The following is a 56127-nucleotide window of genomic DNA, read 5'->3' on the forward strand; positions in this document are numbered from 1 at the left end:
CCACCAGCGCTAGGCTTTCCCGGGTGTAGTCGTCGACCACACAGGATGCGGAACCGCCGGCTGCAAGTCAGAGTGTCGGAGACGAAGTCCAGCGACCAACGGTGGTTCGGGCCGTCCGGCAGCAGCGGCGCCCGCCTGCCCAGGGCGCGCTTGCGGCCACCGCGACGACTGACCCGCAGGTTCTCTTCGCGATAGACCCGCAGCAGCTTCTTGTAGTTGGGCGTCATGCCCTCGCGAGCCAGCAGATAGCCGAGACGCCGATAGCCGAACCGGCGACGCTCGGCCGTCAACTCGCGCAGACGCTGCCGCAGCAGGCCATCATCCGGTCGCAACGATCGATATCGGATCACGCGGCGGCTCACGCCAATCAGGTTGCACGCCCGACGCTCGCGCAAGCCGTGATGCTCACGGGCATCGGCGACGGCATCCCGCTTAGCGGCGGGCGTTACCACTTTTTTGAGGCCAGATCCTTCAGCACCACGTTGTCGAGCATCGCCTCGGCCAGCAGCTTCAGTCGGCTGTTCTCTTCCTCGAGCGTTCGAAGGCGCCGGGCCTCCGACACCTCCAGCCCGCCATACTTCGACTTCCACTTGTCGAACGTCGCCGAGCTGATCCCGTGCGGCGGCACACATCCGCTGTCCCCATCCCGGCTTCCTGCTCCTTCAAGATCGCGATGATCTGCTCTTCGCTGAAACCTGCTGCGCTCCATTCTGTCCGACTCCTTCGCGCCGGAGTCTACTCAAAATCGGTCACATCTCAGGTGAGCACGTCACCAGGCGTCGGCGAGCGACAGGAACCAGTGGGCGTTCAGGCACTCGTCTCGCAAGCGACCATTGAATGACTCGACGAGTGCATTGTCCGTCGGCTTGCCTAGCCGGCTAAGGTCCAGCATTCTGCCATCGTAGATCTGGAGCAATGCGAGCAGCCGGCAGGCGTTCGGCGCACTTTTCGATGCTCGCGCAAGCCGCCGCAGCGCCGGCCCGTCGAATTCCTGCCTGAGCCAATCGCCCGCCCAATTGTCGCATCCTCCTGCTGCAGGACGCCATTGCTTGGACTTCCACCGGCTTGGGAACCCCAACGTGAGGCGGTATCTGCACAGGTGACCGGATCTTTGATCCGTCGAGCCTGATCCACTCTCACGCCGCCACACTCCTTGCCTCAGCGGTGATAGTTCTGCTCGGTGACCTCAATCGGCAATACGCGCCTTCACCTTGCCGACCTGCGCAAGCACGATCTCGGCTCACGCAGATTGCCGATGGTCTTAACAGCTTGCGATCACTCTCCCGAGGTAGAAATCATCAGCTTGAGCTTGTCATAGGCCTTCAGCGCGGCGCCGATGGCCTGGTGCATATCGAGGTACCGGTAGGTACCCAGCCGACCGCCGAATATGACACCCTCCTCTATCTTCGCGCGAGCCTTGTAGCGCGCATACACTGCATCGTCCTTTGCTGTGTTGATGGGGTAGTAGGGTTCGTCACTCATTCCGGCGGACCTGGAATACTCCCGAAAAATAACGGTCTTTTCGGGGCTGTACGAACGATCCGGATAGAAGTGACGGAACTCCAGGATCCGAGTATATGGCACACTCTCATCGGCATAGTTCATCACCGACGTTCCTTGAAAGTCAGGAACGTTGACAACCTCTTTCTCGAAATCGACCGTGCGCCACCCAAGTGAACCTTCCGAATACTCAAAATAGCGGTCAATGGGTCCAGTATACAAGATCGGCGCAGATTTTCTTATCAATTTCCGCACATCAAAAAAGTCTACTCCGCAGTAGACCTGTATATTTTCATGATCGAGCATGTTTTCGACCAAGGCCGTATAGCCATTTTCTGGCAAACCTTCGAATTTGTCTGAAAAGTAGCGAGAATCGAAGTTATAGCGCACCGGAAGCCGGGTAAAGATGTGCTCTGGGAGGTCCCGCGGATCGGTCTGCCACTGCTTGGCGGTGTAGCCGCGGATAAAGGCTTCGTAGAGCGGCCGCCCGATGAGCGAGATCGCCTTCTCCTCAAGATTCACCGGCCGGCGTCCCCCAAGTTCACGTGACTGCTCAGCCACCAACGCCTTTGCCTCTTCCGGCGTGAATGCCCTGCCAAAGAACTGACACAAAGTCGCCAGATTCATCGGCATGGAGTAAATATTGTCCTGATGCCGAGTGAAGACACGATGACTGTAGTTCGTAAACTTCGCGAACCGGTTAACGTAGTTCCACACTTCGCTGTTCGATGTGTGGAAGAGATGCGCCCCGTAGCGGTGAACTTCTATTCCAGTTTCTTGATCATCCTCCGTATAGGCGTTGCCTGCGATATGATCACGCCGCTCAAGGATGACGACCTTGGCCCCGAGCTCCGCGGCACAGCGTTCGGCGACCGTGGCGCCGTAGAAGCCACAACCGACGATCACGACGTCCGCCGAATTGAGAGCGTCTGCTAGCGCGGGCTGTTGAGCGAGCATAATATCGGTCTCCGAAGAACTAGAAGCTAAGATGTGTAGCAGGACCAGAAGTCCCGATGTGTAAGCGCCTTCAAGGATGCCGGACGCCAAGGGCGGATCAAAAACCGCAACATTTCACGAGCGAATGCCAGGCAGCATGCTCGGGTGCAGTGACGACTGTGACGGAACTCAACTCTCGTACCACTATCCTCATAGTGGACGCTTACAGGCGAAGGACGGTGCTGCACCACGGGACGCCAATAGCGGGCCGACATTGCGGCCGGTATCCCTCCGGATGATCTGCTCCACAGGAGGTCCTTTACGAGGCGCGCAAGGAACAATGGGAGCGTCGGCATTCTAGATGCCGCAACCAGCCTCAGTTCGACACCTTCGGTAATCGGCAGTTCTCTCGAGCCGAACGTTCTGGCGAGACGCATATGGTCGCTACCGCTCCAGCGCTTCAGGTTTTCCGATCCGTCATTGAACGCTCGCAATCCCAGCGTGATGCAGCGAGCCCTATCATAATCGAAACGCAGGAGGTGATTGAGGAAGCCGGTTATGAGCGATCCCAAGAGGCGAAACCGGCCGAGTCGACCGTGCGCCTCACACAGAAACAGCGAATTGCGCCGATCGTAGAAGTAATGCCACGGCTGACGTTTCGTGTGAAACGGCTCATGCCAGACGGCGAGCCCCGGCCAAGCGACTGTTCGGGTGCCGGTGACAGTTAGCCGGTAGCCATACTCAACGTCGTCGCCGCGAATGAACAAAGGCAGCGGCAATCCAACCCGCCGTACGTGATCTTTAGAAAACGCGAAGAACCACCATCCATTGAAGTCCGGCTGGTGGTGGCGAGCGAGGTAGCGGCTCGTCGCCTCATCCGTGATATCGTTCGCGTCCGGATCGACAAGGTTCCGAATTTCAGGCTTTCGATGATCAAGGACATCACCCACGGAGAACAACCGGGTACGACTGTTTCGATCGAGCATCGCGCCGCCGATTGCATGATCGGATTTCAAGTACGACAGGGCAGTGATCAGACGCTCGATGCTGCTCGCATCAAGGTCGATATCGTCGTCCATCAGAAGAAGATGACTGCAATGCTCGTCGGAAAGGCTCTCGAGCATTCCGCGCCCGAAGCCTCCTGCCCCACCCAGATTGAGCTGGTCGACAACGTGCAGGATCCCCGCATCCCTAGCGCTGCGAAGGTGCTCCCAATGAGATGAGAGACCAGCCTCTCCTTGGTTGACGACCAGTACGCGATGTATCCCAGTGTTTTTCTGAAGAAGCTCCTCGAGCGTCGCGGTAACGTCTCTCTCGCGGTTGAAAGTACAGATTACCGCGGTCAATGCCACTCTGCGGGCCGGTGGTACGAAAGTCGCCCAGGCGAGTGAGCCGATTTTGCTGTCGTCAATCAACCTTACAGTTAGAACGAGTCTCGTCTCCCCAGGCGCGTCCATCGGTACAGGAACTACCAGACGTTCGCCCGCCCCCTGCAGCACTGTGTGAACGATCCGAAACGTCTGCCCACTTGGTGACGCCACACGGTCAACGGTGATCTCGATGCAGCCCGTCAGATCCAGAACAAGTGCCAGGTCGTCAACGTTCGTAAAACGCCGCCAGTACCCATCGAAGAACGCACCGAAGATCCCGTCGAACGTGGCATACTGTCCGGCAACGCCCGCCACGGCATCGTCATCAAAGCGAAGACTACCTGCAACGATGCTTCCCGCCTCGGTTTTGCTTGTGCAGCAAACCTTCTGCAGAATGTGCAACGGGAGCGGCTGCGATGAAGCGTCGTACGTCAAAAGGTCTTTACGAGCTTACGCCAGAAGTCATGCGATATCATCTCGGGATAAGCGTCAGACCAATTTGACTGTGCCTCACCCGCACGGTCGTTGAACTTTTTGATCGCTTCGCGGAAGCGTGCGTTGACCGCAGCATAAGCGTCGCGATCGAACTTGTAGATGTGATATGTGGAAGAGCCCGGATCGGGGTAGCCCCAGGCCTGTCTTGCTCGCATAGCCTTCCAGTTGATATCACGCCTATTCTGGAACATCGTTATCCGGTTGGCTTGGGCACCACCACCCGGCACCGCCGAACGGTTGCCGTTTCGGGAATAAATCTGTGCGATTCGATACAACTTGTGTCGTCGCGACGGTGGCTCCGGAATGAAGGCAGGCGGTAAGGTCCTGCTCGTACCGTAGTTGCTGTTAGCTTCCTTGTAAGCCGCCATCACCTCAAAATGCAGTGCCTCTGCATCGCGATCCAGCAGCACTTCCGGGCCAGAAACGAAATCCTCAACTGCCTTCGCGAGCAGCATTGCCGAGCCATATTGATATGCGTTCACGAAGTCGCGAAAGCGACGGTGCAGCTGCCGGGAGGTCGAGGCCAGTCGCTTCTTTGATCGCTTCTCGATAATGGCAGCTGATGAATTGGTAATATGCGCCAGCGCTAGTGGCGCTTGTGCGGAAAGGCGAATTAGCTCGTTACGAATGTTGTAGTAAGCGAACCACCCCTCCACTTTGGCATAAAAAGGCTCATGCCACACCGCAATCCCAGGTACCGTGACGGTGCGGCCACCGTTCAGTTGCACGCGGACACCAAACTCAACATCGTCCAGGTGAACGAAGCAGGGCAGCGGCATGCCGAAAGCCCTGAAGCCTTCCACGGAGCCGCCAAACAGCCACCAGCCATTGAAGTTGGCGTTGTAGCTGCGAGCCAGGCCGTCCCTACCTTCCTCTGAACCCATGTCGCAGGGCGCCAAGCGGCTAATGGGCCGCTCAAAGCGCTCTGGCGTCCAGTAAGTACCCGCATCTGCAAGCTGGCAGGGGCTGTAGGTATCGAACTGAATGCCGCCGACGAAGAGATTGGGGTCGTCGTTCAGCCGTAGCAGGTTCATCATCCGCACGATCGAAATGCTATCAACGTCCGCGTCGTCATCGAGCAATATGATGTGTGTGAAACGACCAGCTTCGATCGCCTCGTAGATGCCGCGTCCGAACCCACCCGCGCCGCCGACGTTGCGCTGTCTGATGAGATGTACGTGAGCGGACGAAAACGCCGTCTCGGGTAGGCTCCCCGCGTTATCAACGACGAAAATCCCATAATCGCTTGTGTCGGCAGATGCGGGAGGGTCGCGTTGAAGCAGCGAAGATGCCTCGGTTGGCGGCGGGGACGGTACTGGACTGAGCACCTCCGTCAGCAACTTGACGTTGGCAGTGACCTGACGCTCGCGCTTGAAGGTGCAGATGACGAAAGCTGGGACGACCTGGCTTACCTCCGCACTGCGAATGAGCCATGCCGCGCTGCGCAGCTTTACATCGGATCGGAGCGGCTCGACTTTGAAAAACCAGCGCCCGAAGCTCTGCTCCGAATTCATCAGTTTGAAGTCTAAGTCGAAGGTTTGAATCTCTCCTTCGCAATCATCGCCGTTCCCGGTTCGGATCGCCCTGGCTGATATGGCAGAGCCATATTCCTCTTCAGCCTCCTCTTGAGCTTCCTTTTTAGCTTCCTTTTTAGCTTCCCTTTTAGCTTCCTTTTCAACAGCCTGGCGGTGGATAAGGGATATACGGCACGCACCCTGCACCTCCACCCGAAGTGTGAGGGGCTGGCCGCCCACGAAAGGCAACAATTCGCGGTCGTAAAGCGAGGTCATCACCCCATCAACCGTCAAAGGTTCATCCCTTGCGATCAACAGGCCGTCCTCGACGGGTGTGGGAAAAGGAGCCCGCATGTAGAGCCGCCGGCGACCCATCTCCGGACGCAGCTGGATGGGAAAGAAGGCGAAGTCCGCGACGACCATTTACTATGTTACCCCTGCTCCACGGCTTTTACTTACCCAATCCTGACTGGTTGTAACGGCGCTAGCGCAGAGGCTTGCCATTCACTTCGCAACCGCACGTGCTGTAATCACGGGGCTAAACAGCTGATTCAAAATCGAAACAAACTTGCTGGCTTGGTTCGACCGCGCGCTGGCAATGTAGATGAGATCGTCGTCTTTCATCGCGAGTTTCTGGGTGAGAAAGTAAGTTGAGACATCCAACATGCTGATGCGGTAAATGTTGGGCCTTCCATTCACCCCTACCGGCGCATCAAGCCTGAACAGGAAGATGGCGGTCGGGTCGGCAAATGCATCGCTCGGGCCTCCAACGCGAGCTATCGCTTCGGCGAGTGACAAACGCGCGCTCTGAAAGGCAACTTCTGATACGGCGCCTGGAGCCCCAAATACCGTGAATGTTCTCGGCGCGCGCACAACTTCGATGCGATCGCCGGGGTTCAGCACGAGATCGTCGACTGACCCGGGCGCGATGTCGCCTAGCCTCTGCTCGGCACGCCCTTCTCCGCGCGCAAAGCGCACCAGCACATCGTCGATCGGCAGCTCGGTACCCCCGGCAGCGGCGACGACGTCTACCAGCCTCTCTTTACCCCACGTCAAAGTAATGCGCCCAGGCCGGCGGACGTCGCCGGCGACTACAACGGAGCTGAAAACCGACTTCTCGATCGTAACCACCGCCTGCGGAAACTGGGACTGAGAGGCGAATTGCTTCTCGACAGCTTCCGCAACCTGTTCGGTGGTCATGCCGCCGACCCTTATCCGTCCGGCGAAAGGCAGCCGAACGTATCCATCGGCATCAACCGTCAGCGGTGGGAACTCTTGGCCATGGGCGGAAGCATCAAACGGGTCCGCCGCGGCAGTGGCGCGTGGCCCCGAGAAGAGCGAGACACCCACCTCGTAAAGATCGATTTGGAGTGTATCTCCCGGCCCGATAAGACCGCCCAGCGGGATATCTGTGAGAGAACCCAGCCGCGGTGACTTCGAAGTCCCAGGAGCTATTGATGCGTTGAGCGCCTCGACACTAGCCTCATCTAGAGCAACGACGTTAAACTCCACAGGTCCTTCGTCTGGGGCCGCCTGCGAGAGAATACGCTGCGCCGTGGGACCACTTGACGGCAAGCTGGCGCAACCCGCCAACATCATGCTGATTCCGACAGCTGCCGAAAGGGCTCGGGCACGTCCGATTCCAAGCGCTGTCATGTCAATTTACCGTCCTCAACCTGTCTTTCGCTCGTCTGAAAGACGAATGCGTCGCCGTTGCGACCGCGCCTCAACGCCTCTACCGCGTGTTTAAACATTTGCTAGTGATTCCACCGCCGGTTTACGCTGCGCGCCGGACCATCAAGCCGAAAGGCGTGCGCGTACCAACCGGAAGCGGCCGAAGGGCGGCACGGAATTTCAACTGAGCTACGCTATGTCCCTGTGCAAGCAACCGTAATGCGAACGTTTCCACATCCCCCCGCTTCACCACATCGCATTGCTCATGCGGCATTCTGCCGTGTTCGAAGGTGAAGACCACGGCGACGGCGCCTCCAGGCCTTAGTCTGTCCATGAGCAAGTTGATCATCCAGAACAGATGGTCTGCGGGTATTATCGGCAACTCGAAAATCAGCCATGTGAAATCGAGATTGTCTGCTGGCGGCCAGTGAGCTGGGTCGAGGCTCTGGTGCACGATGACGTCCGCTCTCTCGGCAGTAAACGCCCGCGAGATGATCTCTGCCGATAAACCTGCCCCAAAGCCCCTCGATCCGGAGATATCTCCGAGGAGATATCTCAAGGCCTGGCATACGTAGGCAGCGGACCATGAACCGGTGGACTCATCCAAGCCGACGATGCGGCAAGCTGAGCGAAAGGCAGGATCCTTCATCTGCTCTATCGACCAAGTTTGCGAAGTGGGGTGCGCAAAGGTGGGAAGCTCCACGGCTGCCAGCCGGGCTACCCGTGCCATAGCTGTAGGAGAACCGACTTTCAGGTTTGCAGCCGGCGAAGCGTCCACCTCGATCTGAATCGATAGGTTTTGAGCAGCCGCATCGGTATCGTCGTATATGTAGCCTGCGACTGTATAGGCCTCCCGCCTATCACTCACCAGAGCGATGCGCTCGATCCCGCCGGCTGCGGCAAGTTCGGCCAAAGCCACCGTCCGCAGTTCTAGCTGCCGCCGTTCACCCTCTTCACCGCCGCTGATCTCAACTAGCAGCGCGCCCCTGCTGGCCGTTAGCCCCTCAAACGCCAAGGTGAAATTGATGCTGCCAGCAGGCGCGATAAGAGGCGTGGTCATGAACGCATAGGCAGCCTGGCGCGCCGGCTGCTCGCCACCTAAGCCTGTGATTTTACTCGCATCAGACGGAACCCGTTCGAATGGGTTCATCTCGAACTGAAAACCTGTAAACTCGCTCACACGCAATTCCGACCGATCACCGCACCCGCTGTCGCGTCGGCGCCGGCTGGCTATAAGGAGCAAGTGCCTCGTCGTAAACGGTAGCGAGCCGCTCAACGAAACTAGGTAAGAGAAAACGCTGTGCGCGAATGAGCCCCCTAGACGAGAGGTCGGCGACGATCCCATCGTCAAAGGCCAGCAACCTGATGCCAGCTGCTATCGCACTGATATCCGTAGGGTCGACTAAGAGCGCAGCATCCCCGGCAATCTCGGCGAGTGCTCCGCTGGAGCTCGTCAACACCGGCGTTCCCAGTCGCATCGCTTCGGCCACTGGGAGGCCGAAGCCCTCGGCAAGCGAGGGGAAGAGCAAGCCTCGCGCGTGACGGATGAGTGCGAGTAGTTCCGCGCGTTCAAGATATCCTGACCGCCTGACACTTGGCATGCTCTCGATCAGCCTGTTGATCTCTGCGGCGCGCCAGCCGTCGGGACCTGCTATGACGAGCACCTTGTCAACTCCGCTCCGGGCATGCGCCTCTATGAGGCGGGCCAGGTTCTTGCGGGGCTCTACCGCGCCGCAGAAGACGAAGTAGCCGCCCGCCTCCAAGCCCAACGGAGGCCCCGCTTTCAGCTCATCCGCCGTCCCCAGGACGGCCTGCCCGCAGTTGACGACCAACGACTCCTCAACTTGAAGCGAAGAGAGGATATCTTTTCGGGCTGCCTGGGAAACGGTCACGATACGATCAGCATGAAGTAACAACTGGCGCATCACCGCACGATGCCGTCGAGAGCTGATCGGGGACAGGTCTGGCTGCGTCAGAGGGATAGCATCGTGCACTGTATAGATGTTAATCCACCTCGCCATGCGCATCGGCACGGGATAGGTCCAGTGCATGATCCCAAAAGGCCGCGGTGGTTTCAATTGCAGAAAGCGGCGGCGGAGCGTAAAATGAACATGCGCTCGCCGGAAGATATCTCGGCCCACGAGTTCCTCTCCTGCCACTTCTTCGCGAACTGTGTCGCACTGCCGCAGCGCGTGCTCGCCCGAAAGTGCGCCTAGCAATTTCCGGGAGCGACTGTCCGCCTCGTGATCGGCCCTGAGGAGAAGGAATGGCCGCCCGACGGCACCGGCAGCAGCTATGAGACCCCGCGCGTAGGTAGTTATACCCGTCCCGCTCTTATCGACCATTCTGGCGTCAACGCAGATCGGAAGGTCCCTGCCGTCCATCGCGGCCGCTAAGCACATTGCAGGCGTGTAGACAACGGCGTAGGTCACATTGGACCTTTTCCCGGCTATCGCCGACCGAGTGCTCTTATGATCCGCTTCGACAACGTGTCCAAAACGTACCACCTTCGAAACTTTCAGAAGTTGGTGTTTGCTGATCTCAACTTCAGGATTGAAAAGGGGCAGTCGATCGGCATCTGCGGTGCGAACGGAGCCGGCAAGTCCACGTTGATGCGCCTGATTTCGGGTGTCGAGCAACCGACGACTGGCAAGGTAACGAGGACGATGTCCACGTCCTGGCCGATTGGCTACAGCAGCTGCTTCCAATCGAGCCTCACCGGCGCAGATAACGCCCGCTTCATTTCACGGATCTACAATCGCGATGAGCAAGAGCTGATAGCGTTCGTCGAGGAGTTCGCCCAGCTCGGGCCATATCTCCACCAGCCCGTCCATACTTACTCCGCCGGCATGGGTGCGCGCCTGGCCTTCGGGATCAGCATTGCGGTCGATTTCGAATGCTACCTGGTAGACGAGGTCACCGGCGCCGGCGATGAGCGTTTCCGCGCGAAATCGGAGGAGGCACTGATATCGAGACGAGACCGGGCGACACTGATCATGATTTCCCACGATCCCGGCGCGCTCAAGGCCTACTGTACCACCGGTGCAGTGCTTTACGCGGGATCGCTTGTTTTTTTCGACAGTGTGGAAGAAGCGTGCGAGCTTCATCACTGGCTGCAAACACGCGGAGTCTGACGGTAACGCCGGGCGAGGAATTGCCTCAGCCCGCGCTGGTCTTACTGCATGTACGGGAGCGGATTGACGGCTCGGCCGTTGCGGAGCACTTCGTAATGTAGGTGGGGGCCCGTCGAACGCCCCGTCGATCCCACGTATCCGATTATGCTGTTTTTGGTTACGCGCTCACCGGGAGCGACAGCAATACGAGACATATGGCCGTAGCGGGTCTGGAGGCCGGCACCATGCTTGATCGCGACGAGGAGGCCATAGCCGCCTTTTGAGCCGGCGTGAGTCACGACCCCGTCTGCGGTGGCGCGGATTGGAGTGGCCATGGGCGCGGCGAGGTCAATGCCGGCATGGGCGCGGGTGCCGCCGAGCAGCGGATGGGCGCGCAGCCCGAATGCGCTGGTGACCCTTACGAAACTGAGCGGTGCGTTGGACGGGATGGACGGGAACTGTGGCTCTGCCATGGAGGGCATGGTGAGGTTGCCCGCCGCCGCGATCGCCGCCGGGTCGAACGTGTCCTTGGGCAAGGCGCCGTCACCGAAGGCCGGGGGCCTGTTGGGGGCCATGTCTTCGTAGAGGGCCGCCAGCGACGGGACTTGGGTGCCGCTCGGCTTGGAGGCCTTCATCAGGCGCTGAAACTGGTCATCGCCAAAGCCGCTGCCGTCCTTGCTAACGGGATCGTTCGCTCTAGCGGACAAGGCTGAAGGAGCGGGGATAGCCGTCGGCGCTTTGGCGAGCGCGGGCAGCGGAGTGACGAGGGCGCTGACTAGAGCGGCGCCTACGATCCGGCTCAGAACAGGAGTGAGAGCTATGATGTCACCTCTATTGCATCCGTGGCGAAGCGCACGCGGCCAATGTTGGAGTGGCGGAGCCTTCTCGCGCCTCTCGGCACATCTCAAAGCGTGTAAGCCACGGATTTTGCGTTCGAAACTGAAGGACGTGAAGAATCTCGAGTGGCGGCAATGACGTAAGTGCCGCGCGGCTGCAAGACCCATCGGACAGTCCGACGCCTGCACGGGACCGGCGGGTCGGGGAGCGGCGCCGCAGGTTGTGGGGTCCCATTGCTTCAGCGCCCAAAAGAAAACCCCGCCGTCCGAAGACGGCGGGGTCAACTTCTGCTCTTCTCTCAGGTGAGAGAAGAAAGTCTTAGGCGATCGAACCCATCGACGAGAGGAAGTTGTCGGACAGGGTCAGCTGGTCAGCCTGCACGCCAACGAGCGTGACAGTCGTGAGGTCAGCGTTAGACGCTGCGTTACCAGCGAACGCTTCATTCTCGATGTGCAGAATGACGTTGTTGCCGCTCTGCTCAACGAAGATTTCACGAACGTTAACGTTGCCGGTGTTCGCGGTCGCATTCCAAGCGTCGCTGAGGGTCACAAGCGCGTAGTCATCTGCCAGGAAGATGCGATCTTCGCCCTGCGCACCAAAACCGAAGAGGGTCTGGGTGTCCGAGGTGTCCTCGTTGAAGAGGTAAACGTCGTCACCGCTGGTGAAGTTCTCAGCACCCATCAGGATGTCGACGCCCAGACCACCGTCTGCAACCGAGTTCTCAACCGCATCACGCGCATCGGTGATAGCATCCGCGAGATCATCGCGCTGCGCCTCGATCTGGGTGAGGGCCTGATACTCGGCGACTGCTTCGTTCAGGGCAACCAGCTGTGCCTGCTGCACCAGAAGCGCAGCTCGTGCAGCAAGAACAGCCTGAGCCTCAGGCGCCGTCTCGGAACCACCAGCCACCGTGACGCTGAGATCAGCGACATTGGTGTTAGGAGTGGTGCTGGTGAACTCAACCGTGTCGAAGCCCGTCCGAACGACAGTGAAGTCACCGGAGTAGGTTCCAGTGAAGCTACCGTCGGCGGGAGCTACCGGGGCGCCGCCAGCCAGGCTCGCGAATGCGGCAGCCACGTCATCGGCCGACATTGCGCCGGTAGCCGTCAGCATCAGACCTTCAACCGTTACCGACTGACCAGCGCTGAGGGCAGTGAACGCAACAGAGCTCGTCTCGGTGGCAACCGAACTGTCGCCCTGCGTCGTGTTGGCAGTTGCCGGGCCAGATACCTGGATGTCAGGAACGTTCTGGTTCGGGGTAACGCTTGTATACTGAACAGTGGAAACGCCCACGAGACCAGCGATAAAGCTACCGCTGTAGGTGCCGGCAACACTTGCATCGAGAGGAATAGTTCCGTTAGCAAAGAAGCTCGCTACGTCATCCGGATCGACAGGTGTAGCTCCGCCAGCAGTCAATGTCAGCCCGTCGACCGTCACGCTCTGGCCCGCCGCCAGACCCTGGAAGGTTACATTGGCAACTTCCGTAGAGGTTACGCCATCGCCCTGCGTGGTTGTCACAGTGGGCGACACCGGAGCGCCGGTCGAGGCGTTGAAGTTCACGGTGATCTGGGTGTTACCCTGAGCATCAACGGTGGAACTGATTACATCAGAGTCAAGGTCTTTGAAGCCGATGCTGGAGTCGCCCTGCTCAACCGCAACGACATTTGCAACAGCGGTTTCAAGCGCCGTGCGCGCCTGATTCATGGCTACGAACGCGTTTGCTTCTGCCTGCAAGGTTGCAATGTAAGCGTCAAAGCCCGTCACGCCGCTGAGATCGGCGTTCTGCTCGATCACAACCTGGCCATTCGCCGGGTTCACGGTGGCAACGAGAACGCCATCCAAGAACACCTGAGTGGCAGGGGCGCCCATTCCGGGAGTGCCCGGACCTTCGTTCGTGGTCAGGGTTTCGTCGTTGACCACGTTGAAACGAGCGAGCTCGCCATCTTCAAGACGGTCGGCGGTACGATAGGCATCCATGGCCGATTCGGCGGCCGCAATGCGGCTGTCCACAGTGTTCAGAGCGCTCAGAACGCCAGCATTGAGTTCGCCTTCAGCCGCCGTAAGGACGCGCTGGGCAGCCGTGATGTCACGCTGAGCATCGGCGCGCGCATCCGCGATCAGGGCAGACTGCACATTGGCGCTGGCACCGACAAAATCGGCGGTCGGGATTTCAACCTGAATGGCGTCCTCGACGTCCTGTGCTGCGTCTACAACAGCAGCATCGATCGCGGCGCTGATGTCAGCGTCGCTGTAGGATGCACCGGGAGCCAGCGGAGGCAGTTCAGCCGCCACTTCCTCATTGGTTACTGTGCTTTCGAGGAAGTCGGACAGAGCCGTCTCAGCAGTCGTGATCGCTGCCAGAGCGGTGGCCAACTCAGTGTTGGGGTTCAGGTTGCCGGGAACAACCGGGCCGGCGGTGCCGGTCGGTACAGCGGCGCCACCGATGGTCATGCCACCGGCGCCGACGCGCACTTCGGTCTGGCCGCCGGGGAAGGTGAGCGACGTGCCGTTGGCATCGTCCTGAACGATAATGCGAGCCACTTCGACGCCGCCGTTGAAGACAACCAGGTTGTTGCCCTGAGCGAGGAAGGTGTAGGTGGACGGCGCATTCGCGAGCGCCACGCCTTCGACCGTACCTTCAATGCGCACGTTGGTGGCGCCGGTGTTGATCGTGACGGTTTCGGTGCCGGTGCTGCCGAACACAGTGTCATTGTTTGCGAGGAAGCCATTCCGGCTCTCGTTGGCATCAAGGAAGATTCTTGCCATGTGACGTGCTCCAAAGGATTCTTTTACGTCCAGACGGACGGATAACCAAACGCGTGGTTAGCTCCGAGTTCCAGCGAACCCGGAGCTAACCACAATATATTAAGCAATTGCCCCCGATCCGAAGACCGCATTGAAAGAATTCGGCCCGAAGATCGCCGCATCCTGAGCCGCCGTCAGATCCTCGATCGTGATCGTGGCGATCTGGTTGCCACCTGCGGCGTAAGTCAGAACGACCATGCCATCGGTGGTGTCGGAGTTGTCGATCGAGACGTCGACACCCGTCGGGCCGACAATGCGGTCGCCGCCGGTTGCATCAGTGCCAGCGTCGAAGCCGCTGATCGTGTACTCGTAGTTACCGGTACCGAAAGACACGTTGTACGTGGTGTCGACGTCGTCAGCATCGACATTGCTGCCGGCTGCGTTGACGTTGATCTCTGCGGTCTCGGGACCGACGTTGTTGACCGTCACGTTGATCGTCTGCGACACGGTGCCGCCCTTGCCGTCGCTCACGGTGACGACGAAGCTGTCGGTACCGTCGAAGTCAGCGGTCGGCGTGTACGTGAAGGCACCGTTGGCACCAAACGTCACTACACCGTTTTCCGCCGCATCCGAGACGGTGTAGGTGAGGGTATCACCATCCGCATCGGTCGCGGTTACCGTGCCCGTGAGCGGTTCGTTCTCGTCGGTTTCGAGGTTCTGCACAGCCGCAGACACCGTCGGAGCCGAGTTGGTGGGCGTCGGCGTCGGGGTTGGGGTTGGGGTTGGGGTTGGTGTTGGGGTTGGCGTGTCGTTGTCATCGCTGTCGCTGCTGGAAACGACAGCGGCGACACCGCCTGCAACGGCCAGAGCGCCGAGTCCTGCGACGATGAGCGACGGACCACGGCTACCTGCACCGATGCCCGAACCCATGCTGCCGCCGTCCGCGGCCTGCGCGAATGAAGACGAACCACCAGCGAACCCGCCGGTGTAAGAACCCGCCATCGAGGTGGAAGCGGCATCTGCCATCACGCCGGCAAACGAGAAGTCGCCTGCAAGCGAATCGGCCGAAACGGCCTCAGCCGAGAGCGCGCCGACGTCGCCCTGCGCGAGCTTGGCGGCTTCGCCCTGTGGCAGATCGGCAGCAGCGTGAAGGGCCGCAGCCTCTTCACCGGCGACCTGAGCAGCTTCGTGATGAGCCCGCTTCTGGTCCGCCTTCTTGCGTCCATCCTTGCCCTGCTCGAGCACCTTCGGCTGAGCTGTCACTACAGTTTTTGCCATCTTTTCCCTCAATGGTGGAGCTAGATCGGAGGTCGAAATTTCCCCTCGTGTGCTCGCTTAGCAACGGGCCGGGGGTTTAGGAAAGCGCTAATTAGCCGCTCCATACATTTTTCTGCGGCGCTCTCTCTTCGGCGCGACACCAGCAAGTTCCTCTAGAGGCGGCCCATTTGCTGCGGACAGCGACCGCCTCTCGCCTCCTCATCAGCGCTCCGTCAGTGCCTCGCTCATGGTCTTGTTGATGGGTTTCGTCAGGTAACGCCATACGGTGTTACGGCCGGTCTGGATCTCGGCGGTGGCGGTCATGCCCGGCTGAATCGCGATCTTCTCGCCCTGCAGATGCGGCTTCATGCGAGTGGGATCGGCGGTGATGTGCACGCGATAGAAGCGGACTTCTCCCTCCGGCGTCTGCTCGGCGATCGTATCGGGGCTGACGTACGTCACCCTGCCCAATGCGGAGCCATAGATGGACGAGTCATACGCATCGAACTTCACGGTGGCGGGCTGGCCGACGCGCACATAGGCGATGTCACTGGGTGGCATTTTTGTCTCGAGGATCAGTTTATCGCCGGTGGGAACGATGGATACCACCTCGTCGCCAGGCCGGAGCACGCCGCCAAGGGTGGTGAGGCGCACATTCTTCACGATGCCATCGACAGGGGCAGTGATTCGGGCGTTCTCCATCGCATCGCGGCGCTGGTTGAGCACTTCGCGCGCCGTGACGAGGTCCTCCTCTGTCTTGGTGTACTCGGCCTGGAGATCCTGCGTGTACTTGTTGCGTACGTTCACAATCTGCGACTGGATGTCGGACACGCCCCGCTGAAGACGCAGCACATCGGCCCGACTGACGTCGCCGTGCTCAAGCAGGGGCATGTTCATTTCCAGCTCCTGCTTCATCAAAGCAAGCATCGCACGAAGTGAGGTCAACTGATCCTGCAGGGCCTGACGCCTTTTCTGATAAAGCAGCGTCTGGTTCGCAACGAAATCCGGAAACTCTTGGACTTCCGCGGGGAAGACGAGAGGCCGCTCGAACAACTCGGCGTTGATGCGGGCCATGCTCGACATCAAAGATGCGACCTTGCCGCGCGCCTCTCCGACGGCGGCATTGATCTTCGTCTCGTCCAGCTGGACCAGAAGCTGATCCTTCTTCACGTGTTCACCTTCGCGAACAAGGATGTTCGCGATCTGGCCGCCGTCCGCGCTCTGAATGATCTGGACGCGACCGGTCGGGATGATCTGACCGGGCGCGCGGCTGACTTGGTCCAGCTCAGCCCAAAAAGACCAGGACACGGCCAAGACCATGAAGGATATGATTCCAAGGATGATCAGCGACGACGAATTGAGCCAGCGGTTGCGGAAACCGGGGGAGATTTTCACGCGACGGCTCCCTGTGATGCGTCAGCGACCTGAGGTGGTTTTTTCGGCGCGGGGGTAGGCACGGCCTTCAGCCGCTTGAGAACGTCCGCGGTTGGTCCGTCCAGGACCGGCTGGCCATTCGCCATGACGATGACGCGGCTGACTTGATTCACGAGTTGCAGCTTGTGCGTGACGAGGACAAGCGTCGTGTCGGGCTCCAGGCTGGCCTGCAGGCGGCGCAGGACAAGCGCCTCTGTATCGACGTCGAGATTGGCCGTCGGTTCATCCAGCAAGATCAGCTTTGGTTTCGCCAGAAGGAGCCGCGTGAGCCCGGTAAGAACGCGCTGCCCGCCCGACAGGCCTCTTCCGCCTTCACTGATCGGCAAGTCCAGACCACGCGGGTGAGCCGTTATCAGGTTAATGAGCCCGGTGCCGTGCGCCGCCTCCATGATAGCGTCGTCCCCTGGATCGGAAAGCCCAAGAGTCAGGTTGTCGCGCAGACTGCCGTTCACCAAGCGGTAGTCCTGCGGCAGGTAACCGATGTGGGCGCGCAGCAAGTCCTCGGCGATCTGCCCCATGTCGAGCCGATCCATGAGAATTTGCCCTTGAGCCGGGGCGTAGAGCCCCGCCATGAGCTTCAGCAGCGTGGACTTGCCAGAGCCGATACCGCCAATCACCCCAATTCGTTCACCCGCAGCCACTTCCAAACGCGGTATGGTGATGCCGCTACGCTGGCCAGGGTACGCGAAAGCGACGTTGACCAGCTGGAGAGAAGCCGAAAGGCGACTTGGTCGCAATTGATCAACGTCTGCGGGCCGATCAACGGGAAGTTCGAGGATACCGTCCAGCATCCGGAGCGAAATCTTCGAGTACGTCCATTGCACGAGGAGCTGAGGAAGCTGGCCCAGCAACGGACCGTTCACTCTTCCCGCCAAAATCGAGCAGGCGATGAGTGCGCCCATGGAAATGCGGTTTTCGAAGACCTCGACCGCGCCCCAAGCGATCAAGCATATGTAAGACACCTGTTGAATCGTGCCGAATATGGTCCCGGCCATGGCTTGAAGCCGCTTCACCGGGAGCTCGGAAGCGTGCAACTCTTCCAGTAGATGGTTCCAACGTGAGAGCAGGAACCACTGCCCGCGATTGGCCTTCACGGTCTCGGCCGCGTCGAGAGACTCTACGAGCAATCCGTTCTTGCGGTTGCTGCTGACCTGGGCCTTGCCGGTATTCTCGCGAATCAGGCGTGCAAAAATCAGCGCGATCACGATCGCGAGCGGAAAGGAGATCGCCATGACAAGTGCAATTATTCCGCCAAGCTTGGCGATAACAAAAATAAACAGCAGAGCGAAGGGTAGGTCCGCCAGCGCGAAGAGCGCGCTAGACGAAAGCATCGTGCGGATTTGCTCCAGTCCGCGGAGCTGGGCAGCCGTCGTGCCGATCGCCTGCGGCCGCGCATCCAAACGCACTTCGGCAGCCCGTGAGAAGAAGAACTCCGAAACTTCCGTGTCGATCTTCACCGCGTCATCTTCGAGCATGTTCGCTCGCGTGACACGAAGGATGAAATCGAAAAGGATTGCGACGATCGCGCCGATGGTCAGAACCCAGAGAGTCGAGAACGCCCCGCGCGGCACCACTCGATCATAGACCTGCATCGAATAGATGCTGGTAATCAGTGCAATGAAGTTCACGACGAAGGTAGCGAGGATCGCGAAAAAGATCGCGCGCTTTCGGCGGAAAACCGCCGATTTGAATACGTCAAAAGCCTTGTCGAAAGTCTGACGCCCGGCAGGTAGCGGTATCACCAGATCGTAAAGGTGCGCCATATCAGCGTCCTGCCAAGTGGTACTAATACCCTCCTTGACGATGCTGAGACGGTTATCGTTCTCCACTCTCTCGGCGACCGCCCACCCGTGATCCGGGTGGTGGACGAGCAACGGAAACTCGTGAGCCCGGGGAGCCTCTTCATAGCGGGATGCAGGCGCCCAGCCTAGCGTTTGACAAACGACGTCGAGCGATGCCTCATCGCTGCCATCGATTTCGCGCGCGCGGTCAGCCCAATCTGGCCGCAAATCCACGCGACGCATTCGGGCAAGTGTCGCAATGGCTGCGACGATCGGGTTCGACACGTTAATTCCCCCTAACAGCCGTTGTACCAGCGGCACTGTCAAATATCGGATGCCAACGCCCGCTGCGAAGCACCAGCCGTACTGCGGCAGACATGGCCGTGGCTTCGGCATCGACCTTGCCCATCTGTGCATTGACTGCCTCGCGTAGCGCATTCATCACGTCCAGCCACGAGCGCCGCCCTGTTATAAACTGGCGCATATAGCTTTCGCTGACCCGAGCAGCCGTCTCTGACGCGCCGGAAGATATCTGAGCTCGCGCTCTCGCAGCGTCGTATTCGATAAGATCATTGGCGACCTCGCGCCGTAACCGCTGTTCGCTCACGCGGATATCCTCAAGCGCTGCCTGTATTCTCAGACGCGATCTTTCCACCTCAGAGAACTGGCTCAAACCGCCACTCGTCTGCTGCCGCAAGACCAGACCCATCCTGTTGCCGAACACGTTGTCGTAGGAATACTGAGCGTTTAACTGCGGCAATATGGAAGCCTTGCTGCTGTCCAGTTCGGCCTCCGCGACCGCGACAATCGCCCTGAGCCTGCGCAGCTCAGGATCAAATGCAACCGCCTGCTCTTCCAGTGCCTCGCGATTGCGAAAGTCCACGATATCGTACGGAGGAATTCCGCCCAGGTCGTAGTCCGGATCCGCGATCAACTCCGCCAGGATGCGCAGGGTGGACCGGCGCTGCGCTCGATTGATAGTATACTCCTGCTCGATCTGCGCTGCGCGGGAGCGGGCAAGGTTCAAGTCCGCGAGCGGGCTGACCTCCTGCTCGACGCGCCGCTCCATGGTCCCGACCAGCCGCTGGTGTTCCTTCAAACTTTCCGCGAGCAACTGCTCGCGCTGAGCAAGCCGAACGACATCGAAGTAGGCCTGCGCTGTCGTTAGAGCCAGCGTTTGCACTGTCCCGACATACCCGAAAGACGACACTTCCTCTTGAGCCTTCGCCCGACGAATATCAGCTCCAAGGCGCCCACCCGACCAGATCGGCAGCTCAGCGATGAACTGCGGGTCAGGCGTGCTGCCTGCATCCAAATACGACAGATTGCCCGACACGCTGGGAAAACGCCGCCACTTAGCAGCCCTGACATCGGCAGCTGCAGCACCCAGCGCCGCACGCGCGGACAGTGCCGACGGGTAGTTGCGCGTCACGATATTGACGGCTTCGTCAAGGGCTTGCGGGACCTGCGGGGGCGCTTCTTCCCAGCTGATGGCAGGCAGATGACCCTTCTGCACCTTCGGCGCGGGAGGGCCATAAAGGGGAGCGTCCAGCACATCCTCGCTCGGCACCGGCGCCAAAGGCCGAACAACCGGAACGGCATCGCTTTCATCGCCGCTCGAAACGACAGCCACGCCTGCTTGTGGCGCCACGGCCCCATTCAGTGGATCCGCGTGCGCAGGCGCGGATGACGCTGCCAGCCAGATGGGAGTTATCGCGATCATCGCACCCCAACCGGCCACTTGAGACAAGCGAGCACAATCTCTGCGGTGTGAGCCCAAAGTTCAGTCCTAAGTATGTTGCAGATTGGCGGTCAGAGAGGAGCGATTATCGCTCAATACTCAAGTTACGAGCACGATGATCCTTGTCATCCGTTGAAATGTTGACCAGACCTGCCTGCTTTAGACGATCCATAACAGCGTAGAAGCCCTTGTAAGAGGTTGCCGCGACCTGCATCGCCTCATTCACACGAAGTGGTCCTGACATCATTAGCTGAAATAGCACCCTCGCTTCGGGCGTTAGAAGACGAATATTCTTTGTCTTAAAAAGCTTGGCGTCGAAATCGATGAGCTCTTTCCAGCGGGAATCGCCGACGTCGATCGTCAACAGGTCTTCACTGCCTTTCATTTCTGACTGCCACCCCTTTGTCGGATGAGGCGATCTGTATATATATTATATGCAAATGTCACTCGCAAATTGCAGGCGGCGGACCCAAAATCCGTACCGTAAGTCCGCTCTCGGATCGCCGCCGTCCTCCTGAGGATTACACTGTTTGAGTATTGCGCGACTGTGAACGAGAGGAGCAGGATGATGCAGCCGGTTAGGCGAAGTACTCGACCTTGGACCAGAAAAAAGGTTTGGTAGATCATCGTGCTGGTGCCTTGGCATTGATAGGCACAAACAGGCCGCGGCCAGCAGGGCAAGCGCGCGATCATGCCTCACCCGCGCCGCGCGTTCGCGTTAGTCACTGCCAGCGCCAGGAGACCCGCGTCGAGGATGGCGAAGTCTACTCCGGCGCGAATCGTGTCGCCGGCCATGCGATCAGACCGCTGCCCGCACAAGCCTCTGCGGTAGAGGCGTCGCACTCCAGAGCAGCCTAGACTTCGCCCTCGCTATTTCCATGCCGGTACGGGCGCAATGCGCAAAGCATTCTCAAGGCGCGACTAGCCAGGCCGGGGAATGCCATCTCTTCCAACCCGAAAAACTCGCCGGTATCAGCCGTTTGCCAGCAGTAGCTGTCGCACGCCCACACTGGCGGAGTTAAAAACGAGGTGTCCTGAGGTGGGACAGCTACTAGCAACTATCGGTCCAACCGGCGGTTTTCTGCAGCGCCAAGCGAAAAGTGGAGCGGGTAGCGGGAATCGAACCCGCATAGCCAGCTTGGAAGGCTGGAGCTTTACCACTAAGCTATACCCGCGCTCCGGTAGGCACTTGCGTTCGGTGCGATTGCCACGACCACCGGGGAGCCGTCAACCAAGCATTTTGCTGTCCTTCACTTCGCCGGGGCGAAGCCGTTGCCCGGGCTCTTGTCATGGGGCTGTCGGAACCAGCATGATACGCTTAATCGACTCGGGGCGATTTGCAGCAGTCGCTCCTTCACAAAAAGGTGTCTCGCTAGATGAACACGGCTCGCACACGCGCACAGGCAGAGGCACCTGCGCGCCGCCGCAACGCACTGGACTTGCTGATGAGTTCGGGCTTGGGCAAGTTGTTGCGCGGTGTCGGCATTGCGCCACGCCCGGCCAGCAGCGAAAGTCTGCTCGACCTTGCCGACGCTCTGCTTTCGCTGCGCGGACGCGCCTCAGGCCCTGCTCTCGCGTCCGCCTTCTTCGATCTTTACGAGGGAAGCGACACGGAGGCCCGCCAGGAGTTCCTCAGCAAGATTCATGACGCACATCCGGCAGACGCTGCCGCGATCGAAAAGGCGATCGCAAAGTGGAACGAGAAGCACGACGAGAACGCCGCCCGGGCGCTGCACGAGGCGACCGAGTCGCCCAGCCAGAAGCTGATCCGCGTGCTCAACATGGCGCCGCAGGGCACCGAGCGGCTGATCAACATGCGCGAGGATCTTCTCGCGGCCCCAAAGGGTTCGAGCCTGTCCGCTTTTGACCGCGACCTTGAGGACGCCTTTGGCAACTGGTTCAACGCAGGCTTCCTTGAACTGCGCCGGATTGCTTGGGACTCGCCGGCGGCATTGCTGGAGCGCATCATTCAATACGAGGCGGTGCACGAGATTCACGGCTGGGAGGATCTTCGCCGCCGCGTCGAGCCGATCGACCGTCGCTGCTACGGCTTTTTCCATCCGCAGATGATGGACGACCCGCTGATCTTCGTCGAAGTGGCACTCACCAATCAGCTACCCGGCGCGATTCACCAGATCATTGCCGAAGAGCGCGAGGTAGTCGAGCCGCGCGATGCTTCCTGCGCGATTTTCTACTCGATCAACAACTGCCGGACTGGCCTCAAGGGCATTCCTTTCGGGAATTACCTGATCAAGCGAGTCGTCGGCCTGCTGCAGCGCGAGCTCCCGCAGTTGCACACCTTCGCGACGCTGTCGCCGGTACCTGGCTTCGCCAAGTGGCTCGCCAAGGAGCAAGGTGTAGGCGAGAGGGTGCCTGGCGCCAAGGAGCTGCGCGTGCTCGCCGCCAAGTACCTTGTCACCGCAAAGGGAAGAGGCGGTCAGCCCCTGGACCCGGTGGCTCGGTTCCACCTTGGCAATGGAGCACGGCTGGAGGCAATCCACTCCAATGCAGACTTGTCTGAAAATGGACAACGGCAGGCGCACGGCGTCATGGTGAACTACGTGTACGATCTGAGCGAGATCGAAGCGAATCACTTTGCGCTGACCGAGTTGGGCACCGTCGCCACTTCCAAGGCAGTCCAGGCACTGGTGGATGGAGCGGAACCCAAGGAGGCCAAAGGCAAAAGCGGCGGAAAAAAGAAGAAGTCCGCCGCTGACCCGGTGGCTGCCTGATCCCACTGTCCAGACCCTTCCCGTAATTTTCTTGCGCTTCGCCGCAACGTGGCTTATGAGCGGCGCAGCAATCGGCGCGCGGGCTCTGTCCGCCGCAATCCGTGAGCAGCGTGAGGTCCCGGCGCAGAGCCGAAGACCGGCCCGGACGAGCGATTGCTTTTGAACCAGCTTCCTTCTCACGCAGGGTCGCATTGAACGAACCCTTGCGATGCGTGGCGAATGGCCGCGCCTTGCTGCTATTCGAGAGACATTGATGTCCTATTTTTCCGAACTTGGCCTTGCCGAGCCGATTCTCCGCGCGCTTGAAACAAAAGGCTATTCCGACGCCACGCCGATTCAGCGTCAGGCTATTCCTGCCCTGATGGAAGGCCGTGACCTGCTGGGCATCGCCCAGACTGGCACGGGCAAGACCGCAGCATTCTCGCTGCCTTCGCTTCACCGCCTCGCCGCCGATCCCAAGCCGCGCAGCAATGCTGGTTGCCGGATGCTGGTGCTCAGCCCGACGCGTGAGTTGGCAGCTCAGATCGCTGAGAACATGCGCGGCTATGCCAAGTACCTCTCGCTCAATGTCCAGTGCGTGTTTGGCGGTGTGCCCGTGGGCAAGCAAGCTCGCGCCCTGGAGCGTGGTACCGATGTGCTGGTAGCCACACCCGGGCGTCTGCTGGATCTCATCGACCAGCGTGCGCTCACACTGCGCCACGTCGAGATCTTCGTGCTAGATGAAGCAGACCAGATGATGGACCTGGGCTTTATCCACGCGCTCAAGCGTGTGGCGGCAATGCTGCCCAAGGATCGTCAGAGCCTGTTCTTCTCCGCAACGATGCCCCAGGCGATTGCCGATCTCGGCCGCCAGTTCATCAACAATCCCGTCAAGGTTGAGGTCGCGCCGCAGTCCACCACGGCAGAGCGCGTGCAGCAGTTCACAACGTTCGTGAACCAGACCGAGAAGCAAGCGCTGCTGACCCTGAGCCTGCAGGCAGGACTGGCCGACGAGTCGATCGACCGCGCGCTCGTCTTCAGCCGCACCAAGCATGGTGCTGACCGCGTCGTGCGCCACCTGGCGACGGCCGGCATTCCTGCCGCCGCGATCCACGGTAACAAGAGCCAGGCCCAGCGCACCGCAGCGCTCGGCGGCTTCCGCCAAGGTACAATTCGTGTGCTGGTGGCGACCGACATCGCGGCACGCGGCATCGACGTTTCAGGCGTCAGCCACGTGTTCAACTTCGAGCTGCCGAACGTGGCCGAGCAGTATGTCCACCGCATCGGCCGTACGGCCCGCAACGGCGCGGACGGCATCGCGGTGAGCTACGTCGCGCCCGACGAAAAGGCCTACCTGCGCGACATCGAGAAGCTCACTCGCGTGAAGTGCACGCCGTTACCTCTGCCGGAGGATTTCCAGCGGCAGGCGGCTCGCCTTCCCGCCCCCGCTCGCAAGTCGCCCGCTGCAGAGCAGGCCGAGCGGTCCCATGGCGGTAACCGCCGCGATGGTGCCCGCAGCGACCGTCCCCGTCGGGACCGTCCTCGTACGGAGCGCTCTGAGGGCGAAGCTCAGCCGCAGCAGCGCAAGTTCCGCCCGCGTGGTCCCAAGAGCGTTGGAGCTCACAAGGACAGCGTGCGCCGCGCTAGCTAAATAGCGTCGCTTTTGCTCTATCTTGCCCGAAAACCCGCCTGAACCAGGCGTGTTTTCGGCAGATGCGGAGTCGTGAAACTTACGCGTCGAACAAAAGGGCCTGACGGTGGACATCCATGGTCGATGCTCAGGGTTCAATGCACGGGCGGATCTTCAGCAGGGACCGTTGCTACTGGCGAAACAGGCTCTCCGGGCCTGCGAGGCGGCAGGGCATTTTCCGGCACGTCGTCTATCTGCATGTCAGGCGTGGGGACGCGCTGCAGATTACGGGCTTCGACGGACACACGGTCTCCGTCGATGATGATCTGGTTGAAGCTGGGCGGCGTTGAACGCACCCGCTTCGACAGTGTCCCTGCCCCGATCATCCGCACCGGACCCTCTGGCGTCTGCTCTAGCAGATCAAAGGGGTCATGGACGTGACCGGTCAGCACGCCGAGCACCTTGCGCTTGGCGAGTTCACGAAGCGCCTCTGATCCACGTTTGGTGAGCACGTTGCCATGCGCGTTCACCTCGACAAGCGGGTGATGGGCGGTCACCAGAACGCGCGTGCCTTCGGGCAGCGCATCGATCATCGAGAGCGTTTTCTGCAGAGCCGGTCGCGTGATCCAGCCTTTGGACCAGTTGGTCCGCCATTGTGCACGCGCCGTGGTCTTCAGCGGCACGATAGCCAGATTCCCCAAGTCTAGCTCGCGCTCCAGTACGGCTTCGATACCGCGGAAGCGCTTGTAAGGATTGAGGAAGCGTTCGACCGGATTGAAGTACGGCATATCATGATTGCCGATCTCGACGGTGACGGGAACGTCGAGCGAACTTATCCAGCCGCACGCTGCGGTAAACTCCCGATGGCGGGCTCGCATTGTCAGATCACCCGTCACTGCCACGGCATCAGGCCGCTCCGAAGCGATGCAGTCTTCGACCCATGCCAGGGCTTCCCGATCTTCTAATCCGAAGTGAATATCGCTGACGTGGAACAGCTTGATGGGACCGGACCGCATATCACCTACCTTACCGTGCATCGGCCGTTACCCAGAAGTCGATCTCACTGGTGCCAAGGCGAAACTCTTCCTCGGCACCGCCGTCGAAGGGTTCGCCGTCGATAAGCAGACCCATAGGCTCGCCATTGGGGCAAACGAGCCGCATTCGTGAGTGGCTGCCGAGGAAATCATGTGGGCCATTACGAAAGTCGTGTTGCAAGAGAGCGACGCCATGACGTGCAAAATCGCCAATGGTGGCGGCGTAGTAACCACTTCCCTCGATACCGTTGTCCTGAGGCGTCAGCGTTATCGCGGCGTAGCCCTCGTCCCTGCCCCTGTCGCTATCCAGGCATATCACTCTGGGTCCGTTCGCGGACCAGGCGATCGCCTCGGTTGCGGAGGTGACGAACTCCATCAAGTTCATCTCTCGCATCGCCTCACGCACGTCGTTCCAGACGGTGCCGGGCCCAGCGAGAGCGCCGGTTAGCCCGACTGCATGGCGAGAGAGCAGAACAGTAGGGCGCCCCCGGTTCACGATACCGTGTCGAAATCGCGCGATCACCTCGGTTCCGCAAGCATCACCGTGGAGGCGCCGGGAAAGCATGTTCATGGTCCCGCCGGGAAGCGGCAGCACTGCCCCGCTCCAGCCCCCTACTCTGCTTACAACCGAACTGATCGTGCCGTCGCCCGCGAAGACAGCAATCGTGTCAGCGTTCGCGGCCTCGAGTTCGCCCCGTGTCGGGGAGTTCGTGCCCGGAAAGCAGGTCTCGTGCACAACCTCCAGACCGGCTTCCCTGAACGCTTCGCGCAGCTCCGCTAAGGCAGCCTCGTTATTGCTGCCGCTGGCTTCGTTGAAAACGAGCCAGACCTTGCGTGCTTGGTTCATGCCGCTGGAAACCTAGCGGAGCAGCATCGGTTCCCGTTACGCACGTCCGGAGAGTATCAGCCAGGCGGCAAGTCCGTTGAGTGCGGTGTAGCAAAGGTACGCGATGGCCCAGCCGGTCGATCCGACCGAAACCATCCATAAGGCTCCCAGCAACATCGCAAACTCGACCACAAGGCTTCCACGGCCACCCAGACTCTGGAACGCACGCGGAATGGCATCAATGAGGGGATGCCCACTTTCCAAAACAGCGCGGTGGGCTGCGAAGTTGGCGATCCCAAGAATGAATACGATCACGAGGGCCATCAGCAGGCATTCTAGTACGTCGAGCCACCCGAAGCCAGCGCTGCTGGAATCGTCTCCGACTGGCGCCGCTTTCCCGGCAGACGTCTCGATCACCGGACGCCATGACGTTTGTCGATCTCGAACAGCCGCTCATCGGCGCCAGTTGCGGCTTGTCGACGCTGGCCACGCCGCGGTCGAGCGCGAGATGCGGGATAAGCGGTAGCGGGGCAAAAGAGGGTCATCGAGCCGCTCAGCACTCATCAGTCGGCTCACTCATGGAGGAAGTACGATGATGAAGACCGCTCTGTTTGCCGCCGCCGCCGCTCTCGCCACAGTCGTCACTGCTGCGCCCGTAATGGCGAAAGACGTTCTGGTTCACTACGGTGACCTCGACCTTAACGATGCAAAAGACCAGAAAACCTTCGCGCGCCGGATTGACCGGGCTGCCCGCAAGGCATGCGAATATCCCAGCAACGGCCGCCTGCCCGACGGTCACTCGGTAAGATGCTACCGTCAAGCCCGCGCCGCTGGAGAGAACCAGATGGCTTCGGTGCTCGACCAAGTTCGCCTGGGTGGTTGAAGTCGGCAGGCCGATCGCTCTGGCGAAACAACTGGCCCACCGCCCGCTCACACGATGTCCCCAGAACAGAAAATCCGGAAAGAACCTGGCGGGTCTTTAGCGACCCGCCATTTTTTTGACGTTGGCGAGATACGTCCGGCCAATGCGCAGCGCAGCGCCGTCCAGCATTTCGACAGACCAGACTCCCAAGCCCTCGTGCCGCAATCCCGCGATCCGATCACGCCGCAGGATACAGCTGCGGTGAATGCGGATGAACTGCTCGGGGTCGAGCCGCTCCTCAAGACTGGTGATCGTTTGGAGCAGAAGGAAGCTTTGTGCCCCAACATGCAGACGGACATAGTCGCGCTCTGCGTCAATGCGCTCCACATCGGTCGCGGCGATGCGCACGAGCTCGGACCGATGTGGCACCCAGAACTCGCTGAGCCACTGGCTCTCCTGCGCGGGACGTTCGGCGGAGTGGCGGCGAGCAGCAACGCGATTGATGGCGCGCTGCAAGCGGTCGGGTGAGACTGGCTTGAGGACGTAGTCCACCGCCTCGAGGTCGAATGCCTCGACCGCGAATTCATCATGCGCGGTAACGAAGATGACGGCTGGAGGCTGGGCCTGCTTCACGAGCTGGCGCGCAACCGCGAGTCCATCTGTCACGGGCATCGTCATGTCGAGAAGCACGAGATCCGGCGACAGTGCCTCGATCAGTCGCAGCCCTGCTTGCCCGTCTCCAGCCGTCCCGACAACGGAGACACCCTCCAGCCGCGCACAGATCACTTGCAAGCGTTCAACCGCAAGCGGCTCATCGTCTACGATAAGGGTGCGCAGCGAATCAGCCATCGCCATGCTCCAGCGGCATGGTCACGACAGTGCGGAATCCCCCGCCGGGCTGCTTTCCGAACTCCACCCGTCCTGCCCTGCCGAAGCGCGCGCTCAGGCGATGGCGTACGTTGTTCAGGCCGATGCCGCACCCGGGGGTTCCCGCCTGCCGCGTGCCCGGTCCATCATCGCTGACCGAAAGGACCAGCTTGTTTCCGTCACGCGCGGCTGCGATCGTGATGGTCACCTTAGCCTGCGTGGCCGCTACGGCATACTTAACCGAATTTTCGACAAGCGGCTGCAGGATCATGCCGGGCACCATGGCGTCCGCAACATCTTCGTCAACCAGGATTCGCGTGTTCAATCGCTCAGGAAAACGAACGGCCTCGATAGCGAGGTAGAGCTTCTGCAGTTCTATCTCGTCCATCAGCGAGAGATCGTTCGTGGGGTCGCCCGACAACGTGTGGCGATAGAATGTCGAGAGTGTCTGGATCATCGTCTCTGCGTCATCATGACGCCCAGTCATGACCAAGGCTGACAGCGAGTTGAGCGTGTTAAACAGGAAGTGCGGGTTGATCTGGTAACGCAATGAGCGCAGTTCCGCCGCTTCTGCTGCACGTCGATATTCACCCTCCCGCCGTTCGGCCGCCCTAGCTTCCTCAGCCTTAGCCAGCGCAAAGTAGAACGCCGCCCAGGCAAGCACGAGGAAGTATCTGCCGAACGCGGTATCCGCGATCATCCCCCATCGCTCATGGACGCTGCGCTCCTTGCCTGCGGAGATGGCGATGGTCTTCTCGTCAGTATCCAGCGTGACCACCGGAGGCGGAGCGGGCAAAGCGCTGTCACCAGGAGCTGGTGGTAAAGGCGGACGCAGCGGCGGAGCCGGGGGGGGCAGGTCGAGCAGAATGTTGCCGGCGCCGTCCTGCGATGAGCGGACGTTCATACCAGATTCCTGCCGGTCGATGAGGACCTGGATGTCTGCAAAAATGGCTTCATTGATCAGGCTAAGTGCAAGACTGACGGGCAATGCGCCTATCACGACGACAACCAGCCTGGTCGTGAAAGACTTACGGTCGAACAGCTGCAGCAGAGGCCACAAGGCGGCCATCACCAGCATCGAAATGATGCAGATAGTCAGCCGCCGCGAGACGATGGGCCATACAAAGTCGAGGCCAAGGAAAATGCCGCGCAGGGTTGCTACGAGAAAGTAGCAAGCCCACAGAGCACCTAGAGAAGCGAGCACCAGACGTGCCGGCACTCGCGGATGGGTGAGGTCGGTCATGACCGACCGGGATAGCTCGATGCTGGTGCCGGACGCCAGCGTGTTGGTCGGCTCGACTCTGCGCTTCGTCGAGCCGTGCACCTCCTCACCCATTTCGCAGTGAGCGCTCAGGCGGTTTCGGTCTCGCGGGCGATTCGCTCCTTCCAGACCAGCGGTGCTAGCTGGTGGACGTTGTTACCTTCCGAATCGACAGCAACCGTTACCGGCATATCCTGCACGCTGAACTCGTAGATTGCCTCCATGCCGAGGTCCTCAAACGCCAGCACCTTGGACTCTCGGATGGCGCGCGCGACAAGGTAAGCCGCGCCGCCCACCGCCATAAGATATGCCACTTTGTGCTTGGCGATGACTTGGGTTGCCCCCTGCCCGCGCTCGGCCTTTCCGATCATGGCCAGCAAGCCAAGGTCGAGCATCATGTCGGTGAACTTGTCCATGCGCGTGGCCGTCGTCGGACCCGCCGGGCCGACAACTTCGCCCATGACTGGATCGACCGGGCCGACATAGTAGATCGCGCGGCCGCGGAAATCGACCGGCAGTTCCTCACCGCGGGCAAGCATGTCCTGGATGCGCTTGTGTGCCGCGTCACGCCCGGTCAGCATCTTGCCATTGAGCAACAGGCGATCGCCATGCTTCCAGCTCTGCACTTCCTCGTGCGTGAGCGTGTCGAGGTTGACGCGCTTGGCTTGCGCGTCCGGTGCCCACGACACGTCCGGCCACTCGTCGAGGTTCGGCGTCTCCAGAAAACTCGGGCCCGAGCCGTCAAGGACGAAGTGCGCGTGGCGCGTCGCCGAGCAGTTGGGGATCATCGCGACGGGCTTGCCTGCCGCGTGGCACGGCCAATCCTGGATCTTGACGTCCAGCACGGTGGTGAGCCCACCCAAGCCCTGCGCGCCGATTCCGAGTGCGTTAACCTTGTCGTAAAGCTCGATCCGCAGTGCCTCGATGTCGTTCTGGGGGCCGCGTGCCTTCACTTCATGGATGTCGATCTCATCCATGAGTGACTGCTTGGCGAGCAGCACGGCCTTCTCGGCAGTGCCGCCGATGCCGATGCCGATCTGACCCGGCGGACACCAGCCCGCGCCCATCTGAGGGATCATTTCAAGCACCCAATCGACAATCGAGTCGCTGGGATTCATCATCTTGAACTTGGTCTTGTTCTCGCTGCCGCCGCCCTTGGCCGCCACATCGACGTGGACAGTGCTGCCCGGCACCATCTCCACCGCCATCGTGCACGGCGTATTGTCCTTGGTGTTGCGACGGGTGAAAGCCGGGTCGGCGACGATCGAGGCGCGCAGCTTGTTTTCCGCATGGTTGTAGGCGCGGCGCACCCCTTCATCGACAACTTCCTGAAGCGACTTGTCCGAATCGAGCCGGCAGTTCTGGCCCCACTTCAGGAAGACGTTGACAATACCAGTATCTTGGCAAATTGGCCTGTGGCCTTGGGCGCACATTTTTGAGTTGGCCAGAACCTGCGCCATTGCATCCTTGGCGGCAGGGTTTTCCTCACGCTCGTAGGCAGCGCCAAGCGCACGGATGTAATCCATGGGGTGGAAGTAGCTGATGTATTGGAGCGCATCGGCGATGCTCTCGATAAGGTCTTCTTCACGGATGGCCACCATGTTAGCCATCGAAGCGGGCACGGATTCGGGCACGGGCGTTGCACTCCTGATACGGTCTTGGGCTGTTCCATAGTCGCGCGGCGCCCTTTCCGTCAAAGCACTTGGCCTCCTGATCGGCTTGACTTAGAAGGCGCCAGACAGGGTGTTGCCCACATGGCACGGGCGTTGAGGGAATTAGCGAGCAGATGACGGTTACCGAGGAACGCCAGGACACCATGCTGGCGGCGCGCCGGGCCATGATCGACAGTCAGCTGCGCCCGAGCGGCGTGAACGAGTCGTGGGTACTAGACGCAATGCTCTCGACTCCGCGCGAGGATTACGTGCCAGAGACGATGCGCGCTGCAGCTTACATCGATCGCGCCATCCCGCTCGGCAACGGGCGCATGTTGGCCGCGCCACTGGTTCAGGGCCGTCTTCTGGCAGAGTCACGCCCCTCCCTTGATGACAAGGCGCTGCTGGTAGGTGATGGCTCTGGCTATCTCGCTGCACTGCTCCGCCCCCTCGTGGGCTCGCTTGAGGTGATCGACCCATCCGGGGCCGGTGCCTCGGGTGAAGGTGGGTACACCCTCCTCGTCATCGACGGAGCCATCGAAGTGCTGCCCGACGCATTGGCGGACCGCCTCAGTGAAAACGGGCGCGTTGCCACTGGCCAGGTGCTGCGCGGTGTGACGCGCCTCGCCGTCGGCCGCAAGGTGGCGGGGAAGATCGCGTTGCTGCCTCTTTCTGAGATGGGCATTCCCGTCCTGCCGGAGTTTGCCGCACCCAAGCGCTGGAGTTTCTGACCGTGGCCCGGTCCGCCTGGCGCGCCGGGCTCCGGATCGGAGTGGGGTTCTTGGCTCTGGGAGGTGCAAGCGCCACCTCAGCCGATACCCTGACCGAGGCGCTGGTCCTGGCCTACCGCAGCAATCCGACACTTGAGTCCGCACGCGCGCAACAGCGTGCGCTGGACGAGAACGTGCCGATCGCGCGCGCTGCTGGCCTGCCGAGCGTCAACTCGGACGGCCGGCACACCGAGTTTGTCGTGCAGAACGCCAACCAGTTCACTGCTCCCCAACGAGCCGTTTCAGCAGGGGTCGACCTGGGTGTCCCGATTTACTCGGGCGGCGCGGTCAAGAACCAGATCAAGGCCGCCAAGCTGCGCGTAGAGGCCGGACAGGCAGAGTTGCGCAGCACGGAATCGGAACTCTTCAGCCAGATAGTGGCCGCCTACATGGATGTGATCCAGAACGAGGCCATCGTAGGGCTCAATCGCAGCAATGTCAGCGCGCTGGGCACCAACCTGGAAGCGACCAGCGATCGCTTCCAATTTGGCGACCTGACCCGCACCGATGTGGCGCAAAGCGAGTCGCGCCTAGCGCTGGCCCGGGGCGACCTTAGAACCGCGGAAGCGAATCTTGCGGCGGCCCGCGAACGGTACATCGAGCTTGTCGGCAAAGCGCCGGTCGATCTGCAACCGCCTCCGCCGCTGCCCAATCTTCCCGACACTCCGCAAGTCGCAGTGGCAGTGGCGATCGAGAACAATCCCGACATTATTGCCGCCTACGAGCGCGCAAGGGCGGCTACCCGAGACATTGAGGTCGCCGAAGCGCTGCGCCTGCCGACAGTGAGCTTGTTCGGTTCAGCAAGGTACAACAACTATCTTGGCACGCTGGGCAGCCTAGGACCGACTGAGGCAGCGCAGTCCGACAGATCCGCACAAGTCGGCGCGCAGGTATCGGTACCGATCTTTCAGGGTGGACGTCCCGCCGCCCAGCGCCGCCAGGCACAGGCACAGGCGGCCGCCGCTTTCGAAACCGAGATTGCGATCGAGCGAAGCGTGATTGCGCAAGTGCGATCCGCCTACACGTCCTACATCGCTGCTCAGGAGCTCATCGCCCTTAACCAGACGGCTGTTGATGCGGCAGCTCTAAGTCTTGAAGGTGTGCGGGCTGAAAACACCGTAGGCAATCGAACTATTCTCGACATCCTCGATGCCGAACAGGAGTTCCTGCGGGCGCAAGTGCAACTCGTCATAGCCCGCCGCAATGCGTATGTCGCGGGATTTACCCTGCTTGCCGCGATGGGCCGCGCCGAAGCTCGTGATCTCAACCTCGATGGCGGCGTCCTTTACGATCCCGACGTCAATTATCGCCGGGTCAGTGGCAAGTTCTTCGACTTCGACGATGACCCGGATCCCGTCGCCAACTCGACTCGAACCGTTGGCACGCCGGTACAAGACGGAGAGATCTCGCCAAACGATGTGCCCCCTACCGTCATCGATCGGTCAAGGATGTTGCCAGGGACTACGCAGCCATGAAGCAGAACGGCGAGCCAAGCGTCGAGGAGATTCTCGCATCGATCAAGCAGGTGATCGCCCGCGACAATCGCTCCGCCTGTGCGGCTGAGGCAAAGCCGCGCGACCAGCTTGCAAGCAGTTCCGGTTCGACCTCCCCGTCCGACGATATCCTCGATCTCACCGAAACCGTTCGGCTGGACACAGAAGAGGCGGGTGATTCACCGCTCTTGAGCGAAGACGCGCGAGTTGCGATGCGCGATTCGCTGGCAGCACTAGCGGCCCTCTCAGGCCCGGGTGCGGCGCCGCAGATCGTCCGCTCGGGCGAAACATCGCTGGAAGGCCTCACTCGGGACATGCTGCGGCCTGTACTCACCGAATGGCTCGACAAGAACTTGCCTGCTCTTGTGGAGCGGATGGTGGCAGCTGAGATCTCCAGGATCGTGGGCAAGAAAGGCTAAGGCGGCAATCGTCTGAGTTTGCCTGGGCTCTGGACGCGGGGTCACGCTAATTCTAACCGTTCGGAATGCCCAAACCCGATCCTGCTCTGCTCCTCCCGGCATCTTATCCCTTCACCTATCGGATCGAGCCGCGTTTCAGCGATCTCGATTTCAACATGCACATCAACAATGTATCGATGGCAAACCTCTTTGAGGAAGCGCGCGCTCGCTTCCATAGGGCTGCCGGCTACCGCCATGCGGCGGCAGGTCTTTCCCCAATGGTAGCAAGTGTCGGCATCGAATACCTCGGGGAAGGCGCCTACCCGGAACCTGTCGATCTCCACGTCGGTGTGGAAGGGATCGGAAGGACCAGTCACCGTTTGGTCAAGCTGGCGACTCAAGGTGGGCGAGCGCTCGCATTCGCGCGCACAGTGATGGTCACCGTGGGCCCAGAAGGCCCCACCCCCGTGCCGAGGGAAGTCTATGCCGTGTTCGAGCCTTGGACGATTCGCTCATGACCACACCCGCTAAGGATATCCTCAAAGCACGCGAGGCGCTTGCCAAGGCGGGCGGCAACGGCATTCACCGCCAGATCTTCATCTGCGCCGAGCCGCAAAAGGGCGAGTGCTGCCGTCCCGAAGTGGGCGCAGCGGCGTGGAAGTACCTCAAGAAGCGGCTCAAGCAGCTCGGTCTAGATGGCCAAGGCGGGGTGGCGCGTACAAAGGCGGACTGCCTGCGGATCTGTACGGCTGGACCGATCGCCGTCGTGTGGCCTGACGGTGTGTGGTATCATTCATGCACCGAAGACGTGCTTGAGCAGATCATCCAGCAGCACCTCATCGGCGGGCAGCCTGTGGAGGAATTGAGGCTGCGCCCACTCCAGGATGAACCGCTTGGCGGTAATCCGGTCGAGGATTGAACCGGAGGCCTAGCGGTTCCGCTCTTCCTCCAGGTTGTCGGCTATCGAATCGTCGTGGCCGGTACCGCTGGACAGGAACAGCAGACCCATCAAGGCCGAGGTCAGCAGCATCGTGAAACCAATGCCCAGCGCCGCCGCGATGTACATGTGGATCGAGACAAGGCCATTGCTGCGATAGAGGACCCACAGAGAGCCGACGACGAGAGTCACCGTCAACAGCATCATCCAGCGCATGATCCGGCGGTAGCGGGCCCAGGCGTGAGCCGCCTTTTCGGGGTCGTCGAGGGGAGAACGGGGAACCATCATCCATTATGTGCGGGCGTCGGGCGGCTGGTGCAAGGGGCTGCACCGCCTATTACGGGGTTACAGCACCATTCAGCCGATTAGGCACAAGGCCGCCCTTGTGATATTCTGCGGATAGAAGCGATAATGGGAGAGCACGACGATGACGATCGGGCATGTTATCGAAAGCCGCAACCGTGCAGTCGTAACCTGCAGCACCGACACCCCTGTTAGCGAAGCAGCGGCCCTGTTGGCGGAACGCCGCATCGGCGCCATGCCTGTCATGGCTGGGGACCAGATCGCCGGCATCTTCTCCGAGCGGGACGTGATTTATTTGTTGGGCGAAGCCGGCTCCGCCGCACTCTCGATGCGAGTGGCTGAAGTGATGACGGCTCCGGCAGTAACCGTCGAGCCGCAAACATCCGTGCTGGCTGCGCTGTCCCTCATGAGCAGGCGGCGCATTCGTCACCTACCTGTGATTGAGCACGACCTCATGATCGACTTCGTTTCAATAGGTGATCTGGTGAAGCATCGCATCGATCAGATCGAAGCGGAAGCAGATGCCATGCGAGCCTACATACAGTCGGCATGAGCAGCCGGTCCTGCGCTTGCCGGAAGCTGGCGCGGGGCCTACATTCTAACCATGGAAACAGCCCCGCCTACTCTCAGCCCCTCGGCCGCCGCTCGCGTGGCGGCCATCGCCAGCAAGCAGGACAAACCGGCCATTCTGCGCCTCTCAGTCGAGGGCGGAGGATGCTCCGGCTTCCAGTACAAGTTCGGCCTCGCCGACGCCGCCGATCCTGACGACCTCGTCGCAGAGACTGACGGCGTGAAGCTGGTGGTCGACGATATGAGCCTAGAACTCGTCGCGGGCTGTACTGTCGATTACGTCGAGACGCTTGGCGGCGCTGCGTTCCGAGTGGAGAACCCTAATGCCAGCGCCGGTTGTGGCTGCGGGTCGAGCTTTGCAGTGTGATCCGCGTCGCTTCCTTCAACATCAACGGGATCAAGGCACGCCTTCCCCGTCTCCTTGAATGGCTAGAAGAGACGCGGCCCTCTGTCGCCTGTCTTCAGGAGATCAAGACTCAGGACGAAGGGTTTCCCGCCTCCGAGTTCGAGAAGATAGGCTATCGCGCTATCTGGCACGGTCAGAAGGGCTTTAACGGCGTTGCCATTCTCGCGGATGGTGCCGATCCGGTCGAAGTTCAACGTGGACTGGCGGGTGAGCCCGAGGACGAGCATTCACGTTATATCGAGGCTGACGTGTTCGGCGTTCGCGTCGCCTGCATCTATCTCCCCAACGGTAACCCGCAACCCGGCCCCAAGTTCGACTACAAGCTGCGCTGGATGGACCGCCTCCGCAGCCGCATGCGCGAGATTGCGGCAGAGGAAGTGCCCGCTGTCGTGATCGGGGACTACAACGTTGTTCCGAATGACTGTGACGTTTGGTCGGCCGCGGCCATGGCTCCGGATGCGCTTATGCAGCCAGCCTCACGCGATGCCTATCGGCGGCTCCTGCACGACGGTTGGACCGACGCGCTAGCTATGCACAATCCGCAGGGCGGCATATGGACCTTCTGGGACTATCAAGCCGGAGCCTGGCAGCGGGATCATGGCTTCCGTATCGATCACGCCCTGCTGTCCCCCGAGCTTGCAGACCGGCTTGCCGGGTGCGGCGTGGACAAGGAATACAGGGGCCGCGAGAAGGCCAGCGATCACGCGCCTGTCTGGGTAGCCTTGCGAGAGTGACCAGCGCGCCCTTCAGGGCGCGCCGGAATCCTCAGCGATAGAAAACGTGGTTATCGACGCGAGCGAGGCGCGTGAGGCGCCAGCGGGGTGAAACGCGCGCCGCGTGGAAGTAGAGCGCGTCGCTCACTTCGCTGTCCCAGCTACCCTCATGTGCGATCCGAGCCACCGCTACGGCTTCGCGCCAAGCACGCGATCCGGCGCGCACGCGAGGCATGCTCTTTCCACGAACAAAGGAAAACTGGGAAGGCTGGTAGACAACCCCACAGTAGCTCTCGGGGAACCGCCCGGATGCGGTGCGGTTCACAATGACCTGCCCTACGGCAAGCTGGCCCTCAAGGGTTTCGCCCCGGGCCTCAAAATAGATGGCGCCGGCAAGACATTGCATTTCGGGTGTCAGCTCGCTCTCGTCGGGCTGTGCTGCCACGAGGGCGCCGAGTGTGGGAGCTTGCCGAGATTCGGCGAACTGGGCGGGATACTGATCCCCCACTTGGCTCTCGCTCTCGATGGTGCTCGGCAGAGCCTGCACCACGGGCTGGGAAATGAAGCTGGTGGATGCATCCGGGAGAGCAAGTCTCGGAACCATCACCTCTGCCGCCGCGTCCGCACCTTGGGCGCTAAAGAGAGCGGTCATCAACGTTCCGGCCAGCGCAACGGCGCTCGCCAAACGAATTTTGCTTCGCATTTATAACGATCAACTAGCGGTGAGCATCCGTCACAAGCGGGAACTTTTTGTTCCTGATGCACGTTAAGTTAGCGTGCGCGCCTGCCGATGGCTCCCCGTCTGCGTGCTAGCTGGGCTGCCGAACTGCATCCCGAGCCGCTTTCGCGTCTGAGCGAGGGCTGCGATTACTCGCGCTGGGCGCGAAGTCAACGTTAATAAGCCAGCTCGTCGACAAAGCGTTCCCCGTCACGGACGTCCAGTTCGATGATCCATAAGTCTGGATCCTGCATGCCCCGGCGGTTCAGGTAACCCGCTAGTTCGTGCGGATCCTGGGGATTCTGAGCCTTCGCCAGCGACCATTTGCGCGAGCCATCCAGCTGCGGCAAGCGCTCATAGACCCGCGCATTGGCTCCTCTCTCGACGAGAACCACGAGCAGGGTTCCGGCGTCCCGTTCGCCCTTGGTGAGCACGGTCGCAAAGCCGCCCGCAGTTTCGACACGCCGAATCAAAGCAGCTACTTCGAGGTGAGTCGGTAATCGCATATCGATCAGTCCGGCATGAGGACGCTGGAATATCCAGGCAAGCTCGAGAGCGGAATGCGGGATCGCATGAAAGTGCCCGTACCCCGTCCAACCTCATCTCCTTCCTCATCGATCAGGCGCGATTCGGCCACCAGCACGCGCCGCCGCCCGCTGACCCAATGCCCCTCCGCAAACACCGTACCGCCTCGGATTGGCTTCGTAAGATGTATATTGAACGCGGTGGTCAGCAGAAAGCGATCTGTAACCAGGGTATTGGCCGCATAGAACGCCGCATCATCGAGCATTTTGAAGTAGATCGTGCCATGCGCCGCGCCGGCAGCATGAAACACGCTTCGTTCGACAGGAAAGATGATTCGAGCTCTTCCCTCGCTCGTCACGGTCAGGGAAGATCGGAACAGCTGGTTGATCGGCGCAGAGGCATAAAGCCCCTCCAGCGCGCGCCAGTGAAGTTCTGCTCCCGCGGAGGAAGTGACAGGTTCAGGCTGCGTCGCGGTCGATGACATTGGAAAGAAGGCTATACAGCGCCTCGGGTCCCGGTGCCGAGATCAGCGCAGCGTGCATCCGTTCATCGCGCATCATCCGTGATATCGCTGCCAATGCATGAAGATGGGTGGCACCAGCTCCATCAGGAGACAAGAGACCGAACACGAGATCGACGGGCATACCGTCAGCCGCTTCGAAATCGATGGGCTTATCCAGGCGGATCACGGCCGCGACCGGTCGAGAGAGGCCGGGAATACGGGCATGCGGTATCGCTACATTGCGCCCAAAGCCAGTGCTCCCAAGCTCCTCACGCTCCGTGATGCGCTCCATCACGAGGTTTCGATCGAGATCGTAAACAGCCGCGAACAGTGTGACCAGCCTAGCGAGGACGGCATGTTTGTCGCCGCCATTCGCCATGATGACGGCTTCCGGCAGGAGAGTAAAAAGAGCGCTCATTTGGTCTTCAGTTGATATCCGATCGGCTCCACCAGCAGCAGCAAGGCCCGGCCCCAGATAACCTGGGAACGGGCCCATTCCTCCAGCGTGAAACGCGTATCGCCCGGGCTAGGGCGTCAAGAAGGCTCGACCCACCCGATCGAACCGTCACCGCGGCGGTAAACCATATTGTGCCGTCCGGTACCAGCATTTTTGAAAAGCAACGCCACCGTGTTGCGCAAGTCCAGCATCATTACGGCATCGGAGACGGTTGCCTCCGGCACGTCGACCCGCGTCTCGGCAATCACGACGGGAGCATCGGCCTCAACATCTTCGGTTTCGCCCTGCTCTTCGAAGATCGTATAAGCGGCTTCCTCAGCCGCCATGGCGTGCGCGCTTTGCTCGCTGCGGTCATTCAGCCGACGCTTGTAGCGACGAAGCTGCTTATCGATCTTCTCGGCTGCCTGGTCGAAAGCGACATGGGCATCCTGCGCGGCACCACTGCCCTTCAGCACGAGGTTCTGCATGACATGCATGATGATATCGCACCGGAATCCGTTAGCCGGCCCTCGTCCGAAGACCACATGGCTGGAAATGGCGCGACTGAAGTACTTCTCCGCTATTGCCTTGAGCCGATCGCTTGCATGGGTTTGCAGCGCTTCGCCCGTATCGACCTGATGACCGGAAACGCGAATATCCATGAGCGACTTCTCCTCTTGTAAATCAGTGGGACCAAATCGGCGTGTCCACAGTAGCGAGAAACGCCAAATGGGCCGCCAGTTCCTCAGGCGTTGCGGAATGAGGGCGGGGCGCTCGAAAAGGCCGTTCGCGTTGCTGCAAGACCTTCGGACCGGTTGAGACAGTGATGCTGTCGGCCACAAGTTCAAGGCCGATCTGCCGTCCACCGCACAGCTCGACGTAGACCTGCGCCAGCAGCTCTGCATCGAGCAAGGCACCGTGCAGTGTGCGATGGCTACGGTCGACTCCATATCGCGAGCAGAGCGCATCAAGCGAGAGCTTCGATCCGGGGTGCCGGACTTTTGCCAGCGCGACAGTATCGATCATCCGTGAGCGGCAGACCGGCGGATGGCCGCAGATTTTCAACTCGGCGTCCAGAAAGCCGAAATCGAACGCAGCATTGTGGGCCACCATAGGGCTGTCAGCCAAAAACTCCAGCAGATCGGCAATACGTTCAGCGAATACCGGCTTGTCGGCCAGGAACGTATCGGAAAGGCCGTGGACGGCTTCTGCCTCCGCAGGCATGGGTCTGCCGGGATTGAAATAGGCGTGGAACGTTCTCCCGCTGGGGATGCGGTTCACCAACTCGATGCAACCGATCTCGACCATGCGGTCTCCGGTCCGGGGATCCAGACCTGTCGTCTCAGTGTCGAAAATGATCTCGCGCATCGGACTCTATATCTGCTCCTAGCTGCCGCGACGCAAGCTTTGCCGGTTGATCAGGCGATGCCGCGAAAAACGCGTACAAGGTGTTCCACAGCCGCGCGCGTAGTCGCAAGGTCGGTGCCGGTGTCGATGATGAAGTCGGCCCGAGCACGCTTCTCCGCATCCGGGACTTGCAGCGCGAGAATCTGCTCGAACTTCTCCTCGGTCATGCCGGGACGAGCAAGAACACGCGCGCGTTGCACCTGTGCGGGAGCAGAGACAACGGCGACTGCGTCGAGTCCCTGTCGGCCACCTTTTTCGAACAGGAGCGGTATGTCGAACACTACCAGAGGCTCGTGCTCGTTCTCCCGGAGGAACGCCTGGCGCATTTCCGCTACCGCGGGATGAACTATCGCCTCCAGCCGGGCGAGCTTGTCCCGGTTTCCGAAGACCTGTGCTCCGAGTTTTGGGCGATCCACGCCCCTGGTGGTGGTGGTGCCGGGAAACGCGTCCTCGATCGCCGGGAGCAGTGCACCATCAGGCCCCTGAAGAACGTGTACGGCAGCGTCCGCGTCGAAAACGGGAACGCCGCAGTCTCGCAGCATGGCAGCCACCGTCGATTTCCCCATGCCGATCGAGCCGGTCAAACCCAGTATCTTCGATCCGGCCCTCATCTGCGGAGCATTCATACGGCGTTGGCTTGGAGGATGCGGTGTCTCAACTCTGCATCCGTGCGGCGTGGAGGGCGCAGGCCAAAAAATCGGGCGAAAGCATGGTCAGCCTGCCCGATCAGCATGGACAGGCCGTCCACCGTGGTGAGCCCGCGTTCGCGGGCCTCTCGCAGCAAGGCTGTGTCCAACGGGCTTGTAACGATATCATAGACAATGCCGCTGGAAGACACACAGTCGAGCAGGGGTGGGAGGGGCGGTTGTCCCGCCATCCCCAAGGCGGATGTATTAACGAGGAGATCGGCCGTCCGAACGTGACTTCCCAGCTCCACTGCGTAGCCCGGCAAATCGAACTCCGACAACAGCGCTTCCGCCTTTTCCAAGCTGCGGTTCTGGATCGTTATCCACTTAGTCCCGCTATCGGCCAAAGCGGCGAGTACAGCCCGAGCCGCTCCACCGGCCCCCACGACAGTGACCGTCTCGAACTTTCTCCCGAAAAGGGGCTCCAGAAATCCGGGTGCGTCGGTGTTGTACCCGACGAGGGAACCCTGCTCGTCTCGCACGACCGTGTTCACTGCACCGATCCGTGCTGCAACGGCATCTATCACGTCCAGCAGCGGCATGATGGCCCGTTTGTGCGGCATGGTCACATTGCAACCAAGCCACTCCGGGTCTGCGCGCCGATCCCGAACATAACCTGCGAGATCATCTGCGGTCACATGGCAGTGGTCGTAACGGCCTCCTACTCCGAGCTGCTCCAACCAGTAGCCATGAATGATCGGGGACTTGGATTGCGCAATCGGATCGCCGATCACTTCAGCGTAGGGCGTGCTCAATGGCGCAGGTTCCCTAACTCTCGAAGAAACTCCAGCACAGGCAGCAATGGCATCCCCAGCACTGTGAAATGATCGCCTTCGATGGCGCGAAAGAGCTGCACGCCCCGTCCCTCGATGCGAAACACGCCGACGCAGCCGGAAACTGCCGGCCACTCGTGATCCAGGTACTCTTCGATGAAAGACTCCGAGAGATCGACGACATGGAGCAACGCTACCGTAGCTGCAGATCGCAAGACCTCGCCATCCCGCGCCAGGACTGCGGCGCTGTGCAGATGCATGACTCGTCCCGAAAAGAGCCGGAGGTGCGCGGCGGCCTCTTCCCGGCTTCGTGGCTTGTCGAAACGCCTGCCGCCGCATTCCACCAGCGAGTCGCTTCCCAAAACCAGCGCACCCGGCACTTGAGTGCAAACGGCCAACGCCTTGGCCCGTGCCAGCGCCAGAGCCACATTGCGCGGTGTTACTGCCGGATCTAGTGAGGCTTCGATGCCGCGTTCGTCGACGTACGCTGGTAACGAGCGGTAGGGAACGCCTGCGGCTTCGAGCATCGCTCGGCGAGAGGCGCTTTTCGACGCCAGGACCAGCCCTTCAGCTGACGCCGCCATATCAGTCATATCGGTTTTACCCCGGCAACCGCCTGCTCGCCCGCTGCCACACGCTCGTTATACAGATTGATGATCGCGGCAGCCGTCTCCTCGATCGACCGTCGCGTGACGTCGATCACCGGCCAGTTGTTGTCCGCAAACATGCGCCGTGCGTACTTCAATTCGCGTTCGACCTTCTCCTGGTCCACATAGTCGGTATCCGGCGATTGGCTTAGCGAAAGGAGACGGTTGCGCCTGATCTGGATCAGCCGCTCTGGTGCTGTCGTCAGCCCGACCACGAGAGGCCGCTTCAAGGTGAACAGCGTAGAAGGCGGCGGGCTTTCGACCACGATCGGGATGTTTGCGACCTTATAGCCGCGGTTCGCGAGATAAATACTCGTGGGGGTCTTCGACGAACGCGAAACGCCCGCCAGCACCATCTCTGCCTCTTCCCAGTTCTCCCAGCCGATGCCGTCGTCGTGAGCAATCGTAAACTGGATCGCATCGACACGAGCGAAGTAGGCTTCGTCCAGCCGGTGCTGTCTTCCAGGACGGCCCTTTGCTTCCTGGTCCAGCAATCCCTCCAGCGCGTCGGTCACGCCATCGAGCACCGCGATGGCAGGCAGCCCCAGCGCCTGGCAGCGCGCCTCCAGCTTGCCGCGTGTCTCATCGTTGACGAGGGTAAAGAAGACGAGGCCAGGGTTAGCGGCGATCTCCCCCATGATCCGGTCAAGGTGCTGCTGCGAGCGTACCATGGGCCAGAAGTGCCGTACGACCGCGCTGTCATCGAACTGGGCAAGCGCAGCCTTGGCAATCATCTCCAACGTCTCACCGGTAGAGTCTGACAGCAAATGGAGGTGAAAGCGCGCCATGGACGGTCTGCCAGGTCCTGTTGGGAGGCTTGTGGATAGAGGGCGCATAAACCACGGGAGAGAAGCGGTGACAACTCGTCAGGCGGATTCCGCCCCCACTACCGGCTCTCCTGCCTCCATCTTCTAGACAGGGCAGGGTGGTCCTGCACAGGCTGGGGATAAGGCGAAGAACCTTTTCTTGACTGCCGCCCCTGCCGGAGTCGCAGACCTGCGGAGGACTGTTCATCGCCGGACAAATCGGGCAAGACGCCGGCTTCCCCGCTATCCACAGGGCCAACAACCTTCATCAGCCCTATTCTAATATAATTATTCTTATGGGACCTTGGACGCGATGCCCGGACTTCTCCTGAACGTACTCAAAGGCGAGAATACCAGCGTGCGGCCCATCTGGCTCATGCGCCAAGCCGGGCGCTACTTGCCCGAGTACCGCGAGTTGAGAGCGGAAACAGGCGGATTCCTGGCGCTGGTCTACGATTCTGATGCGGCGGCCGAAATCACTCTTCAGCCCATCCGGCGCTTCGGTTTCGACGGCGCTATCCTGTTTTCCGATATTCTCATCGTACCCTATGCCATGGGACAGGATCTCGCTTTCCTCGCGGGAGAGGGTCCAAAGCTCACGCCGCGCCTCGTCGATGTAGCGCTCTCCAGCCTGGAAGCGGTACCGGGCCGGCTCGCGGCAATCTACGAGACGGTAGCCAAGGTCAGCGCCAGCCTGACCCCAGACAAGACCCTGCTGGGCTTCGCAGGCAGTCCATGGACAGTTGCGACATACATGGTGGCAGGGGAGGGCAGTCGCGACCAGCACGACGCTCGTGCCATGGCGTACCGTGATCCCGAGGCTTTTCAGGAGATCGTTGACGGCATCGTTGCGGTGACCGTTGAATACCTCTGCGGGCAAATCAAAGCTGGCGCGGAAGCGGTGCAACTTTTCGATTCCTGGGCAGGAAGCCTTGCGCCTTCCGAGTTCGAGCGATGGGTCATCGCTCCCAATGCGAGAATCGTGGAAGCGGTGAAGCAGCGCTATCCCGACGTACCAATCATCGGATTCCCGAAGGGTTCAGGCGAGAAGCTTCCAGCTTATGCGCGGGAGACCGGCGTCGACGCCGTCGGTCTCGACGAGACTATCGATCCGCTCTGGGCGGCGCAGGCGTTACCTCAAGATATGCCGGTGCAGGGGAATCTTGATCCATTGCTCTTGCTGGCGGGAGGGGATGAGCTCGCTCGCCAGACCCACCGCGTCCTCGCCGCTCTCGCCGATCGTCCCCACGTCTTCAATCTGGGCCACGGGATCGGCCAGCATACGCCGATCGCGCATGTCGAGCAGTTGTTGTCCACTGTTCGCGGCTGGAAGGGCTGACATTTGCCCTCGGTCGAAGCTATGATACAGGAATGGAGCAACTCTCGGTGATATACCTGTGGCTCAAAGCCGGTCACGTGATCTTCGTGATCTTCTGGATGGCGGGGTTGTTCATGCTCCCACGCTTTTTTGTCTACCATCAGGAGAGCGAGGCCGGTTCCGCTGAGGAAGCCCGCTGGGTTGAGCGGGAAGCGCGTCTGCGCAAGATTATCCTGACGCCGGCGCTGATTGCCGTGTGGCTTTTTGGCCTGGCGATTGCGACGAGTGGTCAGTGGTGGTCCGGCGGATGGCTGCACGCCAAGTTGCTGTTCGTGATCCTGCTAACGGGTTACCACGGCTGGATGGTGAGTTATTCCAAGAAGCTCGCCAAGGGCGATCGTCGGATGTCGGGCAAAAAGCTCCGTCTCTTGAACGAGGTACCGGGTCTTGCTGCTGCCGTGATCGTCGTCCTTGCAGTCGTAAAGCCCTTTTAACTGGCGCCTCCAACGCCAGAGTGGCCGCTTCTTGGCTAGCGGTAAGTAGCCGCTATCTTCGCTCAGTCTGCCGCGTACAGCGCGTGAGCGCGTTGACCCTGAGCCGCTCTGCGCTTATCTGGCGAAGCGTCCCGGCGTGGGCGAGGTATGCTCGCCTTCCTGGATCTGCTTTCTCCAAGCCCATCGATCCGCCGGCCTTCCCGCAATTCCTCTCCGGAAAATCGCAAAGAATCAAACATGCACCTCAAAGAACTAAAGCAGAAAACACCGGCCGAGTTGGTGGAAATGGCCGAAGAACTCGGCGTGGAGGGTGCTTCTACGATGCGCCGCCAGGATCTCATGTTCGGCATCCTCAAGGAAGTTGCCGAGGATGGCGAAGAGATCATGGGCTTGGGCACCATTGAAGTGCTGACCGACGGTTTTGGCTTCCTGCGCAGCCCCGAGGCGAACTACTTGGCGGGGCCTGACGATATCTATGTCTCGCCAAACCAGGTCCGCAAATGGGGTCTGCGCACCGGAGATACGGTGGAAGGCGAGATTCGTGCTCCCCGCGACGGCGAGCGCTATTTTGCGATCACAAAGCTCACGAAGGTTAACTTCGATGATCCCGATGTGGTCCGCCACCGCGTCAATTTCGACAACCTGACACCGCTGTATCCCGACGAGCGCCTGAACCTCGACAGTCTAGACCCCACGGTCAAGGACAAGTCCGCGCGAGTTATCGACCTCATCAGCCCTCAGGGCAAAGGCCAGCGCGCTCTGATTGTGGCACCGCCGCGGACGGGCAAGACGGTTTTGCTGCAGAATATGGCCAAGGCGATCACCGACAACCACCCGGAGGTGTTCCTGCTTGTTCTGCTGGTCGATGAGCGACCCGAGGAAGTCACGGACATGCAGCGCTCGGTGAAGGGCGAAGTGATCTCCTCGACGTTCGACGAGCCTGCTCAGCGCCACGTCCAGGTTGCCGAGATGGTGATTGAGAAAGCCAAGCGCCTTGTGGAACACAAGCGTGACGTGGTCATCCTGCTCGACTCCATCACTCGTCTGGGCCGCGCTTACAACACCGTTGTGCCAAGTTCGGGCAAGGTGCTCACCGGCGGTGTGGATGCCAATGCGTTGCAGCGTCCCAAGCGCTTCTTCGGCGCCGCGCGTAACATCGAGGAGGGCGGCTCCCTCTCCATCATCGCGACGGCCCTGATCGACACCGGCAGCCGCATGGACGAAGTTATCTTCGAAGAGTTCAAGGGCACCGGCAACTCGGAGATCGTACTCGACCGGAAGGTGTCCGACAAGCGCATCTTCCCCGCGCTCGATGTGGGCAAGTCCGGCACTCGCAAGGAAGAGCTTCTGGTACCCAAGGACCAACTTTCCAAGATGTGGGTGCTGCGTCGAATTCTCATGCAGATGGGAACCGTAGACGCCATGGAGTTCTTGCTGGACAAGATGAAGGACTCGAAGACGAACGAGGACTTCTTCGCGACCATGAATCAGTAAGAGGGGCTGAAATTGGACTTGCTTATGACGCTGGCCGCCGCGGCTCCCTCCATGGGAGGACCGGCGGAGATCTGGCAGCATATCGTCGACGATTTCTCGAACATCGGTACGCCAGCAGCGTTTTCGGCGTTTCTCCAGGTCTTGATGATCGACCTGGTGTTGGCCGGCGATAACGCGATCGTGGTAGGGGCACTCGCTGCAGGCTTGCCTGCGGATCAGCGCAAGAAAGTCATTCTGATCGGTGTCCTTGCCGCGCTGGTGATGCGCGTCGGCTTTGCACTGATCGTGACATGGCTGCTGGGCATCGTAGGTCTCGTGTTTGCAGGCGGGCTGTTGCTGCTTTGGGTGGCTTGGAAGATGTACCGGGAGCTGCACACCGGCAGCGAACATTCTCCAGGTTCGCCTGAAATTGAAGGTGATGAGGACTCAGGTGTTGCGCCTGCGAAGACTTTCGCTGGAGCTGCCTTCTCGGTTGCGCTCGCAGACGTCTCGATGAGCCTCGATAACGTTCTTGGCGTCGCTGGTGCGGCGCGAGACCATCCGGGCATTCTCATCGTCGGCTTGGTATTTGCCGTGCTGCTGATGGGCTTGGCAGCGAACGTGATCGCCCGGTATATCGAACGCTTCCGCTGGATCGCCTGGATCGGCTTGATCGTGATCCTCTATGTCGCCAGCAAAATGATCTACGACGGTTGGGTCGACCCTCAGCTTGGCGTGGGTACGCTATTTTAAGGTTTCCTATCCCCTCCCCTGAGAACTTGGTCTCGGTGAGGGGATAGCTTCCCCTGCGTTTAGCCCGTCAGCCTACGTTCTCGGCAAAGAATGCGGCGGTGCGTTGATCCGCGAGCGTGGCGGCAGCGTCATCGCGACGAGATCCGATTTCAGCGGCAAAGCCGTGATCGAGCCCTTCATAGTCATGCAGAGTGACCTTCGGATGGTCATCGAGGCCTTCGTGAATGGCTTTCTGCGCCTCAGCAGGGACGAAGTGATCCGCAGTCGGAATGTGGAGCATGAGCGGATTTGCGATGGCGTGCTTTTCATTCAGCATCTGGTCGATCATCACGCCGTAGTACCCGACAGAAGCGTCTATGTCGGTGCGGGCGGCAGCCATGTAGGCAATGCGACCACCCATGCAAAAGCCGACCAGTCCAACCTTTGATACGCCCTGTTCCTGGCGTATCCAGTGGATCACCGCTTCGATGTCCCGAATGCCCTGATCGAAGTCGTGCTTCATCATGTATCCGACGGCTTCCTGGAACTGCTCCGGGATATCCGCGTCGAGTTCCACGCCCGGTTGTTGCCGCCAGAATGTGTCCGGCGCCACGGCAAGGTAACCGCGTTCAGCCCAGTCTTGGCATTTCTTACGGATGCCTGGATCGACGCCGAAGATCTCCTGCTGCACGATAATGGCCCCACGCGGGGATCCTTCCGGCTTCAGGACATAGGCTGGGATCATCCCGTCTGTCTCAAGAGTCGGAATCTCGGTATTGGTCGTCATCTGGCTCTCCTTGCTGTGCTTTCGCCTTGGAGTAGGCGGGTGCGGTGGACTTTGCCAACCGTATGTGTCAGCAATGTTGGCCAAAATGCTTCTCAGGAGAGGCCGATGAAGGTCAATGTCGAGGTCGAGTGTTCACCTGAGGAAGCTCGTCGCTTTCTAGGCTTGCCGGACGTGACAAGGGCGAACGACGTCTACGTCGACGCAATGACAAACGCGATGAAGGGCGTCGGCAACTTCGAGCAACTGCAGGAGGTAGCCAAGCAAGTCGCGCCCATGGGGCAACTGGGCCTCAAGTTGTTTCAGCAACTCATGGAGAGCGGGGCGACGATGGGAAAGGGCGGTGCAGACGGCGCGAAGAAGAACGAAGACTGATCACCCCTGGCGTGATGATGTTCTCGTGAACGATACGATTTTTGCTCTCTCGAGTGGATCTCCGCCTGCTGCAATCGCCATTGTGCGGATCAGCGGGGAAGAAGCGGCAAAGGCTCTGGAGGTACTACTTGCCGGTGAGCGGCCTCAGCCACGCAGGGCCAGCGTACGGCGTTTAGCTGATGGGGACAACGCCACACTGGATCACGCGCTTGTCCTGTGGTTTCCAGGGCCGGCTACCGCGACGGGAGAGGACCTCGTAGAGCTGCACTTGCATGGCGGGCGGGCGGTTATAACCGCGGTGGAGAATGCGCTTGGCGCGATCCCCGGCTTGAGGCGTGCAGAACCTGGCGAATTCACCCGACGGGCATTTGCTAACGGTCGAATTGATCTCGCTGAAGCAGAGGGTCTGGCGGATCTGCTGACTGCAGAAACCGAGCTACAGCGACGCCAAGCTATTGCTCTCGCAAGTGGCGCACTGTCGTCCCAGATTGCGCGATGGCGCGATGATGTCCTATCCCTTTCTGCTCAGCTCGAAGCAGTTCTGGACTTTGGGGGTGAAGACGACGTCGAGGATATTCCCCCAAGCTTTGCCGGTTTGCTTCAGGATTTGGCGGGTGAGATACGGACTCTGCTTGAAGGGCCTCGGTCTGAGAAGTTGCGAGAAGGCTTTCGCGTTGTTCTGGCTGGTCCTCCAAACGCAGGAAAAAGCAGTCTTTTCAACAGGCTGATAGAGGATGAGGCGGCCATTACCGCGCCACGCCCGGGAACTACACGGGACGTCCTTACCCGGCCGATAGCTATTCGCGGAGTTCCTTTCGTTTTCGCGGATACCGCTGGGTTGCGTGAGGACACAGATGACAGCATCGAGGCCATCGGCATCCAGCGCGCAATGGGAGAAGTAGCTGGCGCAGACCTCGTGCTTTGGCTGGGGCCAGAGGGGGAGGGCTCGGGTAACGTGATTTGGGAGATAGAGAGTTTCGCTGACACTGGAACTAAGTCCAAGGGAGGCGCTCGCCATCGGGTCTCAGCCATAACTGGGGTGGGATTGGATGCGTTGCGAGACGACCTTGTTCAACTCGCTAGTCAGGCAATGGTTAAGCCTGGCTCCCTCGCGGTCAATCAGCGGCAGCATGATCTGCTCGAGGTCGCATGCGAAGCTCTCAATCAATCAAAAAATGTAACAGACCAGCTTCTCGTGGGGGAGTGTCTCAGAAGCGCGAGGGTGGCTTTGGATCGCCTGCTCGGGAGGTCGGCCGCTGAGGACATGCTCGATGCTCTGTTCAGACGCTTCTGCATCGGGAAGTGATGTTTCACGTGGAACACCTCTAAATCAGCACCGTTCGGCCGACCTCAGATTAGGGCTACGCTTTGACCGCGATCATCGGGTTAGCTAAGGCGCCCGTATGCACTCCTACGACATCATCGTCATCGGCGGCGGCCATGCAGGTTGTGAAGCTGCAGCTGTCGCAGCAAGAATGGGTGCCCGTGTAGCTCTGGTTACCTTCGACCTGGATACGATAGGTGCCATGAGTTGCAATCCGGCGATCGGCGGCTTGGGTAAAGGCCATCTCGTTCGCGAGATTGACGCGTTTGACGGACTGCTGGCTCGGGCAGCAGATGCCGCAGCCATCCATTACCGCATGTTGAACCGGTCGAAAGGCAGCGCAGTCCAAGGACCACGTGTGCAGACTGACAGGAAGCTGTTCAAAGCTGCAATTCAGGCAGGTTTAGCGCAGCACGATAATATTGCTTTGGTATCAGGCGAAGCGGCAGTGCTGCTGCTTGAAAACGGCTTCGCAGCAGGGGTTGAGCTTGCTGACGGCGCCCAGCTCCGAGCCTCTGCCACCATCCTCTGCACTGGCACCTTCTTGGGGGGTACCCTCTTCCGAGGGGAAGAGCGCATGAGTGGTGGGCGGATTGCTGAAGCGTCCGCGCACCGGCTCGCGCAGCAGTTGCGCGAGGCTGGTTTGCCGATGGCGCGGCTGAAGACGGGCACTCCGCCACGGCTGGATGGCAGGACTATCGAGTGGTCAAGGCTGGAAGAGCAGCATTCCGATGCTGAGCCGTGGATGATGTCCGCTCTCGAGGAACGCCGCATCAACCCGCAGGTGTTTTGCGGGGTTACCAGGACTAACCCGCACACCCACGATCTCATACGATCGAACCTGGATCGCTCGCCCTTGTTTACAGGTGCCATTGATGCGCGGGGACCACGATATTGCCCTTCGATAGAAGACAAGATTCACCGGTTTGCTGATAGAGATGGGCACCAGATATTCTTGGAGCCGGAGGGGCTCGACACGCACTTGGTCTACCCGAATGGGATAAGCACGTCTCTTCCGGTGGACGTGCAGCTCGACCTGCTCCGCACTATTGAAGGGCTTGAATACGTAGACATGGTTGTTCCGGGCTATGCCGTTGAGTACGACCATGTAGACCCGCGCGCCCTTCGTTCAAGCCTTGAGGTGCGCGAGATCCCGCGACTCTACTTTGCCGGACAGATCAACGGCACCACAGGATATGAGGAGGCGGCGGGGCAGGGCCTGGTTGCAGGGCTGCATGCTGCTTCCGTGGTGCTGGATCGGCAACCACCACAGCTCGACCGCGCGAATAGCTATCTTGCTGTGATGATCGACGACCTGACGCTTCAGGGAGTCAGCGAGCCATACCGTATGTTGACGGCACGAGCTGAATATCGGCTTCGTCTGCGCTCTAACAATGCTAGTACCCGGCTAACGCCTTTAGCTCTGGAAGCAGGGGTGGTCGGCGCAAAGAGGGCAGAGTGGTTTAAGCGGCGGGAGCGGCAGCGGCAGATGCTGGTAGACGGACTTGGTCAACGTGCCGCAGCGTCGGACCTCCTTGCCGCCGGGTTGCCGGTCCGCGGGGATGCCGGAATCATGAGACTATCGGAGTGGCTCCGTTTCGAGGGTGTTGATATCGCTGGGCTCTCCTCCTGGCTGGGCAATCGGGCCGCAGTTGATCAGAGCCTGCTTGAAGAGGTCTCTGAAGATGCGGCGTACGCGCCGTATTTGGAGCGACAAGACCGCGAACTCCGGGATCTGCGAGCAAGTGAGGCGATGTATCTTTCCGATGATTTTCCGTATGCAGATGTACCCGGCCTTTCACGAGAGATGGTGGAGCGCTTGTTGAAGGCACGGCCATCCACTCTCGCGGCAGCTGGACGTGTGCCCGGCATCACGCCCGCTGCTCTATCTGCGTTGCTGGTCCATGCGCGGCGTAAAGCTGCGTGATTAGGACAGAGGCTGAGGCTCAAAGCTGGCTTCGTGCTCTCCCGGAGTGGGATGCGCGGTCGGAAGCAAGGATGGCGACGTTCATCTCACTGCTTGCCGAGGAGAACGCCCGGCAAAATCTAGTTGCGAGTTCATCCTTGGGAATGGTTTGGCAGCGTCATATCGCGGATAGTGCTCAGCTCCTCACCCATGTTCCACGTGAAACAGATCTGAGCTGGCTTGATCTGGGGACGGGTGCTGGCTTCCCGGGACTAGTGATTTCGATCCTCCGGCCCGATGTGCACGTCACAATGGTGGAATCGAGAGCGAGGCGGATTGACTGGCTGGAACGCGTTTGCGCTCATCTCGAACTTGAACATGCGAAAGTAGAAGGCATGCGCATCGAGCATGTGCCGGAGCGGCCGTTTTCCGTGATCTCTGCACGTGCGTTCGCTCCACTGCCGCAGTTGCTCGACCGTGCCTCGCGCTTCTCCACAGGCGCCACAACTTGGTTGTTGCCGAAAGGCCGCTCAGCATCTCAAGAGGTTTTGGAGCTAAGAGGGTGGGAGCATGTGTTCCACGTGGAACCGTCGCTTACCGACTCGGAGGCTGGTATCATCATCGGTACGCTACTTGGCCGGAAGGGCTGACTCATGATTCGCATAGCCATCGCCAATCAGAAGGGCGGAGTGGGTAAAACTACGACCGCGATCAATGTGTCGACCGCGCTGGCCGCCACCGGTTGGCGGACGCTTCTGGTCGACCTTGACCCCCAGGGCAACGCCTCAACGGGTATAGGGGTTGGTGCCGATCAGAGGGATCGATCGACGTACGATGTGCTCGTGGACAAGACGCCGATTGAAGAATGCATACTATCGACCTCAATTCCGAAGCTAGATTTGTGCCCGGCCACGGTCGATTTGTCGGGAGCCGAAGTCGAGTTGGTGACGGCCGATGACAGGGCCCATCGGCTGCAATCGTCGCTGCGGCCTGACCTGCCGTACGACGTGTGCCTGATTGATTGTCCCCCTTCATTGGGTCTTCTAACGCTCAATGCGCTAACGGCTGCCGACACACTCCTGGTACCCTTGCAGTGCGAATTCTTTGCTCTCGAGGGTCTTAGCCAGCTTCTTCAAACGGTCGAACGGGTGCAGCAGCGCTTTAACCCGCAGCTTGGGATTATCGGTATTGCGCTGACGATGTTTGATCGCCGTAATCGCTTAACCGATCAGGTCGCGGAAGATGTCCGCTCCTGTCTAGGAAAGCTCGTGTTCGAGACAACAATTCCACGCAATGTTCGCCTCTCGGAAGCGCCGAGTCATGGGCTGCCGGCACTCATCTATGATCATGCTTGTCCCGGAAGTCGGGCGTATATCGCGCTTGCACGTGAGTTGATCACCCGCTTGCCTGAGCAGAGGAAAGCGGCATGAGTGATGAAGCTGTAGCAAGAGTTTCAAGTTCGCCCAAGGCAAAGCCGAAGGGCCTTGGACGCGGTCTGGGAGCCTTGCTTGGAGAGACGCGGCGAGAGGAGCCGGTCGCAGCCCAGGCTTCTGAGCCTGCTGCAGCTGCGAGCCCGCGCCCAGGGCCAGGGGGTCTCACAGTTCTTCCCGTCGCTGACATCATTCCGCACCCGGATCAGCCCCGCCGGCATTTTGACGAGGACGCCCTCAACGATCTGGCAGCGTCCATAGCACAGCGAGGAGTGATTCAGCCGGTCATCGTTCGTGCTCTTGACCGAGGACAGTACCAGCTTGTTGCAGGCGAGCGCCGTTGGCGTGCCGCGCAGAAGGCTCAGCTTCACGAGATCCCCGCGCTCGTGAGAGATTTGACCGACAGAGATGTCATGGCGCTCGCGCTTATCGAGAATTTGCAGCGAGAGGATCTGAACCCGATCGAGGAGGCACGCGCTTACAACCGCCTCACCGAAAACGAGGGTCTCACACAAGCCGAAGTGGCTCGAATGGTGGACAAAAGCCGGAGCCACGTGGCTAACCTGCAACGGTTGCTAGTCTTACCGGAAGCCGTGATTACTCTTGTGGAGCGAGGAGAGCTCTCCATGGGTCACGCTCGCGCTTTGATAGGCGCTGACGATGCCGAGGCTATCGCACAAGTGGCTGTCGCTCAGCAGATGTCAGTCCGCGAGGTCGAGAAGCTCGTCCGACGTATGGTCAAGGGCGAGTCATCTCCCCGTAAGACCCGAACCGCTCGTAACGCTGCGGATGATGCGGATATCGCCGCTGTGCAGAGGCACCTTGAAGAAATTCTAGGCCTGCCGGTGAGAATTCAGGCGGACACCGACCCGAAGTCCGGGACAGTAACTATCCGTTATGCCACACTTGATCAGCTCGATCTAATATGTCAGCGCCTAAGCGGCGGAGATATTTAGCCGACCAATAGCTTGATGAGATCGGCGCTGCGACGAAGAAACGACTGATTACTTCATCCTGATTATCTTCACGCGCTTATCCGGCACCACCTTGGTGCGCTTAACCTGACGAACAACCCGCCGCGTTACAGGAACGTCCTCATAAATGTATTCGACTGTTTCAGTGCAATCTGGTTTTGCTTGGACGGGAGCGGGGACCATCATGGCTGATGTGCCAGCGCAACAGCCGCTGTATGGCTGAGAGGGGTAGTAGGCGTTATAACCGGGGGGATAAGTGGCTTGCCAACTGGGATGGTCTGCGTAGCCGTACGGAAAACCGGGTTGGTTGTATCCTCTGGCAACTCCGCTGATTTCAGCGCGAGCGTAGTAGTCTTCAAGATAGGCCTCGCATTCGTCGCGGTTTCGGCCTGAATCCTCCATGCGATCGATGACGGCACCGGCGGCAGCTCCCACTGCGGCCCCCGCTAGAGTTCCTACGGTGCGGTTGCCTCGTCCAGCAATTCGGTTACCTGCGACGCCGCCGGCAACCCCGCCGATCACTGCTCCACCTACGCCGCTGTCATGGGTGGAGATGCGGCTACGACAGTCCGCAAGCCACATCTCTTGAGCAGGCGAGTAGTAGCTCGACCGCGCCTCCAAGCGGGGAGGCTCTACGTGCGGGCTATCTTGCCAGCGTCCATCGCGCCATCCGCCCTGATAATCCGAATCGCGGGCCAGTACGGCACCGGGAGCCATCAAGGCGATGCCGGCAGCCATGCCTAAGGCGTAGTTAGCGGGAAAACGGAGAGCCATCGGACATTCCTTCGCGTCTATCACCGTTCGGACGGCTTTAACGCGAAATTTAGCACGGGGGCGCGGAGAAAACCAAGGTCGAGATGCTCAAACAGTCCAGCTGTCCCGAATCGACGCAGGTCTTCTTTGATGTTAGAGAAACTGTGCAGCAACAGCTGCAATGAGCGCTATTCCCGCAGAATCATCTTCGTCAAAGCGGCCCAGTTCTGGGCTGTCGAGATCGATCACTGCGCAAACTCTGCCACTGCTTATCACGGGCACTACGAGTTCGGATCGGCTTTCGGCATCGCAAGCAATATGACCAGGAAAGGCTTCCACGTCGGCCACCAGCTGGATGGCACCGCTAGCTGCAGCCGTGCCACAAACCCCTATCCCAAAGGGGATCCGGATGCATGCTGGCTTGCCGATGAAAGGACCGAGTACGAGTTCGTCGCCGATTGCCCGATAAAAGCCTGCCCAATTCAATCCGGGCACGGAGTGCCAGATCAAGGCGGCGAGATTGGCCATGTTCGCGATGGGATCGCGTTCTCCCTCGACGAGAGCGGCCGCGGAACGAGCAAGCGATGCGTAGAGCATCGGCTTGGAAAGAGAAGGATCGGGAGCGAGGTCAAACATCATGGCCGCATAGCCGCAACAACAGTTGTCGGCTAGTTGTGAGGGCCCTATCTCTTCACGCATGAAAAGCTGGCAGCGCAAAGCACTCTTGGTCCTGATCCTCGCGGTGGTTCTGGTGGGGGGGCTGTTCGTATATCACGATGGAGCCCACCGCTCTGACCGGCCCATTGCAGCAACTACTGGCTCGGACCCGCTTCTGGTGGAGCCAAAGGAGCAACTCATTCCGAGTGTGGCCCTTGCCGAACCATCTGGCTGGGAAGAGAACGAGGCTCCGCAGGCGGCACAAGGCTTAACGGTTAGCCGTTTTGCAAGCGGCCTTGATCATCCGCGCACGATGCTGACGCTGCCCAACGGCGATATTCTCGTCGCGCTCACGAACGCTCCTGCTGGTGCGCGCGAGGGCGGCATCAAAGGCTTCTTCATGAAGCTGTTCATGGGAAAGGTCGGCGCGGGTGGTCCGTCGCCTGACATGATCATGTTGCTGCGTGATGCCGATGGCGACGGCGAAGCTGAACAGAAGTTCGAGTTCCGCGAGGCTGGCATGCATTCGCCCTCCGGCATGGCCTATGCCAACGGCAAGCTCTACATCGCCAACCAC

The 56127-nt window shown here is 60.3% G+C and carries 57 protein-coding genes, 1 tRNA gene and 2 pseudogenes (1 of these 60 only partly in view); 23 read left to right on the forward strand and 37 right to left on the reverse strand.

Going from position 1 to position 56127, the window contains the following annotated elements:
• The 8 genes and pseudogenes from ABVV53_RS15595 to ABVV53_RS15630 form a co-directional block, all read right to left on the reverse strand.
• A pseudogene (locus ABVV53_RS15595) lies at nt 1–678 on the reverse strand (transposase); the annotation flags it as partial.
• A gap of 97 nt (nt 679–775) precedes the next feature.
• A pseudogene (locus tag ABVV53_RS15600) lies at nt 776–898 on the reverse strand (integrase core domain-containing protein); the annotation flags it as partial.
• Between the two features lie 377 nt (nt 899–1275).
• The gene (glf, locus tag ABVV53_RS15605; protein ID WP_353985363.1) at nt 1276–2457 is read right to left on the reverse strand and encodes a UDP-galactopyranose mutase; all 1182 of its coding nucleotides are present in this window, start codon (nt 2455–2457) and stop codon (nt 1276–1278) included.
• 26 nt (nt 2458–2483) lie between these two features.
• Nucleotides 2484–4121, reverse strand: coding sequence for a glycosyltransferase (locus tag ABVV53_RS15610; protein WP_353985364.1), 1638 nt, complete (start codon nt 4119–4121; stop codon nt 2484–2486).
• Between the two features lie 116 nt (nt 4122–4237).
• Nucleotides 4238–6238, reverse strand: a complete 2001-nt coding sequence (locus ABVV53_RS15615) for a glycosyltransferase (RefSeq protein WP_353985365.1) — start codon at nt 6236–6238, stop codon at nt 4238–4240.
• A gap of 81 nt (nt 6239–6319) precedes the next feature.
• Nucleotides 6320–7471 (reverse strand): polysaccharide biosynthesis/export family protein, encoded by a 1152-nt coding sequence (locus ABVV53_RS15620; RefSeq protein ID WP_353985366.1) that lies wholly within the window; start codon nt 7469–7471, stop codon nt 6320–6322.
• A gap of 121 nt (nt 7472–7592) precedes the next feature.
• The gene (locus tag ABVV53_RS15625) at nt 7593–8549 is read right to left on the reverse strand and encodes a hypothetical protein (RefSeq protein ID WP_353985367.1); all 957 of its coding nucleotides are present in this window, start codon (nt 8547–8549) and stop codon (nt 7593–7595) included.
• A 136-nt stretch (nt 8550–8685) separates the two neighbouring features.
• Nucleotides 8686–9921 (reverse strand): glycosyltransferase family 4 protein, encoded by a 1236-nt coding sequence (locus ABVV53_RS15630; RefSeq protein ID WP_353985368.1) that lies wholly within the window; start codon nt 9919–9921, stop codon nt 8686–8688.
• 39 nt (nt 9922–9960) lie between these two features.
• On the opposite strand from ABVV53_RS15630, the gene ABVV53_RS15635 reads away from it, so the two are divergent.
• Nucleotides 9961–10623, forward strand: coding sequence for an ABC transporter ATP-binding protein (locus tag ABVV53_RS15635; protein WP_353985369.1), 663 nt, complete (start codon nt 9961–9963; stop codon nt 10621–10623).
• 41 nt (nt 10624–10664) lie between these two features.
• Here ABVV53_RS15635 and ABVV53_RS15640 read toward each other — a convergent pair whose 3' ends face one another.
• From ABVV53_RS15640 to ABVV53_RS15680, 9 genes are all read right to left on the reverse strand, one after another.
• Nucleotides 10665–11309 (reverse strand): M23 family metallopeptidase, encoded by a 645-nt coding sequence (locus tag ABVV53_RS15640; RefSeq protein ID WP_353985370.1) that lies wholly within the window; start codon nt 11307–11309, stop codon nt 10665–10667.
• A gap of 448 nt (nt 11310–11757) precedes the next feature.
• Complete coding sequence (locus tag ABVV53_RS15645; protein ID WP_353985371.1) at nt 11758–14205, reverse strand: hypothetical protein; 2448 nt, start codon at nt 14203–14205, stop codon at nt 11758–11760.
• Nucleotides 14206–14304: 99 nt separating this feature from the next.
• Nucleotides 14305–15462: a cadherin-like domain-containing protein gene (locus ABVV53_RS15650; protein WP_353985372.1), complete on the reverse strand. Its 1158-nt coding sequence runs from the start codon at nt 15460–15462 to the stop codon at nt 14305–14307.
• Nucleotides 15463–15663: 201 nt separating this feature from the next.
• A complete protein-coding gene (locus ABVV53_RS15655; RefSeq protein WP_353985373.1) occupies nt 15664–16836 on the reverse strand; it encodes a beta-barrel domain-containing protein in 1173 nt (390 codons plus the stop codon).
• Nucleotides 16833–18941: an ATP-binding cassette domain-containing protein gene (locus ABVV53_RS15660; RefSeq protein ID WP_353985374.1), complete on the reverse strand. Its 2109-nt coding sequence runs from the start codon at nt 18939–18941 to the stop codon at nt 16833–16835. The genes ABVV53_RS15655 and ABVV53_RS15660 overlap by 4 nt, the downstream gene beginning before the upstream one ends.
• 1 nt (nt 18942) lies before the next feature.
• Entirely contained in the window at nt 18943–20307 is a 1365-nt protein-coding gene (locus tag ABVV53_RS15665) for a TolC family protein (protein WP_353985375.1), read from the reverse strand.
• A 175-nt stretch (nt 20308–20482) separates the two neighbouring features.
• On the reverse strand, nt 20483–20782 hold the full coding sequence (locus ABVV53_RS15670; RefSeq protein WP_353985376.1) for a hypothetical protein: 300 nt from the start codon (nt 20780–20782) through the stop codon (nt 20483–20485).
• Between the two features lie 311 nt (nt 20783–21093).
• Entirely contained in the window at nt 21094–21240 is a 147-nt protein-coding gene (locus tag ABVV53_RS15675; protein ID WP_353985377.1) for a hypothetical protein, read from the reverse strand.
• 258 nt (nt 21241–21498) lie between these two features.
• A tRNA-Gly gene (locus ABVV53_RS15680) sits at nt 21499–21572 on the reverse strand.
• Between the two features lie 201 nt (nt 21573–21773).
• On the opposite strand from ABVV53_RS15680, the gene ABVV53_RS15685 reads away from it, so the two are divergent.
• Both ABVV53_RS15685 and ABVV53_RS15690 read left to right on the forward strand, forming a co-directional pair.
• The gene (locus tag ABVV53_RS15685) at nt 21774–23129 is read left to right on the forward strand and encodes a malonyl-CoA decarboxylase domain-containing protein (RefSeq protein WP_353985378.1); all 1356 of its coding nucleotides are present in this window, start codon (nt 21774–21776) and stop codon (nt 23127–23129) included.
• Between the two features lie 253 nt (nt 23130–23382).
• Complete coding sequence (locus ABVV53_RS15690; protein WP_353985379.1) at nt 23383–24759, forward strand: DEAD/DEAH box helicase; 1377 nt, start codon at nt 23383–23385, stop codon at nt 24757–24759.
• Nucleotides 24760–24893: 134 nt separating this feature from the next.
• On the opposite strand, the gene ABVV53_RS15695 is transcribed toward ABVV53_RS15690, so the two are convergent.
• From ABVV53_RS15695 to ABVV53_RS15705, 3 genes are read right to left on the reverse strand one after another with little or no spacing between them, the layout of a single operon-like run.
• Nucleotides 24894–25775: a metallophosphoesterase family protein gene (locus ABVV53_RS15695; RefSeq protein WP_353985380.1), complete on the reverse strand. Its 882-nt coding sequence runs from the start codon at nt 25773–25775 to the stop codon at nt 24894–24896.
• Entirely contained in the window at nt 25765–26619 is an 855-nt protein-coding gene (locus ABVV53_RS15700; RefSeq protein ID WP_353985381.1) for a diacylglycerol kinase family protein, read from the reverse strand. The genes ABVV53_RS15695 and ABVV53_RS15700 overlap by 11 nt, the downstream gene beginning before the upstream one ends.
• A 36-nt stretch (nt 26620–26655) precedes the next feature.
• Nucleotides 26656–27015 (reverse strand): hypothetical protein, encoded by a 360-nt coding sequence (locus ABVV53_RS15705; RefSeq protein WP_353985382.1) that lies wholly within the window; start codon nt 27013–27015, stop codon nt 26656–26658.
• Between the two features lie 175 nt (nt 27016–27190).
• Between ABVV53_RS15705 and ABVV53_RS15710 the strand changes: the two genes are divergently transcribed.
• A complete protein-coding gene (locus tag ABVV53_RS15710; RefSeq protein WP_353985383.1) occupies nt 27191–27481 on the forward strand; it encodes a UrcA family protein in 291 nt (96 codons plus the stop codon).
• A gap of 96 nt (nt 27482–27577) precedes the next feature.
• On the opposite strand, the gene ABVV53_RS15715 is transcribed toward ABVV53_RS15710, so the two are convergent.
• From ABVV53_RS15715 to ABVV53_RS15725, 3 genes are read right to left on the reverse strand one after another with little or no spacing between them, the layout of a single operon-like run.
• Nucleotides 27578–28309 (reverse strand): LytR/AlgR family response regulator transcription factor, encoded by a 732-nt coding sequence (locus ABVV53_RS15715; RefSeq protein WP_353985384.1) that lies wholly within the window; start codon nt 28307–28309, stop codon nt 27578–27580.
• Nucleotides 28302–29663 carry a sensor histidine kinase gene (locus ABVV53_RS15720; RefSeq protein ID WP_353985385.1) on the reverse strand — a complete coding sequence of 454 codons (1362 nt, stop codon included), beginning with the start codon at nt 29661–29663 and terminating at the stop codon, nt 28302–28304. Before ABVV53_RS15720 ends, ABVV53_RS15715 begins: the two co-directional genes overlap by 8 nt.
• 14 nt (nt 29664–29677) lie before the next feature.
• Entirely contained in the window at nt 29678–31198 is a 1521-nt protein-coding gene (locus tag ABVV53_RS15725; RefSeq protein ID WP_353985477.1) for a fumarate hydratase, read from the reverse strand.
• A 176-nt stretch (nt 31199–31374) separates the two neighbouring features.
• Between ABVV53_RS15725 and ABVV53_RS15730 the strand changes: the two genes are divergently transcribed.
• The 5 genes from ABVV53_RS15730 to ABVV53_RS15750 all read left to right on the forward strand — a co-directional run bounded on the left by ABVV53_RS15730 (nt 31375) and on the right by ABVV53_RS15750 (nt 34820).
• Nucleotides 31375–31971, forward strand: a complete 597-nt coding sequence (locus tag ABVV53_RS15730) for a protein-L-isoaspartate O-methyltransferase family protein (RefSeq protein WP_353985386.1) — start codon at nt 31375–31377, stop codon at nt 31969–31971.
• Nucleotides 31972–31973: 2 nt separating this feature from the next.
• The gene (locus tag ABVV53_RS15735) at nt 31974–33485 is read left to right on the forward strand and encodes a TolC family outer membrane protein (RefSeq protein ID WP_353985387.1); all 1512 of its coding nucleotides are present in this window, start codon (nt 31974–31976) and stop codon (nt 33483–33485) included.
• Complete coding sequence (locus ABVV53_RS15740; RefSeq protein WP_353985388.1) at nt 33482–33922, forward strand: DUF2497 domain-containing protein; 441 nt, start codon at nt 33482–33484, stop codon at nt 33920–33922. The genes ABVV53_RS15735 and ABVV53_RS15740 overlap by 4 nt, the downstream gene beginning before the upstream one ends.
• A gap of 65 nt (nt 33923–33987) precedes the next feature.
• Nucleotides 33988–34419: an acyl-CoA thioesterase gene (locus ABVV53_RS15745; protein WP_353985389.1), complete on the forward strand. Its 432-nt coding sequence runs from the start codon at nt 33988–33990 to the stop codon at nt 34417–34419.
• Nucleotides 34416–34820, forward strand: a complete 405-nt coding sequence (locus ABVV53_RS15750) for a (2Fe-2S) ferredoxin domain-containing protein (RefSeq protein WP_353985390.1) — start codon at nt 34416–34418, stop codon at nt 34818–34820. The genes ABVV53_RS15745 and ABVV53_RS15750 overlap by 4 nt, the downstream gene beginning before the upstream one ends.
• 9 nt (nt 34821–34829) lie before the next feature.
• Here ABVV53_RS15750 and ABVV53_RS15755 read toward each other — a convergent pair whose 3' ends face one another.
• Entirely contained in the window at nt 34830–35123 is a 294-nt protein-coding gene (locus tag ABVV53_RS15755; RefSeq protein ID WP_353985478.1) for a hypothetical protein, read from the reverse strand.
• A gap of 142 nt (nt 35124–35265) precedes the next feature.
• Here ABVV53_RS15755 and ABVV53_RS15760 point away from each other — a divergent pair, with 142 nt between their 5' ends.
• The 3 genes from ABVV53_RS15760 to xth are packed head-to-tail and all read left to right on the forward strand — an operon-like array spanning nt 35266 to nt 36851.
• Nucleotides 35266–35694, forward strand: a complete 429-nt coding sequence (locus ABVV53_RS15760; RefSeq protein ID WP_353985391.1) for a CBS domain-containing protein — start codon at nt 35266–35268, stop codon at nt 35692–35694.
• A 51-nt stretch (nt 35695–35745) separates the two neighbouring features.
• Nucleotides 35746–36078 carry an iron-sulfur cluster insertion protein ErpA gene (gene erpA, locus ABVV53_RS15765; protein ID WP_353985392.1) on the forward strand — a complete coding sequence of 111 codons (333 nt, stop codon included), beginning with the start codon at nt 35746–35748 and terminating at the stop codon, nt 36076–36078.
• Nucleotides 36078–36851: an exodeoxyribonuclease III gene (gene xth / locus ABVV53_RS15770; protein ID WP_353985479.1), complete on the forward strand. Its 774-nt coding sequence runs from the start codon at nt 36078–36080 to the stop codon at nt 36849–36851. Before erpA ends, xth begins: the two co-directional genes overlap by 1 nt.
• A 31-nt stretch (nt 36852–36882) precedes the next feature.
• Here xth and ABVV53_RS15775 read toward each other — a convergent pair whose 3' ends face one another.
• The 10 genes from ABVV53_RS15775 to ABVV53_RS15820 form a co-directional block, all read right to left on the reverse strand.
• Nucleotides 36883–37482, reverse strand: coding sequence for a cell wall hydrolase (locus tag ABVV53_RS15775; protein ID WP_419956786.1), 600 nt, complete (start codon nt 37480–37482; stop codon nt 36883–36885).
• Between the two features lie 242 nt (nt 37483–37724).
• On the reverse strand, nt 37725–38054 hold the full coding sequence (locus ABVV53_RS15780; protein WP_353985394.1) for a DUF1491 family protein: 330 nt from the start codon (nt 38052–38054) through the stop codon (nt 37725–37727).
• 5 nt (nt 38055–38059) lie between these two features.
• Nucleotides 38060–38557: a PaaI family thioesterase gene (locus tag ABVV53_RS15785; RefSeq protein ID WP_353985395.1), complete on the reverse strand. Its 498-nt coding sequence runs from the start codon at nt 38555–38557 to the stop codon at nt 38060–38062.
• On the reverse strand, nt 38532–38993 hold the full coding sequence (locus tag ABVV53_RS15790) for a PTS sugar transporter subunit IIA (RefSeq protein ID WP_353985396.1): 462 nt from the start codon (nt 38991–38993) through the stop codon (nt 38532–38534). The genes ABVV53_RS15785 and ABVV53_RS15790 overlap by 26 nt, the downstream gene beginning before the upstream one ends.
• Nucleotides 38994–39109: 116 nt before the next feature.
• On the reverse strand, nt 39110–39667 hold the full coding sequence (gene hpf, locus ABVV53_RS15795; RefSeq protein ID WP_419956790.1) for a ribosome hibernation-promoting factor, HPF/YfiA family: 558 nt from the start codon (nt 39665–39667) through the stop codon (nt 39110–39112).
• Between the two features lie 28 nt (nt 39668–39695).
• The gene (dnaQ, locus tag ABVV53_RS15800; protein ID WP_353985398.1) at nt 39696–40379 is read right to left on the reverse strand and encodes a DNA polymerase III subunit epsilon; all 684 of its coding nucleotides are present in this window, start codon (nt 40377–40379) and stop codon (nt 39696–39698) included.
• Between the two features lie 50 nt (nt 40380–40429).
• On the reverse strand, nt 40430–41029 hold the full coding sequence (gene coaE, locus ABVV53_RS15805; protein WP_353985399.1) for a dephospho-CoA kinase: 600 nt from the start codon (nt 41027–41029) through the stop codon (nt 40430–40432).
• An 11-nt stretch (nt 41030–41040) separates the two neighbouring features.
• Nucleotides 41041–41859, reverse strand: a complete 819-nt coding sequence (gene aroE, locus ABVV53_RS15810) for a shikimate dehydrogenase (protein WP_353985400.1) — start codon at nt 41857–41859, stop codon at nt 41041–41043.
• Nucleotides 41856–42461, reverse strand: coding sequence for a Maf family protein (locus tag ABVV53_RS15815; protein ID WP_353985480.1), 606 nt, complete (start codon nt 42459–42461; stop codon nt 41856–41858). The genes aroE and ABVV53_RS15815 overlap by 4 nt, the downstream gene beginning before the upstream one ends.
• 5 nt (nt 42462–42466) lie before the next feature.
• Nucleotides 42467–43312 (reverse strand): pyruvate, water dikinase regulatory protein, encoded by an 846-nt coding sequence (locus ABVV53_RS15820; protein WP_353985401.1) that lies wholly within the window; start codon nt 43310–43312, stop codon nt 42467–42469.
• A 331-nt stretch (nt 43313–43643) separates the two neighbouring features.
• On the opposite strand from ABVV53_RS15820, the gene hemE reads away from it, so the two are divergent.
• The 4 genes from hemE to ABVV53_RS15840 all read left to right on the forward strand — a co-directional run bounded on the left by hemE (nt 43644) and on the right by ABVV53_RS15840 (nt 47368).
• The gene (hemE, locus tag ABVV53_RS15825) at nt 43644–44669 is read left to right on the forward strand and encodes a uroporphyrinogen decarboxylase (protein ID WP_353985402.1); all 1026 of its coding nucleotides are present in this window, start codon (nt 43644–43646) and stop codon (nt 44667–44669) included.
• 32 nt (nt 44670–44701) lie between these two features.
• Nucleotides 44702–45142 carry a CopD family protein gene (locus ABVV53_RS15830; protein WP_353985403.1) on the forward strand — a complete coding sequence of 147 codons (441 nt, stop codon included), beginning with the start codon at nt 44702–44704 and terminating at the stop codon, nt 45140–45142.
• 237 nt (nt 45143–45379) lie between these two features.
• Nucleotides 45380–46636 (forward strand): transcription termination factor Rho, encoded by a 1257-nt coding sequence (gene rho / locus ABVV53_RS15835; RefSeq protein ID WP_353985404.1) that lies wholly within the window; start codon nt 45380–45382, stop codon nt 46634–46636.
• A 24-nt stretch (nt 46637–46660) separates the two neighbouring features.
• Nucleotides 46661–47368 (forward strand): TerC family protein, encoded by a 708-nt coding sequence (locus tag ABVV53_RS15840; protein WP_419956791.1) that lies wholly within the window; start codon nt 46661–46663, stop codon nt 47366–47368.
• A 67-nt stretch (nt 47369–47435) separates the two neighbouring features.
• On the opposite strand, the gene ABVV53_RS15845 is transcribed toward ABVV53_RS15840, so the two are convergent.
• On the reverse strand, nt 47436–48134 hold the full coding sequence (locus ABVV53_RS15845) for a dienelactone hydrolase family protein (protein ID WP_353985406.1): 699 nt from the start codon (nt 48132–48134) through the stop codon (nt 47436–47438).
• A gap of 105 nt (nt 48135–48239) precedes the next feature.
• On the opposite strand from ABVV53_RS15845, the gene ABVV53_RS15850 reads away from it, so the two are divergent.
• The 6 genes from ABVV53_RS15850 (at nt 48240) to ABVV53_RS15875 (ending at nt 54122) form a co-directional block, all read left to right on the forward strand.
• Nucleotides 48240–48506 carry a DUF6489 family protein gene (locus tag ABVV53_RS15850; RefSeq protein ID WP_353985407.1) on the forward strand — a complete coding sequence of 89 codons (267 nt, stop codon included), beginning with the start codon at nt 48240–48242 and terminating at the stop codon, nt 48504–48506.
• A 25-nt stretch (nt 48507–48531) separates the two neighbouring features.
• Nucleotides 48532–49812, forward strand: coding sequence for a tRNA uridine-5-carboxymethylaminomethyl(34) synthesis GTPase MnmE (gene mnmE, locus ABVV53_RS15855; RefSeq protein ID WP_353985408.1), 1281 nt, complete (start codon nt 48532–48534; stop codon nt 49810–49812).
• A 97-nt stretch (nt 49813–49909) separates the two neighbouring features.
• Complete coding sequence (mnmG, locus tag ABVV53_RS15860; RefSeq protein ID WP_353985409.1) at nt 49910–51757, forward strand: tRNA uridine-5-carboxymethylaminomethyl(34) synthesis enzyme MnmG; 1848 nt, start codon at nt 49910–49912, stop codon at nt 51755–51757.
• A complete protein-coding gene (rsmG, locus tag ABVV53_RS15865) occupies nt 51754–52386 on the forward strand; it encodes a 16S rRNA (guanine(527)-N(7))-methyltransferase RsmG (protein WP_419956787.1) in 633 nt (210 codons plus the stop codon). The genes mnmG and rsmG overlap by 4 nt, the downstream gene beginning before the upstream one ends.
• A gap of 3 nt (nt 52387–52389) precedes the next feature.
• Nucleotides 52390–53166, forward strand: coding sequence for a ParA family protein (locus ABVV53_RS15870; protein ID WP_353985411.1), 777 nt, complete (start codon nt 52390–52392; stop codon nt 53164–53166).
• Nucleotides 53163–54122, forward strand: coding sequence for a ParB/RepB/Spo0J family partition protein (locus ABVV53_RS15875; RefSeq protein WP_353985412.1), 960 nt, complete (start codon nt 53163–53165; stop codon nt 54120–54122). The genes ABVV53_RS15870 and ABVV53_RS15875 overlap by 4 nt, the downstream gene beginning before the upstream one ends.
• A 48-nt stretch (nt 54123–54170) precedes the next feature.
• Here ABVV53_RS15875 and ABVV53_RS15880 read toward each other — a convergent pair whose 3' ends face one another.
• Both ABVV53_RS15880 and ABVV53_RS15885 read right to left on the reverse strand, forming a co-directional pair.
• Entirely contained in the window at nt 54171–54914 is a 744-nt protein-coding gene (locus tag ABVV53_RS15880) for a glycine zipper 2TM domain-containing protein (RefSeq protein WP_353985413.1), read from the reverse strand.
• 132 nt (nt 54915–55046) lie between these two features.
• Nucleotides 55047–55529 carry a GAF domain-containing protein gene (locus tag ABVV53_RS15885; RefSeq protein WP_353985481.1) on the reverse strand — a complete coding sequence of 161 codons (483 nt, stop codon included), beginning with the start codon at nt 55527–55529 and terminating at the stop codon, nt 55047–55049.
• A gap of 61 nt (nt 55530–55590) precedes the next feature.
• Between ABVV53_RS15885 and ABVV53_RS15890 the strand changes: the two genes are divergently transcribed.
• Nucleotides 55591–56127, forward strand: partial view of a PQQ-dependent sugar dehydrogenase gene (locus ABVV53_RS15890; RefSeq protein ID WP_353985414.1) — the beginning only. Its footprint extends 894 nt past the window's final position; 537 of the gene's 1431 nt are visible here — the first part of the coding sequence; the start codon lies at nt 55591–55593; its stop codon lies beyond the right edge, outside the window.

Source organism: Novosphingobium kalidii (assembly GCF_040534015.1).
In the GTDB taxonomy this organism is placed as follows: domain Bacteria; phylum Pseudomonadota; class Alphaproteobacteria; order Sphingomonadales; family Sphingomonadaceae; genus Novosphingobium; species Novosphingobium kalidii.

Excerpts from the sequence above, each read along its gene's own strand:
- ABVV53_RS15695 (WP_353985380.1), bottom strand. The coding sequence starts at position 25,775 with ATGCACGGTAAGGTAGGTGATATGCGGTCCGGTCCCATCAAGCTGTTC.
- ABVV53_RS15620 (WP_353985366.1), bottom strand. The coding sequence starts at position 7,471 with ATGACAGCGCTTGGAATCGGACGTGCCCGAGCCCTTTCGGCAGCTGTC.
- ABVV53_RS15790 (WP_353985396.1), bottom strand. The coding sequence starts at position 38,993 with ATGAGCGCTCTTTTTACTCTCCTGCCGGAAGCCGTCATCATGGCGAAT.
- ABVV53_RS15885 (WP_353985481.1), bottom strand. The coding sequence starts at position 55,529 with ATGTTTGACCTCGCTCCCGATCCTTCTCTTTCCAAGCCGATGCTCTAC.
- ABVV53_RS15685 (WP_353985378.1), top strand. The coding sequence starts at position 21,774 with ATGAACACGGCTCGCACACGCGCACAGGCAGAGGCACCTGCGCGCCGC.
- ABVV53_RS15850 (WP_353985407.1), top strand. The coding sequence starts at position 48,240 with ATGAAGGTCAATGTCGAGGTCGAGTGTTCACCTGAGGAAGCTCGTCGC.
- ABVV53_RS15775 (WP_419956786.1), bottom strand. The coding sequence starts at position 37,482 with ATGACCGCTCTCTTTAGCGCCCAAGGTGCGGACGCGGCGGCAGAGGTG.
- ABVV53_RS15880 (WP_353985413.1), bottom strand. The coding sequence starts at position 54,914 with ATGGCTCTCCGTTTTCCCGCTAACTACGCCTTAGGCATGGCTGCCGGC.
- ABVV53_RS15715 (WP_353985384.1), bottom strand. The coding sequence starts at position 28,309 with ATGGCTGATTCGCTGCGCACCCTTATCGTAGACGATGAGCCGCTTGCG.
- ABVV53_RS15740 (WP_353985388.1), top strand. The coding sequence starts at position 33,482 with ATGAAGCAGAACGGCGAGCCAAGCGTCGAGGAGATTCTCGCATCGATC.
- erpA (WP_353985392.1), top strand. The coding sequence starts at position 35,746 with ATGGAAACAGCCCCGCCTACTCTCAGCCCCTCGGCCGCCGCTCGCGTG.
- ABVV53_RS15730 (WP_353985386.1), top strand. The coding sequence starts at position 31,375 with ATGACGGTTACCGAGGAACGCCAGGACACCATGCTGGCGGCGCGCCGG.
- ABVV53_RS15830 (WP_353985403.1), top strand. The coding sequence starts at position 44,702 with ATGGAGCAACTCTCGGTGATATACCTGTGGCTCAAAGCCGGTCACGTG.
- ABVV53_RS15840 (WP_419956791.1), top strand. The coding sequence starts at position 46,661 with ATGACGCTGGCCGCCGCGGCTCCCTCCATGGGAGGACCGGCGGAGATC.
- ABVV53_RS15615 (WP_353985365.1), bottom strand. The coding sequence starts at position 6,238 with ATGGTCGTCGCGGACTTCGCCTTCTTTCCCATCCAGCTGCGTCCGGAG.
- ABVV53_RS15645 (WP_353985371.1), bottom strand. The coding sequence starts at position 14,205 with ATGGCAAGAATCTTCCTTGATGCCAACGAGAGCCGGAATGGCTTCCTC.
- ABVV53_RS15820 (WP_353985401.1), bottom strand. The coding sequence starts at position 43,312 with ATGGCGCGCTTTCACCTCCATTTGCTGTCAGACTCTACCGGTGAGACG.
- ABVV53_RS15690 (WP_353985379.1), top strand. The coding sequence starts at position 23,383 with ATGTCCTATTTTTCCGAACTTGGCCTTGCCGAGCCGATTCTCCGCGCG.
- coaE (WP_353985399.1), bottom strand. The coding sequence starts at position 41,029 with ATGAGGGCCGGATCGAAGATACTGGGTTTGACCGGCTCGATCGGCATG.
- dnaQ (WP_353985398.1), bottom strand. The coding sequence starts at position 40,379 with ATGCGCGAGATCATTTTCGACACTGAGACGACAGGTCTGGATCCCCGG.
- ABVV53_RS15760 (WP_353985391.1), top strand. The coding sequence starts at position 35,266 with ATGACGATCGGGCATGTTATCGAAAGCCGCAACCGTGCAGTCGTAACC.
- ABVV53_RS15725 (WP_353985477.1), bottom strand. The coding sequence starts at position 31,198 with ATGGCTAACATGGTGGCCATCCGTGAAGAAGACCTTATCGAGAGCATC.
- ABVV53_RS15875 (WP_353985412.1), top strand. The coding sequence starts at position 53,163 with ATGAGTGATGAAGCTGTAGCAAGAGTTTCAAGTTCGCCCAAGGCAAAG.
- ABVV53_RS15815 (WP_353985480.1), bottom strand. The coding sequence starts at position 42,461 with ATGGCGGCGTCAGCTGAAGGGCTGGTCCTGGCGTCGAAAAGCGCCTCT.
- ABVV53_RS15745 (WP_353985389.1), top strand. The coding sequence starts at position 33,988 with ATGCCCAAACCCGATCCTGCTCTGCTCCTCCCGGCATCTTATCCCTTC.
- ABVV53_RS15750 (WP_353985390.1), top strand. The coding sequence starts at position 34,416 with ATGACCACACCCGCTAAGGATATCCTCAAAGCACGCGAGGCGCTTGCC.
- ABVV53_RS15650 (WP_353985372.1), bottom strand. The coding sequence starts at position 15,462 with ATGGCAAAAACTGTAGTGACAGCTCAGCCGAAGGTGCTCGAGCAGGGC.
- ABVV53_RS15670 (WP_353985376.1), bottom strand. The coding sequence starts at position 20,782 with ATGAAAGGCAGTGAAGACCTGTTGACGATCGACGTCGGCGATTCCCGC.
- ABVV53_RS15845 (WP_353985406.1), bottom strand. The coding sequence starts at position 48,134 with ATGACGACCAATACCGAGATTCCGACTCTTGAGACAGACGGGATGATC.
- ABVV53_RS15635 (WP_353985369.1), top strand. The coding sequence starts at position 9,961 with ATGATCCGCTTCGACAACGTGTCCAAAACGTACCACCTTCGAAACTTT.
- rho (WP_353985404.1), top strand. The coding sequence starts at position 45,380 with ATGCACCTCAAAGAACTAAAGCAGAAAACACCGGCCGAGTTGGTGGAA.
- ABVV53_RS15870 (WP_353985411.1), top strand. The coding sequence starts at position 52,390 with ATGATTCGCATAGCCATCGCCAATCAGAAGGGCGGAGTGGGTAAAACT.
- ABVV53_RS15755 (WP_353985478.1), bottom strand. The coding sequence starts at position 35,123 with ATGGTTCCCCGTTCTCCCCTCGACGACCCCGAAAAGGCGGCTCACGCC.
- ABVV53_RS15785 (WP_353985395.1), bottom strand. The coding sequence starts at position 38,557 with ATGTCATCGACCGCGACGCAGCCTGAACCTGTCACTTCCTCCGCGGGA.
- mnmG (WP_353985409.1), top strand. The coding sequence starts at position 49,910 with ATGCACTCCTACGACATCATCGTCATCGGCGGCGGCCATGCAGGTTGT.
- ABVV53_RS15780 (WP_353985394.1), bottom strand. The coding sequence starts at position 38,054 with ATGCGATTACCGACTCACCTCGAAGTAGCTGCTTTGATTCGGCGTGTC.
- ABVV53_RS15710 (WP_353985383.1), top strand. The coding sequence starts at position 27,191 with ATGATGAAGACCGCTCTGTTTGCCGCCGCCGCCGCTCTCGCCACAGTC.
- hemE (WP_353985402.1), top strand. The coding sequence starts at position 43,644 with ATGCCCGGACTTCTCCTGAACGTACTCAAAGGCGAGAATACCAGCGTG.
- ABVV53_RS15700 (WP_353985381.1), bottom strand. The coding sequence starts at position 26,619 with ATGAACCAAGCACGCAAGGTCTGGCTCGTTTTCAACGAAGCCAGCGGC.
- ABVV53_RS15625 (WP_353985367.1), bottom strand. The coding sequence starts at position 8,549 with ATGACCACGCCTCTTATCGCGCCTGCTGGCAGCATCAATTTCACCTTG.
- glf (WP_353985363.1), bottom strand. The coding sequence starts at position 2,457 with ATGCTCGCTCAACAGCCCGCGCTAGCAGACGCTCTCAATTCGGCGGAC.
- ABVV53_RS15720 (WP_353985385.1), bottom strand. The coding sequence starts at position 29,663 with ATGGGTGAGGAGGTGCACGGCTCGACGAAGCGCAGAGTCGAGCCGACC.